The 56,468-nt window shown below is 73.1% G+C and carries 49 protein-coding genes (1 of these 49 running past the window's edge); 25 read left to right on the top strand and 24 right to left on the bottom strand.

The features are described 5' to 3' along the window. Positions 1-1,113 carry the 3' portion of an MFS transporter gene (locus ACWC9R_RS16930; protein WP_450732278.1) on the top strand. Its footprint begins 279 nt before the window's first position, so 1,113 of the gene's 1,392 nt are visible here — the last part of the coding sequence; the start codon falls outside the window, past its left edge; it ends in the stop codon at positions 1,111-1,113. 412 nt (positions 1,114-1,525) lie between these two features. Here ACWC9R_RS16930 and ACWC9R_RS16925 read toward each other — a convergent pair whose 3' ends face one another. Beyond that, on the bottom strand, positions 1,526-2,272 hold the full coding sequence (locus ACWC9R_RS16925; protein ID WP_450732276.1) for a GntR family transcriptional regulator: 747 nt from the start codon (positions 2,270-2,272) through the stop codon (positions 1,526-1,528). A gap of 16 nt (positions 2,273-2,288) precedes the next feature. Continuing rightward, a complete protein-coding gene (hmgA, locus tag ACWC9R_RS16920; protein WP_450732274.1) occupies positions 2,289-3,638 on the bottom strand; it encodes a homogentisate 1,2-dioxygenase in 1,350 nt (449 codons plus the stop codon). A 197-nt stretch (positions 3,639-3,835) separates the two neighbouring features. On the opposite strand from hmgA, the gene ACWC9R_RS16915 reads away from it, so the two are divergent. From ACWC9R_RS16915 to ACWC9R_RS16905, 3 genes are all read left to right on the top strand, one after another. Beyond that, entirely contained in the window at positions 3,836-4,492 is a 657-nt protein-coding gene (locus ACWC9R_RS16915; protein WP_450732272.1) for a TetR family transcriptional regulator, read from the top strand. Positions 4,493-4,685: 193 nt separating this feature from the next. Beyond that, positions 4,686-6,137 carry a CitMHS family transporter gene (locus ACWC9R_RS16910; RefSeq protein WP_450732270.1) on the top strand — a complete coding sequence of 484 codons (1,452 nt, stop codon included), beginning with the start codon at positions 4,686-4,688 and terminating at the stop codon, positions 6,135-6,137. Next, entirely contained in the window at positions 6,138-7,475 is a 1,338-nt protein-coding gene (locus ACWC9R_RS16905) for an MFS transporter (protein ID WP_450732268.1), read from the top strand. A gap of 72 nt (positions 7,476-7,547) precedes the next feature. Here ACWC9R_RS16905 and ACWC9R_RS16900 read toward each other — a convergent pair whose 3' ends face one another. After that, entirely contained in the window at positions 7,548-8,129 is a 582-nt protein-coding gene (locus ACWC9R_RS16900) for a hypothetical protein (RefSeq protein WP_450732266.1), read from the bottom strand. Positions 8,130-8,208: 79 nt separating this feature from the next. Next, positions 8,209-10,002: a hypothetical protein gene (locus ACWC9R_RS16895; RefSeq protein WP_450732265.1), complete on the bottom strand. Its 1,794-nt coding sequence runs from the start codon at positions 10,000-10,002 to the stop codon at positions 8,209-8,211. A gap of 1,086 nt (positions 10,003-11,088) precedes the next feature. Here ACWC9R_RS16895 and ACWC9R_RS16890 point away from each other — a divergent pair. From ACWC9R_RS16890 to ACWC9R_RS16880, 3 genes are all read left to right on the top strand, one after another. Continuing rightward, positions 11,089-12,486 carry an aldehyde dehydrogenase family protein gene (locus ACWC9R_RS16890; RefSeq protein WP_450732370.1) on the top strand — a complete coding sequence of 466 codons (1,398 nt, stop codon included), beginning with the start codon at positions 11,089-11,091 and terminating at the stop codon, positions 12,484-12,486. A gap of 103 nt (positions 12,487-12,589) precedes the next feature. Continuing rightward, entirely contained in the window at positions 12,590-13,672 is a 1,083-nt protein-coding gene (locus ACWC9R_RS16885; RefSeq protein ID WP_450732263.1) for a Zn-dependent alcohol dehydrogenase, read from the top strand. 162 nt (positions 13,673-13,834) lie between these two features. After that, positions 13,835-15,226 (top strand): MFS transporter, encoded by a 1,392-nt coding sequence (locus ACWC9R_RS16880; protein ID WP_450732262.1) that lies wholly within the window; start codon positions 13,835-13,837, stop codon positions 15,224-15,226. Between the two features lie 49 nt (positions 15,227-15,275). Here the strand turns inward: ACWC9R_RS16880 and ACWC9R_RS16875 are convergent, their stop codons facing one another. Beyond that, complete coding sequence (locus ACWC9R_RS16875; protein WP_450732260.1) at positions 15,276-15,923, bottom strand: TetR/AcrR family transcriptional regulator; 648 nt, start codon at positions 15,921-15,923, stop codon at positions 15,276-15,278. Between the two features lie 75 nt (positions 15,924-15,998). Between ACWC9R_RS16875 and ACWC9R_RS16870 the strand changes: the two genes are divergently transcribed. Continuing rightward, positions 15,999-17,150 carry an acyl-CoA dehydrogenase family protein gene (locus tag ACWC9R_RS16870; RefSeq protein WP_450732259.1) on the top strand — a complete coding sequence of 384 codons (1,152 nt, stop codon included), beginning with the start codon at positions 15,999-16,001 and terminating at the stop codon, positions 17,148-17,150. A 121-nt stretch (positions 17,151-17,271) separates the two neighbouring features. After that, entirely contained in the window at positions 17,272-17,901 is a 630-nt protein-coding gene (locus ACWC9R_RS16865) for a TetR/AcrR family transcriptional regulator (RefSeq protein ID WP_450732258.1), read from the top strand. Positions 17,902-18,090: 189 nt separating this feature from the next. On the opposite strand, the gene ACWC9R_RS16860 is transcribed toward ACWC9R_RS16865, so the two are convergent. Then, positions 18,091-18,243, bottom strand: a complete 153-nt coding sequence (locus ACWC9R_RS16860; protein WP_450732256.1) for a hypothetical protein — start codon at positions 18,241-18,243, stop codon at positions 18,091-18,093. A gap of 97 nt (positions 18,244-18,340) precedes the next feature. Further along, positions 18,341-18,802: a MaoC family dehydratase gene (locus ACWC9R_RS16855; RefSeq protein WP_393360820.1), complete on the bottom strand. Its 462-nt coding sequence runs from the start codon at positions 18,800-18,802 to the stop codon at positions 18,341-18,343. A 128-nt stretch (positions 18,803-18,930) separates the two neighbouring features. Between ACWC9R_RS16855 and soxR the strand changes: the two genes are divergently transcribed. Next, positions 18,931-19,509 carry a redox-sensitive transcriptional activator SoxR gene (soxR, locus tag ACWC9R_RS16850; RefSeq protein ID WP_450732255.1) on the top strand — a complete coding sequence of 193 codons (579 nt, stop codon included), beginning with the start codon at positions 18,931-18,933 and terminating at the stop codon, positions 19,507-19,509. A gap of 52 nt (positions 19,510-19,561) precedes the next feature. Here soxR and ACWC9R_RS16845 read toward each other — a convergent pair whose 3' ends face one another. Both ACWC9R_RS16845 and ACWC9R_RS16840 read right to left on the bottom strand, forming a co-directional pair. Beyond that, entirely contained in the window at positions 19,562-21,001 is a 1,440-nt protein-coding gene (locus tag ACWC9R_RS16845; protein WP_450732253.1) for an amidase, read from the bottom strand. Positions 21,002-21,285: 284 nt separating this feature from the next. Then, complete coding sequence (locus ACWC9R_RS16840) at positions 21,286-21,900, bottom strand: hypothetical protein (RefSeq protein WP_450732252.1); 615 nt, start codon at positions 21,898-21,900, stop codon at positions 21,286-21,288. A 240-nt stretch (positions 21,901-22,140) separates the two neighbouring features. Between ACWC9R_RS16840 and ACWC9R_RS16835 the strand changes: the two genes are divergently transcribed. Both ACWC9R_RS16835 and ACWC9R_RS16830 read left to right on the top strand, forming a co-directional pair. Then, entirely contained in the window at positions 22,141-24,960 is a 2,820-nt protein-coding gene (locus ACWC9R_RS16835; RefSeq protein ID WP_450732250.1) for a penicillin acylase family protein, read from the top strand. Positions 24,961-25,136: 176 nt separating this feature from the next. Then, on the top strand, positions 25,137-26,159 hold the full coding sequence (locus ACWC9R_RS16830; RefSeq protein ID WP_450732248.1) for a LysR family transcriptional regulator: 1,023 nt from the start codon (positions 25,137-25,139) through the stop codon (positions 26,157-26,159). Positions 26,160-26,195: 36 nt separating this feature from the next. Here the strand turns inward: ACWC9R_RS16830 and ACWC9R_RS16825 are convergent, their stop codons facing one another. Both ACWC9R_RS16825 and ACWC9R_RS16820 read right to left on the bottom strand, forming a co-directional pair. Next, positions 26,196-27,527, bottom strand: coding sequence for an MFS transporter (locus ACWC9R_RS16825; RefSeq protein ID WP_450732246.1), 1,332 nt, complete (start codon positions 27,525-27,527; stop codon positions 26,196-26,198). Positions 27,528-27,631: 104 nt separating this feature from the next. Continuing rightward, on the bottom strand, positions 27,632-28,909 hold the full coding sequence (locus ACWC9R_RS16820; protein ID WP_450732245.1) for an exo-beta-N-acetylmuramidase NamZ family protein: 1,278 nt from the start codon (positions 28,907-28,909) through the stop codon (positions 27,632-27,634). A 169-nt stretch (positions 28,910-29,078) separates the two neighbouring features. On the opposite strand from ACWC9R_RS16820, the gene ACWC9R_RS16815 reads away from it, so the two are divergent. The 4 genes from ACWC9R_RS16815 to ACWC9R_RS16800 all read left to right on the top strand — a co-directional run bounded on the left by ACWC9R_RS16815 (position 29,079) and on the right by ACWC9R_RS16800 (position 33,041). Continuing rightward, positions 29,079-29,849 (top strand): SDR family oxidoreductase, encoded by a 771-nt coding sequence (locus ACWC9R_RS16815; protein WP_450732243.1) that lies wholly within the window; start codon positions 29,079-29,081, stop codon positions 29,847-29,849. A gap of 96 nt (positions 29,850-29,945) precedes the next feature. Then, positions 29,946-31,604, top strand: a complete 1,659-nt coding sequence (locus ACWC9R_RS16810) for an AMP-binding protein (protein ID WP_450732241.1) — start codon at positions 29,946-29,948, stop codon at positions 31,602-31,604. 25 nt (positions 31,605-31,629) lie between these two features. Then, the gene (locus ACWC9R_RS16805) at positions 31,630-32,235 is read left to right on the top strand and encodes a TetR/AcrR family transcriptional regulator (protein WP_450732239.1); all 606 of its coding nucleotides are present in this window, start codon (positions 31,630-31,632) and stop codon (positions 32,233-32,235) included. Between the two features lie 227 nt (positions 32,236-32,462). Further along, entirely contained in the window at positions 32,463-33,041 is a 579-nt protein-coding gene (locus ACWC9R_RS16800; protein WP_450732237.1) for a class I SAM-dependent methyltransferase, read from the top strand. Between the two features lie 103 nt (positions 33,042-33,144). Here ACWC9R_RS16800 and ACWC9R_RS16795 read toward each other — a convergent pair whose 3' ends face one another. The 7 genes from ACWC9R_RS16795 to ACWC9R_RS16765 form a co-directional block, all read right to left on the bottom strand. After that, on the bottom strand, positions 33,145-34,377 hold the full coding sequence (locus ACWC9R_RS16795; RefSeq protein WP_450732236.1) for an acyl-CoA dehydrogenase family protein: 1,233 nt from the start codon (positions 34,375-34,377) through the stop codon (positions 33,145-33,147). 7 nt (positions 34,378-34,384) lie between these two features. Beyond that, positions 34,385-35,473: a phosphotransferase family protein gene (locus ACWC9R_RS16790; protein WP_450732234.1), complete on the bottom strand. Its 1,089-nt coding sequence runs from the start codon at positions 35,471-35,473 to the stop codon at positions 34,385-34,387. A 211-nt stretch (positions 35,474-35,684) separates the two neighbouring features. Further along, positions 35,685-36,743 carry an MBL fold metallo-hydrolase gene (locus tag ACWC9R_RS16785; RefSeq protein WP_450732233.1) on the bottom strand — a complete coding sequence of 353 codons (1,059 nt, stop codon included), beginning with the start codon at positions 36,741-36,743 and terminating at the stop codon, positions 35,685-35,687. A gap of 129 nt (positions 36,744-36,872) precedes the next feature. Then, on the bottom strand, positions 36,873-37,235 hold the full coding sequence (locus tag ACWC9R_RS16780) for a DUF202 domain-containing protein (RefSeq protein ID WP_450732231.1): 363 nt from the start codon (positions 37,233-37,235) through the stop codon (positions 36,873-36,875). Between the two features lie 3 nt (positions 37,236-37,238). Further along, entirely contained in the window at positions 37,239-37,649 is a 411-nt protein-coding gene (locus ACWC9R_RS16775; RefSeq protein ID WP_450732229.1) for a YidH family protein, read from the bottom strand. A 43-nt stretch (positions 37,650-37,692) separates the two neighbouring features. Further along, positions 37,693-38,226, bottom strand: coding sequence for an NUDIX hydrolase (locus ACWC9R_RS16770; protein ID WP_450732227.1), 534 nt, complete (start codon positions 38,224-38,226; stop codon positions 37,693-37,695). Positions 38,227-38,421: 195 nt separating this feature from the next. Further along, a complete protein-coding gene (locus ACWC9R_RS16765; RefSeq protein ID WP_450732225.1) occupies positions 38,422-39,315 on the bottom strand; it encodes a DMT family transporter in 894 nt (297 codons plus the stop codon). Between the two features lie 211 nt (positions 39,316-39,526). Between ACWC9R_RS16765 and ACWC9R_RS16760 the strand changes: the two genes are divergently transcribed. From ACWC9R_RS16760 to ACWC9R_RS16735, 6 genes are all read left to right on the top strand, one after another. Beyond that, a complete protein-coding gene (locus ACWC9R_RS16760) occupies positions 39,527-41,182 on the top strand; it encodes an FAD-binding dehydrogenase (protein ID WP_450732223.1) in 1,656 nt (551 codons plus the stop codon). A 325-nt stretch (positions 41,183-41,507) separates the two neighbouring features. Beyond that, the gene (locus tag ACWC9R_RS16755) at positions 41,508-42,512 is read left to right on the top strand and encodes a hypothetical protein (RefSeq protein WP_450732221.1); all 1,005 of its coding nucleotides are present in this window, start codon (positions 41,508-41,510) and stop codon (positions 42,510-42,512) included. 63 nt (positions 42,513-42,575) lie between these two features. Then, the gene (locus ACWC9R_RS16750) at positions 42,576-43,328 is read left to right on the top strand and encodes a molybdopterin-dependent oxidoreductase (RefSeq protein ID WP_450732220.1); all 753 of its coding nucleotides are present in this window, start codon (positions 42,576-42,578) and stop codon (positions 43,326-43,328) included. After that, complete coding sequence (locus tag ACWC9R_RS16745) at positions 43,312-43,992, top strand: cytochrome b/b6 domain-containing protein (RefSeq protein WP_450732218.1); 681 nt, start codon at positions 43,312-43,314, stop codon at positions 43,990-43,992. Before ACWC9R_RS16750 ends, ACWC9R_RS16745 begins: the two co-directional genes overlap by 17 nt. Positions 43,993-44,167: 175 nt before the next feature. Further along, complete coding sequence (locus ACWC9R_RS16740; RefSeq protein ID WP_450732369.1) at positions 44,168-44,734, top strand: helix-turn-helix domain-containing protein; 567 nt, start codon at positions 44,168-44,170, stop codon at positions 44,732-44,734. Continuing rightward, a complete protein-coding gene (locus ACWC9R_RS16735) occupies positions 44,731-46,029 on the top strand; it encodes an MFS transporter (RefSeq protein ID WP_450732216.1) in 1,299 nt (432 codons plus the stop codon). Before ACWC9R_RS16740 ends, ACWC9R_RS16735 begins: the two co-directional genes overlap by 4 nt. 22 nt (positions 46,030-46,051) lie before the next feature. Here the strand turns inward: ACWC9R_RS16735 and ACWC9R_RS16730 are convergent, their stop codons facing one another. The 3 genes from ACWC9R_RS16730 to ACWC9R_RS16720 all read right to left on the bottom strand — a co-directional run bounded on the left by ACWC9R_RS16730 (position 46,052) and on the right by ACWC9R_RS16720 (position 48,539). After that, entirely contained in the window at positions 46,052-47,185 is a 1,134-nt protein-coding gene (locus ACWC9R_RS16730; protein WP_450732214.1) for a sensor histidine kinase, read from the bottom strand. Then, a complete protein-coding gene (locus ACWC9R_RS16725) occupies positions 47,182-47,994 on the bottom strand; it encodes a response regulator transcription factor (protein ID WP_450732212.1) in 813 nt (270 codons plus the stop codon). The genes ACWC9R_RS16730 and ACWC9R_RS16725 overlap by 4 nt, the downstream gene beginning before the upstream one ends. Before the next feature lie 143 nt (positions 47,995-48,137). Further along, entirely contained in the window at positions 48,138-48,539 is a 402-nt protein-coding gene (locus ACWC9R_RS16720; protein WP_450732211.1) for a (2Fe-2S) ferredoxin domain-containing protein, read from the bottom strand. 75 nt (positions 48,540-48,614) lie between these two features. Here ACWC9R_RS16720 and ACWC9R_RS16715 point away from each other — a divergent pair, with 75 nt between their 5' ends. The 3 genes from ACWC9R_RS16715 to ACWC9R_RS16705 all read left to right on the top strand — a co-directional run bounded on the left by ACWC9R_RS16715 (position 48,615) and on the right by ACWC9R_RS16705 (position 53,957). Beyond that, positions 48,615-50,033, top strand: coding sequence for a cytochrome P450 (locus tag ACWC9R_RS16715; RefSeq protein WP_450732210.1), 1,419 nt, complete (start codon positions 48,615-48,617; stop codon positions 50,031-50,033). A gap of 320 nt (positions 50,034-50,353) precedes the next feature. Then, complete coding sequence (locus tag ACWC9R_RS16710; RefSeq protein ID WP_450732208.1) at positions 50,354-51,973, top strand: ABC-F family ATP-binding cassette domain-containing protein; 1,620 nt, start codon at positions 50,354-50,356, stop codon at positions 51,971-51,973. Between the two features lie 124 nt (positions 51,974-52,097). Further along, positions 52,098-53,957, top strand: coding sequence for a hypothetical protein (locus tag ACWC9R_RS16705; protein WP_450732206.1), 1,860 nt, complete (start codon positions 52,098-52,100; stop codon positions 53,955-53,957). Here the strand turns inward: ACWC9R_RS16705 and ACWC9R_RS16700 are convergent. From ACWC9R_RS16700 to ACWC9R_RS16690, 3 genes are all read right to left on the bottom strand, one after another. Further along, positions 53,947-54,387, bottom strand: a complete 441-nt coding sequence (locus ACWC9R_RS16700) for an NUDIX domain-containing protein (protein WP_450732204.1) — start codon at positions 54,385-54,387, stop codon at positions 53,947-53,949. The genes ACWC9R_RS16705 and ACWC9R_RS16700 overlap by 11 nt on opposite strands. A 15-nt stretch (positions 54,388-54,402) precedes the next feature. Beyond that, positions 54,403-55,077 (bottom strand): HAD family hydrolase, encoded by a 675-nt coding sequence (locus tag ACWC9R_RS16695; protein ID WP_450732202.1) that lies wholly within the window; start codon positions 55,075-55,077, stop codon positions 54,403-54,405. 236 nt (positions 55,078-55,313) lie between these two features. Then, entirely contained in the window at positions 55,314-56,255 is a 942-nt protein-coding gene (locus tag ACWC9R_RS16690) for a pseudouridine synthase (protein WP_450732200.1), read from the bottom strand. Positions 56,256-56,468 lie beyond the last annotated feature (213 nt).

Genomic DNA, 56,468 nt, shown 5'->3' with positions numbered 1-56,468 from the left:
CTCGCCGACCGCTTCGGGCGGCGCCGGATGTTCCTCGTCAACCTGGCCGGGTACGCGTTCTTCTCGCTGCTGTGCGCCGCCGCCCCGAACCTGACCTGGCTGCTCGTGCTGCGTTTCCTGTCCGGTCTCGGGCTCGGCGCCGAACTCGTGCTGGTGGACACCTGCCTCGCGGAGTTCCTGCCCCGGGCGGTGCGCGGCCGCTACATCGCCTGGGCGTACACCCTCGGCTTCGCCGGGGTGCCGGTCGCCGCGCTGCTCGGTGCCCGACTGGTGGCCGCGCACCAGCTGTTCGGCATCGAGGGCTGGCGCTGGCTGCTGGTCGCCGGCGCCCTGGGGGCCGCGTTCCTCCAGGTGATGCGGCGCCGGCTCCCGGAGTCACCACGGTGGCTGACGGTGCAGGGGCGCGAGGCGGAGGCCGACCGGATCGTGGCCGCGATCGAGGAGCGGGTGGCCCGGGAGAGCGGCGGCAGCCTGCCGTCCGTACCGGAAACCGAGACCGTCCCGGAGCGGAAGGTGCCCCTGGCGGAGATGTTCCGGGGCGAGCAGCGGCGGCGCACCCTCATGTGGTGGATCTTCCAGGTGCTGCAGACCGTCGGCTACTACGGCTTCGCGTCGCTGGCGCCGGTGGTGCTCACCGCGAAGGGCCACACCGTCACCGACTCGCTGCTGTACGCGGCGCTGAGCTTCTGCGGCTATCCGCTCGGCTCCGCGCTGTCCATCCCGCTCATCGACCGGATCGAGCGCCGGACACTGATCATCGCCTCCGCGCTCGGGATCGCCGCCTGCGGCCTGGCCTTCGGATTCGCCACCGCCACCTGGGCCGTCGTCACCTTCGGCTTCCTGCTGACGGTGTGCAGCAACGTCTTCTCCAACGCCTTCCACGTCTACCAGACCGAGATCTTCCCGACCGGTCTGCGCAGCAGTGCGATCGGTATCGCCTACTCACTGTCCCGCCTCACCTCGGTCGCCCTGCCGTTCGTCGCACTGACCGTACTGACGAGCCTCGGGGCGGCGGCGGTCTTCGCCGGCTCGGCGCTGCTGATGCTGCTGCTGTGTCTGGACGTGGCGCTCCTGGGTCCCCGCAGCACGGGGCGGAGCCTTGAGCGAATCTGAGGCCTTCCCACGTTTTCGGCTTTCCCGCCGTGGGGGCCTCGCGTGGTTTCGGCTCCGCTGCGCGGGGCGTGGGCTGAGGTGATGCTTGCCTGTTCCTCGCCGTTGCGCCTGCGGCGGGCCGGTCCGCTGCGCGGGGCTGTCGGGGTGCGGTGACGGGCCTCCGGGGCCTGGTGTGTGGACGTAAAGCGAAGCAGTCCGGAAACCCTGCCCCGGAGGCCCGTCACCGCACCCGACACCCACCCGCCCGCCGCAGGCGCAACGGCGGGAAACGAACAAGCATCGGCCGAGGCAAAGCGCAGCGGACCGGCGCAACGGCGCAGGCAGCCACAAACACCACCCGCACCCACGCCCCGCGCAGCGGACCCGAAACGGCGCGAGGCCACCACGGCGGGACAGCCGACAACGTGGGAGGTCACGCCTCCAGGGTGACCGTGAACGAGAACCGGTCGCCCCGGTAGTGGATGCGGGCGACATCGACGGCGCAGCCGTCCTCGTCGTAGGTGACGCCCGTGTAGTGGAGGATCGGGCTGAGGAGCGGGACCTTGAGGAGGCGGGCGGTCTCCGGGTCGGCCAGCCGTGACTCGACGGTGTCGGTGATCCGGCTGATCCGGACGCCCACGGCGTCCCTCAGCACCTTCGTCATCGGCCAGCGCAGCAGGTCCGCCGGGTCGATCCGCCCGGCGACCTCGGGGCGGACGTAATTGCGCGCGTGGTTGGTCGGTTCGCCGGTCTCCTCGTCGCTGCGCAGCCGGGTGAAGCCGGTCACCTCGGTCATGTCCGGGAAGTACTGGGCCAGTTCGGGGGGTACCGCTGTGCGGCCGTGTGCCAGCAGTTCGGTACTCATGCCCGACTGCTGGGCCACGATCGCGTCCACGGAACCCAGCAGCCGCACCGGCGCCCCGCGTCGGGCGCTGGGCTCGATGAAGGTGCCACGGCGCCGGTGCCGGCTGATCAGTCCCTCCGTCTCCAGCTCCTTGAGGGCCTGGCGCATGGTCAGCACGCTCACGCCGTAGTGCGCGGCGAGCGCGTCCTCGGTGGGCAGCCGCAGCGGCGCCTCCGGGGAGCGGCCCAGTATGGAGGCGCGCAGCGACTGCGAGACCTGATACCAGAGCGGCAGCTTGCGGTTCAGGGCGAGCGAGTCGGGAGCGAAGGTGGTCACGAGGTGTTCCCCGGTGTCACGGGCGGAAGTGGCGCTGGAGACCCTGCCATACGTCGTCGTAGCCACGCTGGAGGTGTCCGGCGTCCCGGGCCTGCTCGGTGAGGGTCAGCGGCCAGCGGGTCTCGAACATGAAGGCCAGACCGTCGTCGATCTTCTGCGGCCGCAGCTCGGCGGCGCTGGCCCGGTCGAAGGTCTCGCGGTCGGGCCCGTGCGCCGACATCATGTTGTGCAGGGAGCCGCCGCCCGGTACGAAGCCCTCCGCCTTGGCGTCGTAGGCCCCTTCGATCAGGCCCATGTACTCGGTCATCACGTTGCGGTGGAAGTAGGGCGGCCGGAAGGTGTCCTCGCCGACCAGCCAGCGCGGTGCGAAGACCACGAAGTCCACGCCCGCCAGCCCCGGGGTGTCCGAGGGGGAGGTGAGCACGGTGAAGATCGACGGGTCGGGGTGGTCGTAGCTGATCGAGCCGATGACGTTGAAGCGGTGCAGGTCGTAGACGTACGGGGCGTGGTTGCCGTGCCAGGCGACGACATCCAGCGGGGAGTGGTCGTAGGTGGCCGCCCAGAGGTGGCCGCCGAACTTGTTGATGACCTCGACGGGGCCCTCGACGTCCTCGTAGGCGGCGACCGGGGCACGGAAGTCCCGGGGGTTGGCCAGGCCGTTGGCGCCGATCGGGCCGAGGTCGGGGAGCTGGAAGGGGCGGCCGTAGTTCTCGCAGACGTAGCCGCGGGCGGTCGGGCTCTGCCCGCCGTCGGGCGCGGCGTCCAGCAGCTCGACGCGGAAGCGGACGCCGCGCGGGATCAGCGCCACCTCGCCCGGTTCGGCGTGCAGCAGGCCGAGTTCGGTGCGCAGCAGCAGCCCGCCCCGTTCCGGCACGATCAGCAGCTCGCCGTCCGCGTTGCCGAACACCCGCCGTTCCATGGAGGTGTTGGCGTTGTAGAGGTGGACGGCCATACCGGTGCGCTGGGTGGCGTCGCCGTTGCCGCCCAGGGTCCACAGGCCGTCGAGGAAGTCGGTCGGGCCGGCGGGCTCGGGCAGCGGGTTCCAGCGCAGCCGGTTGGGGTCGGGGAAGCAGTCGGTGAACGGCGCGGAGCGGACCGCGTGCCGCTCGGCGCGGACGAACGGGGGATGCGCGGCCGACGGGCGGATGCGGTAGAGCCAGGAGCGGTGGTTGTGGGCGCGCGGTTCGGTGAACGCGGAGCCGCTGAGCTGCTCGGTGTACAGGCCGAGCGGTGCGCGCTGGGGGGAGTTGCGGCCCGCCGGCAGCGCGCCGGGGACGGCCTCCGAGCTGTGCTCGTTGCCGAAGCCGGTGAGGTACTCCAGCCTTTCCGCCGTCTTCCTCGCCTGCTCGTTGCCCGTGCCTGTCATCGCGTGCTCCCGCCGCTCAAGGAATCCTATGCAAGACCTTAGGATTGCCGTGGGGAGGCGTCAACGATGGGGCACGGCCCTGTTGATGGAGTCCCCCTCCTTGAGTGGTGTGGAGAGTGGGGGAGAAGCTGCGGGCTCGGGCCCGGTCGGGTCGCCGCGTATGTGCCGCCGTCTCCCGTGGCGGGCAGGATGGTCGGGTGCAGCAGCCGACGCCCCGCCCCGGTCCGCCGTCCGCCGCCCTGCGCCGCGCCCCCGTCCAGCGGCGCAGCGCCCAGCGGCTGGCCCGCATCCTCGACGCCTGCGCCGAAGTGCTGGAGGAGACCGGGTACGAGGACCTGAGCACCCGGGCCGTGGCCGGCCGCGCCGGGGTCCCGATCGGCTCCGTCTACCGCTTCTTCCCCAACAAGCGCGCCATGGCCGAGGCCCTCGCCCGGCGCAACCTCGACGCCTACGCGGACCGCATCACCGACCGGCTCACCGCACCGGCGCACACCCCGCTCCGGTGGCGCGACGCGACGGACGTGGTGGTTGACGAGTACCTCGCCATGAAGCGGACGGTGCCGGGCTTCGCCCTGGTCGAGTTCACCGTGCCCGCCCCGAGCGCCACCCGGCAGGCCAACTACGAGGTCGCCGACCGGCTGCTGGCCCTCTTCGCCGGCCCGCTCGGTCTGGACGCCGCCGACGAACGGCTGCGCACCGCCTTCCTGGTCGGCGTCGAGACGGCCGACGCGCTGCTCCAGCTCGCCTTCCGTACCGATCCGGCCGGAGATCCGGCCCTCGTCACCGAGACCAAGGTGCTGCTGCGGGCGTATCTGGCGCGCTATCTGGACGGGGCGGACGGCGGGGAGGGGTGAGGGCCGCGGTGGGGGCGGCGCCGGTCCGGACTGCCGGTTGTGCGCACTCCCGTCCGGTGAGATCCCTATTGACCTGGGGTTTTGCTCGTATTGCTCGCGCGTCAAGGCCTTGTTAACAAAACTTTGCGGGACCTAACGTCGCCTGAACCGCCACCCCCGGCAGATGTTCAAGGGCGAACGTGAGGTACCCCTAATGCTGACAATCCTCGGATTCGTCATGATCGCCGCCTTCCTGGTGCTGATCATGATGAAGAAGATGTCACCGATGGCAGCGCTGGTGCTCATCCCCGCGCTGTTCTGCGTCCTGGTCGGACAGGGCGCGCACCTGGGCGACTATGTCCTCAAGGGCATCGGTGACCTGGCCCCCACAGCCGCGATGCTGATGTTCGCCATCATCTACTTCGGGGTGATGATCGACGTCGGTCTCTTCGACCCGGTCGTCCGCGGCATCCTGAGGTTCTGCAAGGCCGACCCGGTGCGGGTGGTGGTCGGTACGGCACTGCTCGCCGCGATCGTCTCGCTCGACGGCGACGGCTCCACCACCTTCATGATCACCGTCTCGGCGCTCTACCCGCTCTACAAGCGGCTGAAGATGAGCCTCGTGGTGATGACCGGTGTCGCCGCCACCGCCAACGGCGTGATGAACACCCTCCCTTGGGGCGGTCCGACCGCCCGCGCCGCCACCGCGCTCAAGCTCGACGCCGGTGACATCTTCGTCCCGATGATCCCCGCCCTGGCCGTCGGCCTGGTCGCGGTGTTCGCCCTCGCGTACGCCCTCGGCCGGCGCGAGCGCAAGCGGCTCGGCCTCCTGACCCTCGGCGACACCGGGCCGGTGAACGGGGCCGTCCCGGAGCAGGAGACCGAGCAGGTCCTGGTCGGTGCGGGCACCGGCGGTACCGGCGCGGGCAGCGCGCCGCGCGCCACCGGCGGTACGGGCGGCGGCACCGATGCCGACGACGCGCCGGCCGCCGGCTCCGGAGAGCAGGCCGACGAGGACGACGGCCTCCAGGTCCTGGACCCGCGGCGCCCCACCCTGCGCCCCAAGCTCTACTGGTTCAACGCCGCGCTCACCCTCGCGCTGCTCACCCTGCTGATCCTGCAGACGCTGCCGATCCCGGTGCTCTTCCTGCTCGGCGCCGCCCTCGCGCTCACCGTCAACTTCCCGCACATGAAGGACCAGAAGGCCCGGGTCGCCGCGCACGCCGAGAACGTGCTCAACGTCTCCGGCATGGTCTTCGCCGCCGCCGTCTTCACCGGCGTGCTCACCGGCACCGGCATGGTCGAGCACATGGCCCGCTGGCTGGTCAGCGGCGTCCCCGACGCCCTCGGCCCGCACATGGGCATCGTCACCGGCGTCCTCAGCATCCCGCTGACCTACTTCATGTCCAACGACGGCTTCTACTTCGGCATCGTGCCGATCCTCGCCGAGGCCGGCGCCGCCCACGGTGTCGCGCCCATCGAGATCGCCCGCGCCTCCCTCGTCGGCCAGGCCCTGCACATGTCCAGCCCGCTCGTCCCCGCCGTCTACGTCCTCGTCGGGATGGCCAAGGTCGAGTTCGGCGACCACACCAGGTTCACCGTCAAATGGGCCGCCCTGACCTCCCTCGTGGTCCTGTGCGCCGGTGTGCTCTTCGGCATCATCTAGATGACCGGCACCGACACCCGGAGGCCCGGCAGGAGCTGGCTGCTGCGTCTGGTCGTCACCTTCTCCTTCGCGCAGGGAGCGGTGAGCATGGCCAGGCCCGCCGTCTCCTACCGGGCCCTCGCACTGGGCGCCGACGAACGGGCCGTCGGCGTCATCACCGCCGTCTACGCCCTGCTGCCGCTGCTCGTCGCCGTGCCGCTCGGCCGCCGCACCGACCACGGCCGCTGCGCCCCGCTGCTGGTGGCCGGGGTGGCGCTGATCAGCGGCGGCTGCGCGCTCAGCGGACTGGCCGGATCGCTGCCCGCGATGGCCGCCTGGAGCGGGGTGATGGGACTGGGGCACCTCTGCTTCGTCATCGGCGCCCAGTCGATCGTCGCCCGCCGCAGCGCCCCCGAGGACCGCGACCGCAACTTCGGCCACTTCACCATCGGCGCCTCCCTCGGCCAGCTGATCGGCCCGGCCGCCGCCGGACTCGTCATCTCCGAGCACGACGGCCGGATGGCCCCGACGAGCGCCACCGCCCTGCTGGTCTCCGGCGCCGTCGCCGCCGTCTCCTACGTCTCCCTCTGGCGCCTCGAACAGCGCGCCCGCACCGCCCCGTCCGGCACCCCGGCCGCGGCGGCCGGCCCCCCGGTCCCGGTCCGCGGCATCCTGCGGACCCGGGGCGTACCGGCCGGCATCTTCATGAGCCTGGCCGTGCTCTCGGCCACCGACATCCTCACCGCCTACCTCCCCGTCATCGGCGAGGACCGCGCCATCGCCCCCACCACCGTCGGCCTGCTGCTCAGCCTGCGGGCCGCGGCCACCATCGCCTGCCGGCTGGTGATGACGCCGATGATCCGGTGGCTGGGGCGCACCGCGCTGATGGTGGTCAGCTGTGCGCTGGCCGGTGTGCTGTGCGGCGGTCTGGTGCTGCCGGTACCGGTGTGGGCGCTGGCCGCGATGCTGCTCGCCCTCGGCTTCTGTCTCGGCGTGGGCCAGCCGCTGTCGATGACGACGGTCGTGCAGGCCGCCCCCGAGCGGGCGCGCAGTACGGCGCTGGCGCTCCGCCTCACCGGCAACCGCCTCGGCCAGGTCGCCGCCCCGGCCGGCGCCGGACTCCTCGCCGGAGTCGCGGGCACCGCCGCCCCCTTCGCCCTCCTCGGCGCGCTGCTCCTGTCCTCCGCCGGACTGGCCGCCCGCACGGGCCGCGAGCCGGGCGGCCAAGGGGCGTCCGGCGCGGGCGGGTTGCCTCCGCCGGCGGCCAGGGAGGAGGCCGGACCGAAACGGGCGGGCAAGGGCGCCGGTGGTCCGCAGACCCGCTCCACGGGACCGCGGGCCCGCTCCGAGAGGCCGTAAGCCCTCCAAGGCGCGGTGAGCGGAACTGAAGGGCCCGGGTGCAGCTCGGCAGAGGTACGGGACGTGCGCCGTTCAGCCGTCGCAGCCCTTGATGTCGTCGTCACAGCCGTCCACATTGTCCCGGGCGACGGTGTTCAGCCGCCACATCACGAGGCCGCTGCCGGTCCGCACCCCGTCGACGCGGACCGTGAAGGGGGCGCCCGGGGGGATGTTGAACTGATCGGCCTCGGGGTCCCCGCAGCCGATTCCGTAGGCCTGCTCCTCACTGCCGCGGGTCAGCGTGAGGGTGAGTTCCCGCACGCCGCTCGTGTCGCAGGTGAGGTCGAGGCGGTACCACCGCTTCCCGGATGCCTGGAAGGTCTTGTGCACTCCGTCGGCAAGATGCGCGGACCCGGAGTCGGAGAGTTTCGCCGCGCTGCCGTCGTCCTCGTAGGCGTCCAGAGCCCGCTCCGCGCGTTGCATGGCGTCGTCGGGCTCCCATGGCTTGCCGCTGTCCGGTGCCGGGGTCTTCCGCTCCTCGGGGGTCTTGGAAGGCTTCGCCGACGAGGTGTGCGGGTCCGCGGTCTCCGGCCGCGCCGTTTCGGCGCAGCCGGACAGGAGTAACACTGTGGCGGCGCCGAGTGGGACGAAGTGGTGGAGTGGGCGCAGACGCATGGGAACCTCGGGAGTGTGGTCTTGCCGATGGCGGGAGCCCCTTGGGAGGCTCCCGCCATCGGCGTGCGAAGGATTCTGGCTAACGCGTGGTCAAGCGGCGCAGGCGACCGGGGCCGCACTCAGTGTCACATGACTCTTTGCCGGCTCGCTTTCCAGGTGCGACAGCGAACGCGGCCGGGGGAGGCACAAGTTGATATTCGCGCCCCAGGGCATCGGCCAGAGTGTTCCCGTAGATGGATACCTCGCCGTCGGACCAGCGGACGAAGACATCGTCCTCCCACAGGTTCCCGCCGAACTCCCCGGGGACGATCACGCGTGAGTGCTTCCACAGGTCGTTCGGGCCCTTGATCTTGTTTTCCTGCTTGAGTCCGTTGGCGCCCAGGTCCTCGTAGAGGGTGAGTTCACCGTCCGACCAGCGTACGAACAGGTCGAAGTCGGAGTTGATGGAACCGTCGAAGTCGCCGCCCGCAATGATCGAGGCGTTGTTCTTCCACAAGTCGTTGGGGGCGAGGAGTTTCTGTTCCGCGTGGAAGCCGGAGCCGTCGACGTTGGTGTACTTCGTCACCTCACCGTCCACCCAGCGGACCACCAGGTCGTCGGCCCACGCGTTGCCGCCGTACTTGCCGGTGGCGATGCCCTTGGCGAATTTCCAGGTGGAGCCGGGAGCAGCCACCTTGATCTCGTTCGAGGGGTGCTCGTCGGACGAGGCGGGCAGTTTTGTCTTCTCGTCGATGTCCTTGTAGATCGTGACCTCACCGTCGACCCACTTGACCATGAGGTCGTAGGCGTTGGAGCCCGTGTAGTCGCCGGCGGTGATGACGTCCGCGTAATCGGCCCACAACTTATTGGGCTTCGCCAGTTGGGTTTCGCAGGGCTGGCCCGCGGTGCAGCCGGTGTAGAACCCCTGGGACTGGTCGCCCGGGTAGAGGGTCACCTCGCCGTCCGACCACTTGACGACGAGGTCGCCGTCCTTCGTCTTCTGCGACGAGGTGTGGAACTGACCGGTGGCGGCCGACATGGCATGGCGCCACATTCCGGCATCGCCCATCCCGTCGATCCCCGAGGGCTGGTCCGGCGGGTAGTCGTTCACCGCCTGGTTGTACAGGCGCACCACATCGGCATCGAACTGCGAGGAGTAGGAGATGCTGTCGAGCTTCCCGCCGGTCTTGTAGCCGCCGATGACACCGATGATGTCGCCGCGCTTGCCGTCGAAGTTCCGCAGGAACGGGCCGCCGGACACACCCGGCGCGAACCCGTCACAGGCGATCTCCAGGAATCGGTCGTCGTATGCCTTCGTCTGGGTCGAGGGGCATACCAGCGGAGACTTGGCGGAACCAGGGAAGCCGATCAGGGTGACGTTCTTCTGGTTCAGATTCCCGGTGGCGGGGAGGGTGGTCAGTTCGTTGCCCATCCCCGTGGCGTTCTCCAGGAACTGGCCCTTGGAGTTCGGACCGGTCTTCAAAAAGGCGAAGTCGAGGTCGTCAGCCTTGGCGGGCCCCTGAGAGAGATAGCGTCCGTCGAGCCAGATCTTCCCCGGCTTTATCGGAAAGACGCCGTACGGGGCGATGCCCTTGTGCTTGTCCTTCGGGTCCACCTTCCACCCGGGGGCGAAGGCGAGGTTCCGGAAGCGGTCGTTGTCGTTGAGGCAGTGAGCGGCGGAGATGACCAGTGACTTCGTCGGAGACGCCACGGAGGAGGCGGAGCAGAACTGGTCCCGCATACCGGGGTCGGTCTGCGGGTCGTCGTCCTGGCTGATGAGGAAGACGCCGGTGGTCGCCACGCCCCTGTCGTCGAAGTGGGACGAGGACTTCATCATGTCCCCCAACGACTTCTGTTTCTCGGACCCCTTGTCGGGATTGGCCGGAACGGCCATGGCTATGCGCTCCGGGGTCCAGTACGCCTCGGCGGCCTTGGCTTCCGAGATCTCCTGTGGAGTCGCTCTCGGCCCGTCGGCTGAGGGCGTCGAAGCCTTCGGGGCGGCCGGTTTCGTCGCCTTCCCCGGCTTCGGCGTGACTGCCCCGGGCCTCTTCGTGGGAGCGGCCGGCCGCTGCGGGGGCGCCGTGAGGGATGTCCCGGCGGAGCTGTCCGTAACGGGACGGCCCGAGAAGGAGGGTGAGGGCTCACCGGGAGCGGCTGAGGCCGGGCCGGTGGACGTCAGGATGAGAGCCACCGCTGCCGTACCGAGTACCACGGTACGTGCGGTGGCGTAGATGTTCTTGATCATAAACTTCTTCCCGCTCTGATTCTCGTGTCGTGAGCAGCGCTCGTTGCGTGAAATACGGGAAACTCCCTCGCATTGGCGTTATGTGACATGGGTGCACCTTTCTGATCTGGGCTTTCCGCGGGGCGATACCTGGCGGACGGGTGCGGCGTTCCCGGGCTGTTCGCACCCGGGAACACGCGGCACAGAGGGCGTGGAGAAAGCCGCTGAGGAAGAGAGGATTCCGCCTCTCGCCAAGAGGCTCAGCCGCCTGAAGTCAACGCGACCGGGCGTGCTGCGGCAGGCCGCCTCGGCTGTTCGTCCCCCTGGTTCGAATCCGACAAGTCATCCGCAAGATGTTCCATCCGGTGGATGTCTGAGGATGCCCCGTATAGCAGTCAACAGCCGTATAGATGCTGACGGGGGGCAACATTAAAGGTTCCTAAATGCGTTCTCCAGGAATGGGGGATCTTTGTCCAGAACGATCTCGATGCCGGACCCCGAAGCCGACCTCCACCAGTCCCTTTCCGTAACGTGGAATAGTCGTTTTCGGACGGGAGTGACGGTGTGGCCGGCGCGGATGGGTTGGAGCGGTGTCGCGCTCCCGGGCGCGAGTCACACGGTGAGGGCGCGGCCGGGGTGGCCCGCCGCTCGTGGTGACCGTCGCTCCAGGGGTGTGGCGGCCGCCCTGGCGCGAACAAAACTACCGGCGCTAGTTTAGGGGCGATGACCATCCGGCCGGCGCGGGAGGACCACGACGTGAAGCAGCACGACGCGATGTACATCGACGGAAGCTGGCGGCCCGCCGAGGGCAGCGGGACGATCGAGGTCGTCGACCCGGCCGACGGGCAGGTGATCGCCACCGTCCCGGCCGGCTCGGCGCAGGACGTGGACGCCGCCGTGCGGGCCGCCCGCGCCGCGCTGCCGGGCTGGGCCGCCACCCCGCCCGGGGAGCGGGCGGACCGGCTGGCCGCGCTGCGCGAGCAACTCGCCGGCCGCGCCGAGGAGGTGGCCGCGACCGTCACCGCCGAACTCGGGTCGCCGCTCGCCTTCAGCACGGCGGTGCACGCCGGCATCCCGGTCGCGGTCTGCGGCTCGTACGCCGAACTCGCCCGTACGCACCCCTTCGAGGAGACCCTCGGCAACTCGACCGTGCTGCACGAACCGGTCGGCGTGGTCGGCGCGATCACGCCGTGGAACTACCCGCTCCACCAGATCGTCGCCAAGGTCGCCCCGGCACTCGCGGCCGGCTGCACGGTGGTGCTCAAGCCCGCCGAGGACACCCCGCTGGTCGCCCAGCTGTTCGCGGAGTGCGCCGACGCGGCCGGGATACCCGCCGGCGTCTTCAACCTCGTCACCGGCCTCGGCCCGGTCGCCGGGCAGGCGCTCGCCGAGCACGACGGGGTCGACCTGGTCTCCTTCACCGGCTCGACGGCCGTCGGCAAGCGGATCGGGGCGCTCGCGGGCGCCGCGGTCAAGCCGGTGGCGCTGGAGCTGGGCGGCAAGTCCGCCAATGTCATCCTGCCCGGCGCCGACCTGCCGAAGGCGGTCGCGGTCGGCGTCGCCAACGTCATGGCCAACTCCGGCCAGACGTGCAGCGCCTGGACCCGGATGCTGGTCCACCGGGACCGGTACGCCGAGGCGGTGGAGCTGGCCGCCGCGGCCGCCGCGAAGTACGTCCCCGGCGAGCGGATCGGCCCGCTGGTCAACGCCGTCCAGCGGGACCGGGTGCGCGGCCACATCGAGCGGGGCGTCGCCGAGGGGGCGCGGGTCGTGGCCGGCGGCCCGGAGGCACCCGTCCCCGCCGCCGGCTACTACGTCGCCCCGACCGTCTTCGCTGACGTCACCCCCGAGATGACCATCGCCCAGGAGGAGATCTTCGGCCCGGTCCTGTCGATCCTGAGCTACACGGACGAGGACGACGCCGCCCGGATCGCCAACGAGACCATTTACGGCCTGGCCGGCGCGGTCTGGGCGGCCGACGAGGCCACGGCGGTCGCCTTCGCCCGTCGTCTGCACACCGGGCAGGTCGACATCAACGGCGGCCGCTTCAATCCCCTCGCCCCGTTCGGCGGTTACAAGCAGTCCGGCGTCGGCCGGGAGCTGGGCCCGCACGGCCTGGCCGAGTACCTCCAGACCAAGTCGCTCCAGTTCTGACCCGGCCGGGTGGCGGGGGACCAGCAGCGTCCCCCGCCGCCGCGAGGCCCGCCGCTCGCCCGCCCCCTTTCCCGCCCGCCGCCCCGCGCTCCGAGGAGACCCTGTGGTCCGCGCCGCCGTACTGCCCGCCGTCAACGCCCCCCTGCAGATCACCGAGATCGAGCTGCCCGAGCCCGGCCCCGGCCAGGTCCGTATCCGGCTCGCCGCCGCCGGCGTCTGCCACTCCGACCTCTCGCTGTCCAACGGCACCCTGCGCCAGCCCGCCCCGGCCGTCCTCGGGCACGAGGGCGCGGGCACCGTCACCGCGGTCGGCCCCGAGGTGACCACGGTGGCCCCCGGCGACCAGGTCGTCCTCAACTGGGCGCCGTCCTGTGGCGACTGCCACTTCTGCGGACTGGCCGAGCCCTGGCTGTGCGCCCACTCCGGCCTCGCCGCGAACACCCCGTACGCCAGGCGCGCCGACGACGCCACCGAGCTCTACCCCGGCCTGGGCACCGCCGTGTTCGCCGAGGAGACCGTGGTCTCCGCACGGGCCGCGCTGCCGCTGCCGGACGGGGTGCCGCTCACCGATGCCGCGCTGCTCGGCTGCGCGGTGCTCACCGGCTGGGGCGCCGTGCACCACAGCGCGCGGGTGCGCGCGGGGGAGTCGGTGGCCGTCTTCGGCGTGGGCGGGGTCGGTCTGGCCACGCTCCAGGCGGCACGGATCGCGGGCGCCGGACCGGTCGTGGCCGTGGACGTCTCGCCGGAGAAGGAGGAGCTGGCCCGCTCGGCGGGCGCCACCGAGTTCGTGGTGGCGGGCGAGGACACCGCCAAGCGCGTCCGCAAGCTCACCGGCGGCCTGGGCGCCGATGTCGCCGTGGAGTGCGTGGGCCGCGCCGACACCATCCGTACGGCCTGGTCGGCGACCCGACGCGGCGGCCGCACCACGGTCGTCGGCATCGGCGGCCAGGACCAGCAGGTGTCCTTCTCCGCCCTGGAACTCTTCTACTTCGGCCGCACCCTCTCCGGCTGCGTCTACGGCAACTCCGACCCCGCCCGCGACCTCCCCCTCATCGCCACCCACATCCGCTCCGGCGCCCTCGACCTCTCCACCCTGGTCACCGACCGCATCACCCTCGACGACATCCCGGCCGCCTTCGACGCGATGCCGGCGGGGAAGGGCGGGCGGGCGCTGGTGGTGTTCTAGGGGGTGCAAACGGGCGCTCGGGGCGGGCCCCGCCCCCGCGTTCAGGCGGTGCTCGGATCTCGCGCTGCGTGGTCCGTTGACGGCGTACCGGCTGGTCGGTACGGTCGCTCGGCATCACGGTGCCGCCCCCCGCCCTTCCCGCACCTTTCGGAGTGTGCACGCATGGACCCGGCCCCCTCCGCACCGCACGGCAACACCGGCAATCAGCCCTCCGCCCGCAGCCGTCGCAGAGTCGCCACCGCCGCGGCGCTCGCCTCCGCCGTCGAGTGGTACGACTACTTCGTCTTCGGCATCGCCGCCGCGCTCGTCCTCGGTCCCGCCTTCTTCCCCTCGGGGAACCCGGCGGCCGGGGTGCTCGCCTCCTTCGCGACCTTCGCGGTGGGGTTCCTGGCCCGTCCCGTCGGCGGGGTGCTCGCCGGCCAGCTGGGGGACCGGCGCGGCCGCAAGCCCATGCTGGTGCTCGCGCTGACCGTCATGGGGCTGGCCACCACGGCCATCGGCCTGCTCCCCGCCTACGACACCATCGGGCTGGCCGCGCCGGTCCTGCTGGTCCTGCTGCGGCTGCTCCAGGGCCTCGCGGTCGGCGCCCAGTGGGGCGGCGCGATGCTGATGGCCACCGAATACGCCCCCGAGGGCAAGCGCGGGCTCTACGGCTCGCTGGTGCAACTCGGCGTCCCGCTCGGGGTGGTGACCGCCAACTCCGTCTTCCTGCTGGCCGGTGCGGCGACCAGCGAGCGGTCGTTCGGCACCTGGGGCTGGCGGCTGCCGTTCCTCGTCGGTGTGCTGGTGCTCGTCCTCGCCCGCTACATCCACACCCGGGTCGAGGAGACCCCCGCGTTCCGGGCCGCGGAGGAGAAGCTGGCGGCCACCGAACGGGCCGCCGCTGCGCGCCGTTCACCGCTGCGCGAGATCCTGCGGCACCACCTCGGCACGGTCCTGCTGGCCGGCGGCTCGTTCGCGGTCACCACGGCCACCTTCTACATCCTCATCACCGGCGTCCTGGACTACGCCACCCGTGAGCTGGAGATGCGGCGCACGTCCGTACTGGCCGTCTCGCTGCTGGTCAGCCTCACCCAGCTCGCGCTGATCCCGGCCGCCGCGGCCCTCTCCGACCGGATCGGGCGGCTGCGGGTCTATGCCGCGGGAGCCGTCGGGCTGCTGCTCTGGGTGCTGCCGATGTTCCTGCTCATCGACACCGCGTCGCTGGTGTGGCTGGGCGTCGGCACCTTCGTCGGCAGCTGCTTCCTGAGCATCATGTACGGCCCGCAGGCCGCGCTGTTCGCCGAGCTGTTCACCGCCGAGATGCGCTACACGGGCGCCTCGCTCGGCTACCAGATCAGCGCGATCCTGGGCGGCGGGCTCGCGCCCTTCGTGATGGTGCTGCTCCTGGAGGCGAGCGGCAGCTCGATGGCGGTGGCCGGCTACCTCATGGCGCTGGCCGTCATCGCCCTGGTGTCCATCCGGCTGTTGAGCCGCCGCGCCACGGCGGCCCGCACACCGGGCGGCGGGGGCGAGCCGGGCGGTGGGACGGAGGGGACGGCCGCCAAGGGGTGAGCGGTCGGCGTGCCCTGGCGTCTCGCCAAGGCCCCGGCCCGCCCCGCCGTCAGTGCCCCTCCCGCGGTACGAGGTCCGGGTGCTGGAGAGCCAGTCCGTCGACCAGCGCCTGGAGGCCCGACTCGAACGCGCCCTCGTCCACCTGGCGTTGATGCTCCGCCAGCAGATGGGCCTGGCCGAGGTGGGGGTAGTCGGCCGGGTCGTAGGCGCTCGGGTCGTCGACGAAACCGCGGGCGAACGAGCCCAGCGCGGAACCGGCCACGAAGTAGCGGACCATGGCGCAGACCCGGGTGGCCTGGGCGGGGGGCCAGCCCGCCTCGACCATCCCGCCGAACGCCGCGTCGGCCATCTTCAGGCCGGCCGGCCGGCGGCCGGGACCCTGCGCGAGGAACGGCACGACATGCGGATGGGCGGCGAGCGCCGCGCGGTAGGAGCGGGCCCAGTCCAGCAGCCCGGCGCGCCAGTCGGTGCCCGTCGCGAACGTCGACACATCGACCTGGGCGATGACCGTGTCGGCCACCGCGTCGAGGATCTCGTCCTTGGTCGTGAAGTGGTTGTAGAGGGACGGCCCGCTCACACCCAGCTCCGCCGCCAGGCGCCGGGTGGAGAGCGCCGGCAGCCCCTCGGAGTCGATGAGCGCCAGCGCCGTGGAGACGATGCGCTCGCGGCTCAGAAGGGGCTTGCGGGGTCGGGCCATGACGCACATAGTAGAGGCTTCCCAGCAAAAACTAGCAGTGCTAATTAACTGTTTCCCGTTCACGAGGGGCCCGAGATGGATCTGGAGCTCAGTGCGGAGCAGACCGCGGTGCGGCAGCTCGCCAGGGACTTCACCGACCGCGAGATCACCCCGTACGCCACCGCCTGGGACCGCGCGGAACAGGTCGACCGCGGCATCGTCAAGAAGCTCGGCGACCTCGGCTTCCTCGGCCTCACCGTCCCCGAGGAGTACGGCGGTTCGGGCGGCGACCACCTCTCCTACGTCCTGGTCACCGAGGAACTGGGCCGCGGGGACTCCTCGGTGCGCGGCATCGTCTCGGTATCCCTGGGGCTGGTGGCCAAGACCGTCGCCGCCTGGGGCGACGAGGAGCAGAAGCGGGCGTGGCTGCCGCGGCTCACCTCCGGCGACGCGGTCGGCTGCTTCGGCCTGACGGAGCCGGGGACCGGGTCGGACGCGGCGCAGCTCACCACCCGCGCGGTCCGTGATGGCGACGATTACGTCATCGACGGCACCAAGATGTTCATCACCAACGGGACCTGGGCCGATGTGGTGCTGCTCTTCGCCCGCACCGGCGGCGCCCCCGGCCACCAGGGCATCAGCGCCTTCCTCGTCCCGGCCGGCAGTCCCGGTCTGGAGCGGCGGGAGATCCACGGGAAGCTGGGACTGCGCGGCCAGGCCACCGCGGAGCTGGTGCTGGACGGGGTGCGGGTCCCGGCCTCCGCGATGCTGGGCCCCGAGGGCAAGGGGTTCTCGGTCGCGATGTCCGCGCTGGCCAAGGGGCGGATGTCGGTCGCGGCGGGCTGTGTCGGCATCGCCCAGGCCGCCCTGGACGCCGCGCTCGGGTACGCGGGCGAGCGCGAGCAGTTCGGCAAGCCCATAGCCCGGCACCAGCTGGTGCAGGAGCTGATCAGCGACATCGCCGTGGATGTGGACGCCGCGCGGCTGCTGACCTGGAGGGTCGCCGATCTGATCGACCGCGGTGAGCCGTTCGCCACCGCGGCGTCGAAAGCCAAGCTCTTCGCCTCCGAGGCCGCGGTGCGCGCCGCCAACAACGCCCTCCAGGTGTTCGGCGGCTACGGCTACATCGACGAGTACCCGGTCGGCAAGCTGCTGCGGGACGCCCGGGTGATGACCCTGTACGAGGGCACCAGCCAGATACAGAAACTGGTCATCGGGCGGGCGCTGACGGGGGTCTCCGCCTTCTGACCCGCATGTCCGCGGGGCCGCCGTCCGCACCCCGACGGGCCTAAGCGCTTGCTCAGCGGCGCGATATGGTGTTCGATCCGTCAGAGGAGGGTCCCTGGCGGGTCGAGGAGCGGGGTGCGCGATGGGTGCGGCGGCGGAGCGGGCCAAAGAGGAGAACGAGGAGTGGGCCGGGGTGACCCCGGATGCCGCCCGACGGCTGGTGAGCGCCGCCGTCGAGGCCTTCGCCGAACGCGGCTACCACGCCACCACCACCCGTGACATCGCCGGCCGCGCCGGTATGAGCCCGGCCGCCCTCTACATCCACTACAAGACCAAGGAAGAGCTGCTCTACCGCATCAGCGGCATCGGCCACGAGAAGGCGCTGCGCATCATGGGCGCCGCGGCCGAGGCCGGGGGCAGCGCCGCCGACCGGCTCCGTGACGCCGTCCGCACCTTCGCCCGCTGGCACGCGGAGCACCACACCACCGCCCGGGTCATCCAGTACGAACTCCAGGCGCTGAGCCCCGAGCACTACAGCGAGATCGCCGGACTGCGCCGCCGGACCGACCGGTTGCTGCGGCAGATCATCCAGGACGGCGCGGACAGCGGGGAGTTCCGGGCCGACGACGTGCCGGGCACCACCCTCGCCGTGCTGTCGCTGTGCGTGGACGTCGCCCGCTGGTTCACCTCGGACGGCCCCCGCACCCCCGACGAGGTCGGCACCCTCTACGCCGACCTCGTCCTGCGCATGGTGGGTGCGCCGGCCGCCTAGGGGGTGTCGTTCGGATCATGGCGGGCTCGCGGGGTCTGGCACGCACGCTCGCCGCGTTGTCGTCACTCGCCGACGCTCCGCGTCGACTCCCTCCTCCGCCTTGCGATCGCACGCACCAGACCCCGCTCCCTGATCCGCCCTGATCCAAACGACACCCCCTAGCGCGCCGCCCGCAGGCGGGGCCCGGCCCTACTTCTTGAAGCTCTTCGCCCATTTGCGGGTGGTGGCGACACCGGCCGCCAAGAGGACCAGCCCGATGCAGAAGAGCCACAAGGACCCCAAGGTCGCCCCGACGCCGGTCTCCCGGAAGGGCCGCTCGCTGCCGATCCAGGACTCGGCCACGTCGAGCTTCTCGCCGGCCCGGTAGTCCTCTCATCCGGGCACTCTACGGCTGTCGCGGGCGCTGCTCGCCGCCCCGTGTCCCGGCCCGGCCCTCCCGCTACAGATAGAAGCGGCTGACCGTCTCCGCGACGCAGACCGGCTTGTCGCCGCCCTCGCGTTCGATCGTCACGACCGTGGCGAGCTGGACGCCGCCGGACACCTCGGTCACCTCCGCGATCCTGGCCGTGGCCCGCAGCCGGGAGCCGACCGGCACGGTGGCGGGGAAGCGCACCTTGTTGGTGCCGTAGTTGATGCCCATCTTCACGTTGTCGACCCGCATCAGCTGCGGAACGAGGGCGGGCAGCAGCGACAGCGTCAGATAGCCGTGCGCGATGGTGGTGCCGAAGGGGCCGGCCGCGGCCTTCTCCTGGTCCACGTGAATCCACTGGTGGTCGCCGGTGGCCTCCGCGAACAGGTCGATCCGCTTCTGGTCGACCTCCAGCCAGTCGCTGGTGCCCAGCTCCTCACCGACCGCGGCCCGCAGTTCGTCGAGCGATCCAAACACTCGGGGCTCTGCCATCTCTTGTCTGCCTCCTCGGGATCTGTCCGCCGCCGGCGCACACCGGCCAAAAGCTTACTAAGCGCTTGCTCAGAATGCGGAGTGCGAGCACCCGCTGTCAATGGCCGGACAGGCTCTAGGGTTGCCACGTGCCCCAGCTTCCCCACAAGGTTCATGAGCTCTCCGTCGGCCAGCTCTCCGCGCGGAGCGGCGCCGCGGTGTCCGCACTGCATTTCTACGAGTCCAAGGGGCTGATCAGCAGCACCCGGACGGCGGGCAACCAGCGGCGTTACAGCCGTGACGCACTGCGCCGGGTCGCGTTCGTCCGGGCGGCGCAGCGGGTCGGCATCCCGCTCGCGGTGATCCGTGACGCGCTGGCGGAGCTGCCCGACGAGCGCACCCCCACCCGCACCGACTGGGCCAGGCTCTCCGAGGTGTGGCGCTCTGAGCTGGACGAGCGGATCAGCCAACTCGTGGAGCTGCGCGACCGGCTGACCGACTGCATCGGCTGCGGCTGCCTCTCGCTGGAGAAGTGCGCGCTGTCCAATCCGTACGACAACCTCGGCGAGCAGGGGCCCGGCGCACGGCGGCTGCGGGTCGACCGGGGCGTCAAGGACCCGCAGGGGGCGCAGCGGCGTGCCCGTGGCGAGCAGCGGCCCGGCGGCCCGGCGCCGGAGGAGGAGCCGGCCGGGCCGGACGGGCCGGGGCGCTGCACGGACGGGCGCTGAGCGTGGACGCGCCCGCCCCGGGCCGGGACGGGCGCGCGCACTCAGACGTCCGTCACCACACGGACGGGGTGCGCCCCGCCCATGGGCGGGCCCGCTCCAGCTGTGCCGACAGCGCGATCAGGGTGGCCTCGTCGCCGTAGCGGCCGGCCAGCATCACCCCGATCGGCAGGCCCTCGGAGTTCCACTGCACCGGGACGTTCACCGCGGGCTGGCCGGTGGCGTTGTAGAGCGCGGTGAACGGCGTGAACGCGCCCAGGGCGGCGAACTCGGCCTGGGGGTCGGCGTCATCGCGCAGGGCGCCGACCTCGGCGGGTGGCGCGGCCAGGGTCGGCGAGAGGATCACGTCGTAGCCGCCCGGCGGCATCAGCCCGTCGGCCAGCGACTGGGAGAGCATCCGGAACGCGTACATCGAGCGGGCGAAGTCCGTACCGGAGACCTCGGCGCCGCGGTCGCGCAGATAGCGGGTGAGCGGCATCAGCAGCTCCTCGCCCTCCGGCGGCACGGGGCGGCTGGCGGCCAGCACCGACCAGACGCGGGTGAAGGCGAGCAGGATGCCGTCGTCGGCGGGCAGGGACAACTCCTCGACCTCGTGGCCGAGTCCGGTCAGCAGGGCGGCGGTGTCGGTGGTGGCGGTGCGGCAGTCGGCGTGGACCTCGACACCGGGGACGGGCGCCTCGGTGAGGCAGGCGATCCGCAGCCGTCCCGGCTCGCGCAGGGCGTGTCCGGCGAAGGTCTCGCCGGGCGGCAGCGACGGCGCGGTGAACGGGTCGCCGGGCATCGGCCCGGCCAGGACGTCCAGCAGGGTGGCCGCGTCGGCGACCGTACGGGCCAGCGGGCCCGAGGTGGCCAGGCCCGAGATGTCGTGCAGCAGCGGGCCGCCGCTGATCCGGCCGCGGCTGGGCTTGATGCCGAAGAGCCCGCAGACCGAGGCCGGTATCCGGATCGAGCCGCCGCCGTCACTGGCGTGCGCGACGGGCGCCAGACCGCCGGCCACGGCCGCCGCGGCCCCGCCGCTGGACCCGCCCGCCGAGCGCGTCAGGTCCCACGGGGTACGGGCGGGCGGCGCCAGGCCGTTCTCCGTGTAGCAGGGCAGCCCGAACTCCGGGGTGTTGGTCTTGCCGAGCAGAATCGTGCCGCCCTCGCGCAGCTTGCCGACCAGATGGTCGTCGACGGCCGGCACCTGCGCGGCCAGCGCCCGGGAGCCCATCGTGCAGCGCACCCCGGCGACCTGGTTGAGGTCCTTCACCGGCACCGGAACGCCGTGCAGCGGCGGGAGTTCACGGCCCTCACGGCGGGCCGCGACGGCCTCGCTCTCCGCGTCCGAGGCCTGCTTGCGGGCGAGGTCGGGGGTGCGGGTCAGGAAGGCGCCGAGTGTGTCGTCGAGCCGCTCGATCCGCGCGAGGTAGTGCTCGGTGAGTTCCACGGGGGAGAGCTCCCCGGACCGGATTCCCTGAGCCTGTTCGCGCGCGGTCAGATCGTGCAGTTCGGCCATGGACGTCCACCCTCTCCTACGGGCGCCCGCACGGCCCTGGTGCCACACGGGCGGAAGGGCCGCCGGCCACCGGACGGGACACCGGTGCGGCGGGTCGGCCCGTTGGACAGTTGTTTCAGGTGGCGGGGCGGTTCGTAAAGGCCGTGGAGGAAGCGGAAAGGGACATCTGCCCCGTCCGGGGACGGCCGGCGGCGGGGCGCGGCGCGTGCTCACCACCGGCCCCGCCCGTGACCGCGTCCCGGGCCGGGCGCCGCCGCGTCCCGCGGCGCCCGGCCGGTGCGGGGTCAGGCGGCCGCGAAGGCGTCGGCGGTGTGCAGGCGGCCGGCGGCGGTCAGGGTGTCCGGGGTCAGGACGGAGGCCGGGGCCAGGACGCCGCAGCGGAGGCAGGCCGGGCCGGTCGAGGGGGAGTCGGTGGCCTCGGGGAGCCAGGCGAAGCCGGTGCCGCCGCACACGGGGCAGTCACGGCGCGGCCGTCCCGCCTCCATCGCGGCGATCATGCGGTGCAGCACCACCGCGAGCCGGGCCGCGGGGTGCCGCTGCGGTGACTCGCACGGCACGATGTCGCAGCCGCCCCAGGTCCGGCGGTGCCATTCGTCGAGGGCGCCGGGCTGCCGGATGCCGTCGTGTTTCTCCCGGCGGCGCCGGGCGGCGAACTCCGCCTCGTACGCGAGCCAGAGGGCCCGGGCCTCTTCCAGCTCGGTGAGCGCGGCCACCAGCCGCGCCGGATCGGGATCGCGGTCCTGGGTCGCGATACCGGCCCGGGTGCACAGATGGTGCCAGGTCGCCCGGTGCCCGTAAGGGGCGAAGCGTTCAAGGCACTTGCGCAGGGCGGTGCGTCGCTGGGTGGCGACGAGTCGTGGATTGCGGACCTGTTCTGCGAGGGCTCTGAAACCGGCCATTCATCCCACCTCCGTGGGGAGGACCCGACTGGACGGGGATGGGACGCAGCCGACCCCCATCTGGATCCATCGAATTTTCGTACGGATTGGTTGGCGATGTTCCAAGGTGTCACCGGGGTGCGGGGGCCGAACTCCGTGCGGGAGAAGAAAAGTTGACTGTTGTTCATCTTCCGGCCGGGGATAACCGCCGGTAACGTCCCGCCCGCCCTCCCTCAAGGGGACCCCCATCGAGGAGCTGGAATGCGACGACGTACCGGAAGGCTCAGGACCGCCGCCGCGGCAGCCCTGTTCGCCTTGGGTGCCACGCTCTTGGCACCGCCCCCCACCGTGGCCGCCGCGCCGCGCGACGCCAATGACTACTGCCAGGGGCAGTGCGGCGACATCCTGCCGCCCGGTGCCACCGGCAACGCCACCCTGGTGGAGATCCTCGGCAACAAGCTGTTCGGCACCCACCCCGAGCACTCCACCGACCAGCTCGCCCCCTACGGTGCCCTGGCGAGCGGCTATCAGTCGCTCACCGACGACACCCTCGGCTCCTTCTTCAACGATGCCTCCTTCGGGGTTCCCGCGGACCAGGTGGGCAAGGTCAGCACCCCCCGCGACGACGTGACCATCACCCGCGACAAGAAGACCGGCGTCCCGCATATCAAGGGGACTACCCGCTATGGCACCGAATACGGCGCCGGTTACGCCGCGGGCCAGGACCGGCTCTGGCTGATGGACCTCTTCCGCCACATCGGCCGCGGCGAACTGACCTCCTTCGCCGGCGGCGCGCTCGCCAACCAGGGCCTGGAGCAGCAGTTCTGGCCGCAGGCGCCGTACACCGAGGACGACCTCCAGGCCCAGGTCGACCGGATCAGGGACTCCAACGGCGAGCGCGGCAAACTGGCCATGCAGGACGCCCAGGCCTACGTCGACGGCATCAACGCCTACCGCGAACAGTCCAAGAACGGCCGCTACTTCCCCGGCGAGTACGTGCTCACCGGCCATGTGGACGCGATCACCAACGCCGGTGAGATCAAGCCCTTCAAGCTCACCGACCTGATAGCGCTCGCCTCCGTCGTCGGCGGGCTCTTCGGCAACGGCGGTGGCGGCGAGGTCCCGTCCGCCCTGGCGCTGCTCTCCGCCCAGCAGAAGTACGGCGTCGAGAAGGGCACCGAGGTCTGGGAGTCCTTCCGGGAGCGCAACGACCCCGAGGCCGCCAAGACCCTGCACGACGGCAGCAGCTTCCCGTACGCGGTGAAGCCGGACCGGGCCAAGGGCATGGCGCTGCCGGACCGCGGGTCGGTCACCCCCGAACCGCTGGTCTTCGACCGCACCGGCGCGGCCACCGTCAAGAGCGGGACGCCGCCCCGGGACCCGGTCAAGGCCCCGAAGAAGTACAAGAAGCTGGAGGGCCTCTTCAAGGACGGGGTGCTGCCCGAGGGGAGCTTCGACCCCACCCAGCACCGCGGGATGTCCAACGCCCTGCTGGTGTCCGGCAAGCACACCGCGAGCGGCCACCCGGTCGCCGTCTTCGGCCCGCAGACCGGCTACTTCGCGCCCCAGCTGCTGATGCTCCAGGAGATCCAGGGGCCCGGCATCAGCGCCCGCGGCGCGTCCTTCGCGGGCGTCGGGATGTACGTCCAGCTGGGCCGCGGCCAGGACTACTCCTGGAGCGCCACCTCCGCCGGACAGGACATCACCGACACCTTCGCGGCCGAGCTGTGCAACGCGGACGGCTCCGCGCCCACCAAGGACTCCACCTCCTACCGCTACCGCGGCGCCTGCGTGCCCATGGAGAAGCTGGAGCGCACCAACTCCTGGAAGCCCACCATCGCCGACCCCACGGCGGCCGGTTCCTACCGGATGCAGGTCTTCCGGACCAAGTACGGCGTCGTCACCCACCGCGCGACCCTCGACGGCAAGCCCGTCGCCTACACCGCGCAGCGCTCCACCTACCGCCACGAGGCCGACTCGATCATCGGCTTCCAGATGTTCAACGACCCGTCCTACGTCCGCGACGCCAAGACGTTCCAGCAGGCCGCCGAGCACATCGGCTACGCCTTCAACTGGTTCTACGCCGACTCCCGCGACGTCGCGTACTACAACAGCGGCCTCAACCCGGTCCGCAACCCCGACGTCGACCCGTCCCTGCCCGTCAAGGCGGACGACGCCTACGAGTGGAAGGGCTACGACCCTGATTCCAACGCCACCGAGTACACCCCGCCCGCCCAGCACCCCCAGTCCGTCAACCAGGACTACTACATCTCCTGGAACAACAAGCAGGCCAAGGACTACGACTCGGCGGGCTACGGCAACGGCTCGGTGCACCGCGGCAATCTGCTGGACGACCGGGTGCGTGCGCTGACGAAGGACGGCGGGGTGACCCGGGCGTCGCTCACCCGCGCGATGTCCGAGGCCGCCGTCACCGATCTGCGCGGCGAGGACGTGCTGCCCGAACTCCTGCGGGTGGTGAACAGCAAGCCGGTCACCGACCCGAAGCTGAAGACCGCGGTGCAGCAGCTGGAGGCCTGGCGCAAGGACGGCGCCCAGCGCCGGGAGACCGCCGCCGGCTCCCACACCTACACCCACCCCGACGCGGTGCGCCTGATGGACGCCTGGTGGCCGCTGATGACGGAGGCCGTCTTCAAGCCGGGCCTCGGCGGCGACCTCTACGACGCGCTGCGCGCCAACCTCGGCACCGACGAATCACCGTCGGCCGGCCACGGCCCGACCGGGTCGCACGCCGGATCGGCGTTCCAGTACGGCTGGTGGAGCTACGCGGACAAGGACCTGCGGACGGTGCTCGGCGACAAGGTGGCCGGGCCGCTCGGCCGGACGTTCTGCGGCGACGGTGAGCTGTCCGCCTGCCGCGACACCCTGCTCACCACCCTCCAGCAGGCGAGCGGGAAGACCGCCGCGCAGGTCTACCCCGGCGACGACAGCTGCAAGGCCGGCGACCAGTGGTGCGCGGACGCGATCATCCACCGCACGGTGGGCGGTCTGACCCACGCCACCATCAGCTGGCAGAACCGGCCGACCTACCAGCAGGTCGTGGAGTTCCCGGCCCACCGGTAGGCGCGGAGCGGGACACGGCGAAGGCCCCGGGGCACCCGCCCCGGGGCCTTCGCCGTGTCCGCCCGGTGCCCCGCCGCCCCAACTCCCGTACAGGGAAGCCCGACTGCCCTCGGGGCCGGATGACCCCGCGGGATATGCTGCTGGGTTCTGTACTCCAGGGGAGGGGAATGCGAGGCATGGCCTTGTTAGGTCCACAGCAGTACCCGACGGAGCTGCTGGATACCACCATGGACCAGCTGCGCACACTGATCGTCGTCCACGAGGCGGGCACCGCGCTGGGTGCCGCGCGCCGGCTGGGCCGCGAACAGTCCAGCGTGCAGAAGCAGCTGGACACCATGAACCGCACCTTCGCCGCGCTGTGCGGCGAGGAGCTGGTCCTCAAGCAGGGGCGCGGCAGGGACGCCCTGTTCACCGCGACCGGGGAGGCGCTGGTCGGCCTGGCCCGCCGCACGCTGGGGGAGTGGACGGACGGGGTGCACGACGCCCGCCGCCGGCTCGGCCGGACGCTCTCCGTCGGCACCACCCGCTACACCCTCGGGTTCCTGCTGGACGCGGTGGAACGGGTCACCCAGGACTACGAGCGCGACGACGTCGACCTGAAGGTCACCCATGTCCGCACCGGCGACCTCTTCACCAAGCTGCGCTCCAAGGAACTCGACCTGGTCTGCGGCAGCGTCGTGGTCACCGAGGCCGACGAGGCGGAACTGCTGGCGCCGTACGAGGTCATGGAATGGCGGCGCAGCGGGCTCTCCCTGCTGACGAACCTGCCGCCGGAGCGGCTGCCCGGCACCTCGTTCGACGCCCATGAGCTGGACCGGCTGCCGCTGGTCATCTCGGCGCGGGGCCTGATCGGCCGCTTCCTGACCTCCTGGTACGGCGCCGACTACCGGCAGCGGCTCTCCGTCGCGGCCGAGATCGAGGCCGCGCACTACGGCTTCGAGCTGCTGCGCTCCGGGGTGGTGAGCGGGGCGATGCTGGTCACCCGGGGCATCGGGGAGGCGGCCGCGGACGGGCGGCTCCCGGAGGCCGGCGGGCTGCGCACCCTGGAACTCGTCGGCGAGGTGGGCCCCCGGACCGAGGTGCTGGTCGGCGTCTTCACCCGCCGCGGCGAACGGGACTCCTACGCCCCCGGCCACCCCCTCAACCTCCTGTGGGACGCGCTGTCCCGGGAGAGCGGGCGGTGGTGGCTGAGTTCGTGAGGGCGGGGGCGCCCCGGGCCGGTCGCCCGGGGCGCCTCAGACCAGGTCCCGCTCCCGGGTCTCCGGCAGGGCCAGCACGCACAGCAGCGAGACGACCGCCATCGCGCTGACGTACCAGCCCACCGAGGCCGAGCCGTACGCCGACTGGAGCCGGGTGGCGACCAGCGGGGCCACCGCGCCGCCCAGGACGCCGCCCAGGTTGTAGGCCAGGGAGGCGCCCGAGTAGCGCACCCGCGCGCCGAACAGCTCCGGCAGATAGGCGCCCATCGGGCCGTACACCACGCCCATGCAGAACAGGGCGCCGCCGACGCCGAGGGCGATCAGCACCGGCTGTCCGGTGTCCAGCAGCGGGAAGAGCAGCAGCCCCCACACCGCGGCGAGCGCGCTCCCGGCCAGGATCAGCCTGCGGCGCCCGGCGCCGTCGGAGCGGGTGGCGGCGAGCCAGGTGCCGGCCGCGAGGAAGAGGCAGGCGGTGAGGGAGAGCCCCAGCATGGTGCTGCGGGAGACACCGAGGGTGCCGGTGGCGTAGGAGAGGCAGTAGGTGGTCGCGGTGTAGAAGAGGCCGTACGCGACGACCATCCCGCCCGCGCCCAGCAGCAGTTCGCGCGGATGGCGGCGCAGCACCTCGACGGCGGGCACCTTGCTCGCCTCCTGGGCGTCCAGCACCTTCGCGAAGACCGGCGTCTCACTGATCCTCAGCCGGACGAACAGCCCGACGCCGACCAGCAGGAACGACAGCAGGAACGGCACCCGCCAGCCCCATGAGCGGAAGTCCGCGTCATCGAGCCCGGACGACAGCAGCCAGAACACCCCGGTCGCCGCGAAGAACCCGACGGACGGGCCGAGTTGGGGGAACGCCGCATACAGCCCGCGGCGCCCGCGCGGTGCGTGCTCGACGGCGAGCAGCGCGGCCCCGCCCCACTCCCCGCCCAGCCCGATGCCCTGGAGGAAGCGCAGCGCGATCAGCAGCAGCGGCGCCCAGACGCCCCAGGTGCCGTACCCCGGGAGCAGTCCGACGCACGCCGTCGACAGCCCCATCAGCAGCAGCGACGCGACCAGGACGGACTTACGGCCCACCCGGTCGCCGAAGTGCCCGAAGACCACCGAGCCGAGGGGCCGCGCGACGAACGCCACCGCGTAGGTGGAGAAGGACGCGAGGGTGGCGTTGACGGGGTCGAGCGTCGGGAAGAACGCCTGGTTGAGGACGAGCGCGGCGGCCGTCCCGTAGATGTAGAAGTCGTAGAACTCGATGGCCGTCCCGATGAACGAGGCCACCGCCACCCGGCGCAGGCTCTCGCCGCCGCTGGTCCCGTCGGTCTTCGCCGGCACCCCGGCCGTCGTCTGCGCTGCTGTCGCGTCACTGCTCACCAGCGCACTTTCCGGCTCGGTGTAGGGGCCAGTCAAGAGGCGAGACGGCCTGTCCCGGTTCCTGAGACCGGGGCCGGCCCGGGCCCCGACCGGCCCAACGCCCGTTACGCGTACCGCAGATACCGCCGCCGCACCGCACGGAAGCCCTTCAGGCCCTCCTGCCAGGCGGCCACGATCTCGTCCGGCCCGGCGCCCGCGTCGATCATCGTCCGTACCGTCGACGACCCGGTCAGGCGGTCGATGTTGTGGTCCGGGCGCCAGGCGAAGCCGGGCCAGACCCGCTTGGCGGTCACCAGGAGGCCGATGCCGGTGCGCACCGGGTCGAAGGCCGCGCGGTCGTGGACGTGCAGCTGGACGCCGCCGATGGTCCTGCCCTGGAACTTGGAGAAGGTGGGGGCGAAGTAGGCCTCCCTGAAGTGCACTCCGGGCAGGCCCAGTGCGGTGACCGCGGCGGCCCAGTGCCGGTCGATGCCGTCGGCGCCCAGCAGTTCGAAGGGGCGGGTGGTGCCGCGCCCCTCGGAGAGGTTGGTGCCCTCGAAGAGGCAGGTGCCCGCGTAGACGAGGGCGGTGTCGGGGGTGGGCATGTTGGGGCTCGGCGGGACCCAGGGGAGCCGGGTGGCGTCGTGGAAGTCGGTGCGCCGCCAGCCGGTCATCCGCACGGTCTCCAGCTCCACCGGGCGCCCGGCGGCCTGCGGGACGAACTCGCCGTTGAACAGCAGCGCCAGCTCCGCGACCGTCATCCCGTGCGCCTGCGCGATCGGCTCCCGGCCGACGAACGAGGCATAGGCCTTGTCGAGTACCGGGCCGGTGGCCGCGCGGCCGGTGACCGGGTTCGGCCGGTCGAGGACGAGGAACCGCTTGCCGGCCAGGACCGCCGCCACCATGCAGTCGTACAGCGTCCAGATGTAGGTGTAGAAGCGGGCGCCGACGTCCTGGATGTCGAAGACGACGGTGTCCACACCGGAGGCGGTGAAGATGTCGGCGAGGGCCTGGCCGCTCTTGTTGTAGGTGTCGTAGACCGGCAGCCCGGTGGCCGGATCGTCGTAGCGGCCCTCGGAGCCGCCGGCCTGCGCGGTGCCCCGGAAGCCGTGCTCGGGGCCGAAGACGGCGGTCAGCCGCACCCGGTCGTCGGCGTGCATCACGTCCACGATGTGCCGCAACTCCGCGGTGACGCCGGTGGGGTTGGTGACGATGCCGACCCGCCGGCCGGCCAGGAGGCGGTAGCCGTCGGCGGCCAGCCGGTCGAAGCCGGTGCGCACCCGGGGCCCGCCGTCGTGGTCCGGTCGCTCGGCCCGCGCGGCTCCGGCCCCCGAGGCCAGGGCCGCGCCCGCCGCGCCGGTCGCCGCCAGCCGCCCGAGCAGTACGCGTCTCGACAGAGCCATCCGCCCACCTCCGTGATCGCCGACCAACCGGTCCGTGCCGTGCGCACGCTAGCCCCACGGGGGCCATCCAGGAACAGGGCGGGCCGAGGCGGAAAGGACTCTTCCGCCGGGACATACCGACTGGTTAGTCTGCCGTAGGCCGAACCGACCCGACCGAGGGAGATCCAGCGTGGCAGCCGTACGGGACAAGAGCGTGGTCGTGACCGGGGCGGGCGGGGGGATCGGCGCCGCGCTGGCCCGCCGGTTCGCCGCCGAGGGCGCCCGGGTCGTGGTCAACGACCTGGACGAGGCGAAGGCGAAGCGGACCGCTGACGAGATCGGCGCGGTCGCGGTCGGCGGGGACGCCTCCACCGTCGTCCCGGCCGCCCGCGAGGCGCTCGGCGGCGCCATCGACGTCTTCTGCGCCAACGCCGGGGTCGGCACCGGCGGCGGGCCCGAGGCGTCCGAGGAGGACTGGGAGCTGGCCTGGGACGTCAATGTCATGGCACATGTCCGGGCCGCCCGTGAGCTGGTGCCGGAGTGGCTGGAGCGCGGCAGCGGCCGCTTCGTCTCCACGGTGTCCGCGGCCGGCCTGCTCACCATGGTCGCCGCCGCCCCGTACAGCGTCACCAAGCACGGTGCCTACGCCTTCGCCGAGTGGCTCTCGCTGACCTACCGGCACCGCGGTATCGACGTCCACGCCATCTGCCCCCAGGGCGTCCGCACCGACATGCTGGCCGCCACCGGGACGGCCGGGGACCTCGTGCTCACCCCGACCGCCGTGGAGCCCGAGGACGTCGCCGAGGCGCTCTTCGCGGCCATGGCGGAGGGCCGCTTCCTGGTCCTGCCGCACCCGGAGGTCGCGGACTACTACGCCACGCGTGCCGCCGAACCCGACCGCTGGCTGACCGGGATGAACCACCTCCAGCAGAAGCTGGAGCAGGCCGAGGGGCGCTCCTAGCAGGCCGGCCGGCGACCCCGGTCGCCCACCCCACCGCACCTCAGCCGTTTCCCCGCAGGGATGATCGGGCGATCAGGAAGAAAGGGCCGCACCTCGATGACCTCCTACCAGGACAAGCCGTGGCTGGCACAGCTCACCGACGCCCAGCGCGCCCCCGTGCAGCCGCCCCCCTCGGCGCTGCACGCCTTCCGGACCGCGGTGGCCCGGGTCCCCGACCGTACGGCGCTCGCCTACTTCGACGGCCGGCTGTCCTACGCGGAGACCGACGCGCTCTCCGACGGCATCGCCGCCCACCTCGCCGAGCGCGGCTTCCGGCGGGGCGACCGGGCCGCGGTCATGCTGCAGAACACCCCGCACTTCGTGCTCGCCCTGCTCGGCGTGTGGAAGGCGGGCGGGGTGGTGGTGCCCGTCAACCCCATGTACAAGTCCGCCGAGATGCGGCACATCCTGGACGACGCCGAGGTCACCGCGGTCATCTGCGCCGACCGCGCCTGGGACGGCTTCCTGCGCGCCACCGCCGCCGGGGCGCCGTCCGTACGCATCGTGCTCACCGCCCATGAGGGGGATCTGCAGACCCGCGACGACCGGCGGGTGCTGCACGGCGAGCGGCTCGGGCCGCAGCAGGACGCCGACGATCTGCTGGCCGTGGCCCGTCAGGCGCGGACCCGGGCGGCGCCCGCCGGCCCGGAGTTCGCCGCCGGCGACCTCGCGCTGATCAGCTACACCTCGGGTACCAGCGGCACCCCCAAGGGCGCCACCAACACCCACGGCAACATCACCTACAACGCCGAACGCCAGCGCACCGGCCTGGGCCTCCCCGACGGCGCCACCTACTTCGCGCTCGCCCCGCTCTTCCACATCACCGGCATGGTCTGCGAACTGGCGGCCTGTATCGCCAACCGGGGCACCCTCGTGCTCGCCTACCGCTTCGAGGCGGGCGTCGTCCTGGACGCCTTCCTGGAGCACCGCCCCGCCTACACGGTCGGCCCGTCGACCGCCTACATGGCGCTGATGGCGCACCCCGAGGTCACCCGCGACCACTTCGCGTCGTTCCGGACCATGTCCTCCGGCGGTGCGCCGCTGCCGCCCGCGCTCGTCGAGAAGTTCCGTACCGGTTTCGGGCCCTATGTCCACAACGGCTACGGCCTGACCGAGTGCACCGCCCCCTGCGCCAGCGTCCCGCCGGGCCGGGAGGCGCCGGTCGACAAGGTCTCCGGCACGCTCGCCGTCGGCGTCCCCGGCCCCGACACCGTCGTCCGGATCATCGGCGAGGACGGCCGGGACCTGCCGTTCGGCGAGCAGGGCGAGATCGCGGTCCGCGGCCCCCAGGTCGTCCCGGGCTACTGGCGCCGCCCCGACGCCACCGCCGAGGCGCTCCCCGGCGGCGAACTGCGGACCGGCGACATCGGCTTCATGGACACCGACGGCTGGCTCTACGTCGTCGACCGCAAGAAGGACATGATCAACGCGTCCGGCTTCAAGGTCTGGCCCCGCGAGGTCGAGGACGTGCTCTACGGCCACCCCGCGGTGCGTGAGGCGGCGGTGGTCGGGGTGCCCGACGCCTACCGCGGCGAGTCGGTGAAGGCGTACGTCAGCCTGCGGCCCGGCGCCTTGGCGGAACCCGCCGAGCTGGCCGCCTACTGCAAGGAACGGCTGGCGGCGTACAAATATCCCCGTGCGGTGGAGATCCTGGCCGAGCTTCCCAAGACCACGAGTGGCAAGATCCTCCGACGGGAGCTGCGCCACCGCGCATGACGAGCACGAAGGACAGGTGAGGGCGATGGCCGGCACGAAGGACGGCAACGGCAACGGCGGGGCGAAGCCGGTGGCCCAGCGGCTGCTGGCCACCGCCACCAGGCTCTTCGCCGAGCAGGGCTATGACCGGACCTCCGTCCAGGAGATCGTCGACGCGGCGGGTGTGACCAAGGGCGCCCTCTACCACTACTTCGGCTCCAAGGACGATCTGCTGCACGAGGTCTACGGCCGGGTCCTGCGACTCCAGCAGGAGCGGCTGGACCACTTCGCGGACGCCGACGAGCCGGTGGAGCAGCGACTGCGCGACGCCGCGGCGGATGTGGTCGTCACCACCATCGAGAACCTCGACGACACCAAGATCTTCTTCCGCTCGATGCACCACCTCGGCCCGGAGAAGGACAAGCAGGTGCGTGCCGAGCGGCGGCGGTACCACGAGCGGTTCCGTGCCCTGGTCGAGGAGGGGCAGCGCACCGGCGTGTTCGCCGCCGACATCCCCGCCGACCTGGTCGTGGACTACCATTTCGGTTCCGTGCACCACCTGGGCACCTGGTACCGCGAGGACGGGCCGCTCAGTCCGCAGCAGGTCGCCGACCACCTCGCCGATCTGCTGCTGCGGGCGCTGCGGCCCTGAGCCGGGGTGCCGCGGCGTTCCACGGCTCCGGGAATTTGTTGGATTGCGAGCAGGGCGAGTGGGCATGCGCCCCCGGGCGATGACACTCGAGGGGCGGTCACAATCAGGGGCTGTTCTCATCCCGAGCCTGTGGCTAGGGTGTGGATAGTACTGCTATCTACTTATGTGGGTGCCCTTTGCCTGAAGTAACACTGTTTCTCCGGGAGTACGCACGGACGCGCCGGGAGGTGGGGGCGATCGCTCCCAGCAGCCCCCGGCTCGGCAGGGCCCTCACCCGCTATGTGATCCCCAGCCCCGGCAGCTCACGCGCGGTCCTGGAGGTGGGGCCGGGCACCGGGGCGGTCACCCGCCATATCGCGGGCTCGCTCGGCCGGCTGGACACCCTCGACCTGGTCGAGGCCAACCCGCGCTTCGTCGACCGGCTGCACGGGGCCTACGGCGCCGACCCGCGGCTCCAGTTCCGCACCGGCCTGGTGCAGGACCACGACCTCGGCACCTACGACACGATCGTCTGCGGGCTGCCGTTCGCCAACTTCGACGCCCCGACCACCGCGGACATCTTCGACCGGCTGCTCGGCGCCCTGCGGCCCGGCGGCACGCTGTCCTTCTTCGGTTATGTGGGCGGGGCGACCGCGCGCCGCACGTTCACCGGTCGCGCGGCGCGCGCCCACGTCCTCGACGGGCAGAACACCCTGCGCCGCATACTGGACCGGCACACCTTCCGCTCGGAACTCGTGCTGGGCAATCTGCCGCCGGCCCGGGTGTATCACCTGGCACCGGTCAGCACCCCTGCCCACCCGGCGTGAGACCGCGCCGGCAAAGGGGGCGGAGACCTGTCGGCAGCGGCCGGCCGGAACCCGGGGAATCCGGGGCCGGCCGGCCGCTGTCGTGTGTGCCGCCGTGTGTGCCCTAGAGGTAGCGCTTCAACTCCCGGCGCGCCAGCGACCGTTGGTGCACCTCGTCCGGGCCGTCCGCCAGCTGGAGCGTGCGGGCCCCGGCCCACAGCTCGGCCAGCGGGAAGTCCTGGCTGACGCCGCCCGCGCCGTGCAGCTGGACCGCCTTGTCGAGGATGTCCACGACGGTGCGCGGGGTGGCGATCTTGATGGCCTGGATCTCGGTGTGCGCGCCCCTGTTGCCGACGGTGTCCATCAGCCAGGCCGTCTTCAGCACCAGCAGCCGCAGCTGCTCCACCGCCACCCGGGCGTCCGCGATCCACTCCTGGACCACGCCCTGCTGGGCCAGCGGCTTGCCGAAGGCCGTACGGGCCACCGCGCGGCGGCACATCAGCTCGATGGCGCGCTCGGCCATCCCGATCAGCCGCATGCAGTGGTGGATACGGCCGGGACCGAGCCGGGCCTGGGCGATGCCGAAGCCGCCGCCCTCCTCGCCGATCAGGTTGCTCGCCGGCACCCGGACGTCGTGGAAGACCACCTCGGCGTGGCCGCCGTGGTAGTGGTCCTCGTAGCCGTAGACCTGCATCGCGCGCCTGACCTCGACACCGGGGGTGTCGCGCGGCACCAGGATCATCGACTGCTGGCGGCGCGGGTCCGGGCCGTCCGGGTCGGTCTTGCCCATCACGATGAAGATCTGGCACAGCGGGTTCATCGCCCCGGAGATGTACCATTTGCGGCCGTTGATGACGTACTCGTCGCCCTCGCGCGCGATACGCGTCTCGATGTTGGTGGCGTCCGACGAGGCCACCTCCGGCTCGGTCATCGCGAACGCCGAGCGGATCTCGCCCGCCAGCAGCGGCTCCAGCCACTGCTTCTGCTGCGCCTCGCTGCCGAACTGCGCCAGCACCTCCATGTTGCCGGTGTCCGGTGCCGCGCAGTTCAGCGCGGTGGGCGCCAACTGCGGGCTGCGGCCGGTGATCTCGGCCAGCGGCGCGTACTGGAGGTTGGTCAGCCCGGCGCCGTGCTCCGCGTCGGGCAGGCTGTGCTCGTCCACAAAGAACAGATTCCACAGGCCCTGCCTGCGGGCCTCGGCCTTCAGCTCCTCGACGACCGCCGGGGTGTCCCACGGTGAGGCGAGCGCGGCCCGCTGCTCGTGGGCGGTCTGCTCGGCGGGGTACACGTGCTCGTCCATGAACGTCAGGAGCCGCTCGCGCAGTTCCTCGGTGCGGGCGTCGAATGCGAAGTCCATGGATGCCTCAGCCTTCCTTCAGGGTGGTGAGTCCGCGGTCGATGAAGACGGGGACGAGCTCGCCGATCCGGTCGAATCCGGCGCCGACGGTCTGGCCGAGCGTGAAGCGGTAGTGGATGCCTTCGAGGATCACGGCGAGCTTGAACCAGGCGAACGCCGTGTACCAGGGGAGGGCGGAGGTGTCCCGGCCGGACCGGGCGGCGTAGCGCTCGACCAGCTCGGCCGGTGCCGGATGCCCCGGGGCGCCGCTGGTGGTGCTCACCGGCGACTGCGGCAGGTCCAGGTCGGTGCTGTACATCACCAGCAGGCCGAGGTCGGTCAGCGGGTCGCCGAGCGTGGACATCTCCCAGTCCAGCACGGCCTTGAGGGTGTCGGCGCCCTCTTGCGGCCCGTGCGCCTCCGGGGTGCTCGACGGGCCGATCAGCACGTTGTCGAGGCGGTAGTCGCCGTGCACGACGGACGGCGCGGGCGAGGTGGGCAGCGCCCGGCCCAGCGCCTCGTGCAGGGCGTCGATGCCCGGCAGCTCGCGGTTCTTCGACGCGGCCAACTGCTTGCCCCAGCGCCGCAGTTGGCGCTCCAGGAAGCCGTCGGGCCGGCCGAAGTCGCCGAGTCCGACCGCCGCCGGGTCCACCGCGTGCAGCTCCACGAGGGTGTCGACCAGGGACAGCACCACGGCGCGGGTGCGCTCCGGGCCGAGCGGGGCGAGCTGTGCGGCGGTGCGGTACGGGGTCCCCTCGACCAGCTCCATCACATAGAAGGGCGCGCCGATGACCGACTCGTCCTCGCACAGCAGCAGTGTCTCCGGCACCGGGACCGGTGTCCGGTGCAGCGCGCTGATCACCCGGTGCTCGCGCCGCATGTCGTGGGCGGTGGCCAGTACATGGCCGAGCGGCGGCCGGCGGACGACCCAGGAGGCGGTGCCGTCGGTGACGCGGTAGGTGAGGTTGGACCGCCCGCCCTCGATCACCTGCGCGCGCAGCGGGCCGCCGGCCAGCCCCGGCCGCTCCCGGTCCAGATGCTCCCGCAATCGCGCCAGGTCGAGGCCGGGAGGGTCCTCCCGGTCCCGGTCCTGCGGGGGAGGGGTGCCCTTGCTCATCGTGCTCCTCCGTACGGAGTGGACGGTCCATCGGTCGCTGGCACCGATCATGCCGACTAGTCGGTATGGCGTCCAGTGCCGGAGCGTGGGGCGTCGGTCACGCGACGTTTCTCCGCCGTACCGCGCGGGGGGGGCGCTCCGTACGGGAACTCCGGCCGCCCCCGCCCGCAGGCCCGGTCCTCTTCCCGGCCCTTCAGGACCACGGCCCGGTTCAGGCGTGGCAGGCCATCGGCACCCCGCCGTTGAGCACCGTCATGTCCGCGAAACCGGCGAGCGGGTCGAGCGGGGCGCCCGGGGCGGCCCCGGCCAGCTCCGCGTAGGCCCGGTGCAGGTTCGCCACCAGCCGCTCGCTCTCGGCCAGCTCGGCGAACGGGCCGAGATCCGCCTGCCGGGCCGTCTCCAGCGGGGTGCGCCCGGCAGCCCGGCCCTCCTGCGCCAGCTCGCCGACGAACCGCAGATAGCGCTCGATCCCGTCGTAGACCTCGGGGCCGGTCACCGGACCGTGCCCGGGGACGACGGTGACCGCGTCCAGCTCCCGCAGCGTCTGCACGGCGCGCAGCGAGCCGGTCAGCGACCCCATGAAGACGAACGGGGTGCCGCCGTGGAAGACCAGGTCGCCGGCGAAGACGATGCGCTCCTCGGGCAGCCAGACGAGGGTGTCGCCGGTGGTGTGCGCGACGCCCGGATGGATCAGCCGCACCTCGATGCCGCCGACGTGCAGGGTCAGGGTGTCGGTGTAGGTGACCTCGGGCGGGGTGAGGCGGATGTCGCCGTACGCCACCTCCGGCCAGACGGCGTGCAGTTGATGCCCGGCGGCCAGCAGTTCACGGCGGCAGGCCTCGTGCCCGATCACCGTCGCCTCGGGGGCGAAGACGCCGTTGCCGTAGGTGTGGTCGCCGTGGTGGTGGGTGTTGACCACGGTGCGGGGCGCCGGGGCGCCGCTCTCGGCGATCCTCCGGCGCAGCAGGCGGGCCCGGCGCTCGGTGGCGGCGGTGTCCACGACCAGGGTGGCGTCCCCGTCGGTGACGAAACCCGCGTTGTTCAGGCACCAGCCGCCGTCCGGCTGGATGAACGCATGGACACCGGCGGCGAGTTCGGTGAGATAGGGCTCGGGGACGGCGGGCTCGGTGGCCGGCGGCGTCCCCTCGGGGGTGCCGGCGCCGGGTGGTTCCGCGGCGTCCGCACCGGTCGCGGTGGGGCCGGTGGGCCCTGCCGCCGGTGGGGTCGGCGGGGTCCCTGCCGCCGTGCGCCGTGCCGTCGCGTCGTCCATGCGGGTGTGCCCTTCGTCCGATGGCCCGTCACTTCCCGCTGCCGTGACCGGGGGCGGGGCCCGTCCGGTGCGCGCGGGAGTCGTGTCACGGTACCTCCGCCCCCGCCCGCCGGGCGCCGCGCCCCGGCGTCAGTGGACCGGCCGCACCAGGATCACCGCACCGCACAGCGCCAGCGCCAGGGTGCAGCCGACCAGCAGCAGCGCGGTCCGCTGCGGCAGCGCCGGCGGGCGGCCGGCGGCCATCGCCCGCATCCGGTGGTGCGAGACGGCCACGAAGGCCGCCCACAGCAGCCCCGTCAGCACCGCGGCCACCACCTGGACGGGTCCCGGGGCGTCCCGGTGCAGCAGCTGGCGGCCGGCCAGCACCGCCACCACGGTGGCCGACAGCGTGGTGCGCCGCCACGCCAGCCGGGTCCGCTCCGGCTGCAGCCCGGGGTCCCGGTCCGGGGCCGGACGCGGCGCCCCCGCGCCCGGCGGCTGTCCGTCCGCCATCGGCTAGCCGGTCCGGCCCAGCAGCACCAGCACCACCATCGCGCCCGCCAGCAGCCCGACGCCCAGCGCCAGCGCGCTCGGGAAGCGGGTGACCGGCAGGTCCTCGCCGCGCCGCATCGCGCGCTCACAGCGCACCCAGTGGTTGACCGCCCGCAGCGCACACAGCGCGCCGCCCACCAGCAGCACGACGGTGAAGGTCAGCCGCAGCCCCTCGTGCAGCCGGGGCAGGAACTGGTCCACCGCGAACCCGCCGCCGACCAGCGCCAGCCCGGTCCGCAGCCAGGCGAGGAAGGTGCGCTCGTTGGCCAGCGAGAAGCGGTAGTCGGGGGTCGCCCCCTCCTCGCTGATCCGTGCGGGCGAGACCCACAGCCGTACGGCCGCGCCGACCGACCGCAGCCCGCCGGTGCGGCTCATGGACGGGGGCCCGGCGTCCGGCCCGTCCGGTGTGCCGGGGGCATCAGACCTCCCCCGTCTCCCGCCGGGCGAGCAGCTGCCGGTAGGCGGCCATCCCGTCCGGCGTCCACGGCCACTCGTCGAGCCGCCGGATCAGCTCCTCCTCGGGCAGGAAGGCGGACCAGTCGATCTCCGACTCCTGCGGGGCGACCGGCAGGGTGCAGCGCACCTGGTACACCGCGGACCACCAGGTGTGTTCGGCCGTCTCGTAGAGGAACTTGAACAGCGGCTCGGGCGGCGCCAGCCCCTGCACCCCCAGCTCCTCCTCGGCCTCGCGCAGCGCCGCCCGGTCGTAGCTCTCGCCGGCGCCGACCACGCCGCCCACGAACATGTCGTAGTGCCCGGGGAAGACGAGCTTCTGCGGTGTACGGCGGTGTACGAAGATCCGGTCCTCCGCGTCGCGGACCAGGACGAAGGAGGCGCGGGTGCGCATCCGTCGGGCGTAGGTCTCGCCGCGTGGGGCCTGCCCCACGACCTGATCGTTCTCATCGACGACGTCGAGGATCTCGTCCGCGTTGAGCGGTTGCTGATCGGTCATGGAGCCATGCAATCACCGGGGACCGGGGGCGCACCCGCCGGGGCGGGGGCGGGGGCGGGCCGGCTGATCCGGCCGCGGGGGCGGGACACGAGGAGGGCCCGGACGGGGGAGGGGCCACGGGGCCGTACGGGGGAGGGGCGGCGGGCGGCGCGGCGGCAGCGCGGCACGGGACACCGCGCCGTGCGGCGGGGCACCTCAGCGCGGCTGCATCTCCCGTGCGTTCTCCCGCTGTCCGGCGCCCGGCGGCATCGCCGGATGGCTGCCGATCAGCACGATGCCCGCGACGACCGCCACGATCCCCGCGACCTCCCAGGCCAGCGCGGCCGGCGTCACCCGCAGCTGGTCGCCCAGGAACCCCACCCCGCAGAGGATGCCGGCCAGCGGCTGGGCGGCGGTCAGCGCCGGCAGCGACAGCCGCAGCGGCGCCGACTCGAAGGCGCTCTGCACCAGCACCAGCGCCAGCACCCCGAGCACGACGATGGCGTACGGCTGCCAGCTGGTGAGCAGGGCCGACCAGCCGCCGCTGCCGAAGCGCTCCCCGCTGATCCGGGTCAGCGCGTCCTGCAGCCCGTAGATCAGCCCGGCGGCGACGCCCAGGAGCGCGGCCTCCAGGCTCACATGCACCCGCTCCCGCTTGGCGACCGCCGCCAGCAGCAGGGCGGTGCCCAGCACCACGCCCATGATCAGCCACTGCCACATCGGATCGGCGTTGCTGCGCCCGCCCTGCGGCTGCCCGGCCACGATGAAGGCCGTCACACCGCCCGCCAGCAGCCACAGCCCGGCCCAGCCGCTGCGGCCGAGCCGCTGCCGGGTCAGCCGCCGGGACAGCGCCATCGCGAACAGCAGATTGGTCGCCAGCAAGGGCTCCACGAGGGTGATGTCGCCCATCCCCAGGGCCACCGCGCCGAGCGCCATCCCGACCACCATCAGCCCGATACCGGCCACCCACAGCGGCATCCGTACCAGGTCGAGCAGCAGACGCAGGGACAGGAAGTCCTTCATCGGGGCGTGCTGTGCCGCGGCCTGCTGAAACACGAAACCGAGTCCCAGACAGCAGGCCGCTCCAAGGGCGAGCAATATCACCGTCACGTCGCACCTCGTATCGCGCGGGGTGGGGGGATGCGCCTGAGGATAGTCATCCGGCGTCGGGCGTGGCGTGGCCCTGGTCACCCACCATTGTCCCGCGTGCCTCGGTGTACCACCCGGTAACCCATGGTTGACGCGGCAGTCGGGTGCGCTGAGGATCGTTGCACCCACCGCGGCCGGGGCGCCGGGCGTGCCCCGTTGAGGAGAAGCAGAGATGGCGTACGACGCTGATGTGATCGTGATCGGAGCCGGGCTCGCGGGGCTGGCGGCCACCGCGGAACTGGTGGACGCCGGACGCAAGGTGATCCTGCTCGACCAGGAGCCCGAGCAGTCCCTCGGCGGACAGGCCCACTGGTCCTTCGGCGGTCTCTTCCTGGTGGACTCCCCCGAGCAGCGCCGCCTGCGCATCCGCGACAGCCACGCGCTGGCCTGGCAGGACTGGCTGGGCACGGCCGGCTTCGACCGGCCCGAGGACCACTGGCCGCGCAAGTGGGCCGAGGCCTATGTCGACTTCGCCGCCGGGGAGAAGCGCGCCTGGCTGCACCGGCAGGGCGTACGGCTGTTCCCCGTCGTCGGCTGGGCCGAGCGCGGCGGCTACGACGCGACGGGGCACGGCAACTCCGTGCCCCGCTTCCACATCACCTGGGGCACCGGGCCCGGTCTGGTCGCGCCGTTCGAGCGCCGGGTGCGGGCCGGGGCCGCCCGCGGCCTGGTGGAGCTGCGGTTCCGCCACCGGGTGACCGGGCTCTCGCGCAGCGCGGGGAGCGTGGACACCGTCAGCGGCGAGATCCTGGAGCCCTCGGACGTCGGGCGCGGCCGGCCCAGCAGCCGTGAGGTGGCCGGCGCCTTCGAGCTCAGGGCCCAGGCCGTGATCGTCACCTCGGGCGGTATCGGCGGCAATCACGAGCTGGTGCGCGCCAACTGGCCCGAGCGGCTCGGCACCCCGCCGCGGCGGATGCTGTCCGGGGTCCCCGCGCATGTGGACGGCAGGATGCTGGGCATCGCCGAGGCGGCCGGCGGCCGGATCATCAACCGTGACCGGATGTGGCACTACACCGAGGGCATCGACAACTGGAACCCGATCTGGCCGCTGCACGGCATCCGGATTCTGTCCGGCCCGTCGCCGCTGTGGCTGGACGCCCGCGGCAAGCGGCTGCCGGTGCCGCTGTTCCCCGGCTTCGACACCCTCGGCACGCTCGAACACATCATGCGCACCGGCCACGACCACACCTGGTTCGTGCTCACCCAGAAGATCATCGAGAAGGAGTTCACCCTCTCCGGCTCCGAGCAGAACCCGGATCTGACCGGCAAGAGCATCCGGGACGTGCTGGGCCGGGCCAGGTCCGGGGCGCCGGGCCCGGTGCGGGCGTTCATGGACCACGGCGCGGACTTCGTCGTCGAGCGGTCGCTGACGGACCTGGTGCGGCGGATGAACGAGCTGACCGGCGAGCCGCTGATCGCGGAGGACGCGCTGCGCGGCGAGATCGTCGCCCGCGACCGCGAGATCGCCCACTCCTTCACCAAGGACCTCCAGGTGACGGCGATCCGCGGGGCGCGCAAGTACCTGGGCGACCGGCTGATCCGCACCGCGGCGCCGCACCGGATTCTCGACCCCAAGGCGGGCCCGCTGATCGCCGTACGGCTGAACATCCTCACCCGCAAGACGCTCGGCGGCCTGGAGACCGACCTCTCCTCGCGGGTGCTGGCCGACGGCGGGGAGCCTCTGCCGGGGGTCTACGCGGCGGGCGAGGCGGCCGGGTTCGGCGGTGGCGGGGTGCACGGCTACCGCTCGCTGGAGGGCACCTTCCTCGGCGGCTGCCTCTTCTCCGGGCGTACGGCGGGGCGGGCGGCGGCCCGTGCGGTGTCCTGACGGGGGCGGCAGCACACGGGGACTCGGCGGGACGCGGCCGGTGGCGGGGAGACGGTGCGGGGGTGCGGGCGCGGGCGGGGTGCGGTCCCGCCGGGTTCCGTTGGCTGTTCGCTCAATTCCGTGATACGGAAGGGGGGTTGGCGGATTCAGCCATTCCCCTTCCCGTCTTGACGCGGAGCTCTACGTAGCGCTTTGCTTTGCGTGATGACTGGTGCGGACCAAGCCATCACCCTCTGTAGAGGCGCGTGCGATCCGGTCCCACCCCACTGAGGACGACTCAGGGGGTTGGTCTGGCCGGTGCGGCGCGTCATGGAGCCCCTGACCCGTGATTTCGATTTCCCCATCGCCCACGCCACCGCCGCCGCTCAGACGCCCCCGCCGGCCGGCCGGCCCGGTCCTCGCCCCGGCCCTGGACGACGCCCAACTGGCCATCGCCGCCGACGCCCTGGCGCTCGGCCAGTGGGCCCGGGTGCGCGGCCTGCTCGCCGAGACCGGTGAGGACTGGGACCTGCGCGGACACCGGTTAACCGTGCTGGCCACCTCGCCCGGCGGCGCCGCCTGGGCCGGCGACTGGCGGCTCGCCGAACCGGACAGCGGCGACGCCGCGACCCTCCTGGCCCTCGCCACCGTCCGGCTCGCCCTGCACGGCGAGGCCGGCACCGGGGCGGCCGCGGAGGCCTGCGCCACCGCCGCCCGGATGCTGCCCGCGGACCCCACCCCGTGGCTCGGCGCGCTGATCCTCGCCCGCCGCACCGGCACCCCGGCCGACCGGGAGCACGCCTTCCGGCAGATCCGCGCCCGGCACCGCGACCACCACCACGCACACCACCTCATGGCGGCCGCCCTGGCCGAGGAGCAGCCGGGCACCCGCGACGACCCGCGGCACCCGGCCCACGTGTTCGCGGCCCGTGCCGCGGCGCGCGCCCCCGCCGACTCGCCGCTCGCCCTCCTCCCCGTCGTGGCGCACACCGAGCGCTACCGGGTACTGGCCGCCGCGGCCCCGGCGCCCCGCGGACGGCCGGACCGCGGCCACTGGTCCACCCCGCGCGCGCACCGGATGCTGCGGGACGCCTACGACTGGTGGCTGGAATGGGGCGGCGAGGAGCACCCCCGCGGCAAGGTCGATCTCAACTTCCTCGCCCACGCCACGTTCCAGGAAGGGTGGATGGCCGAGGCCGCCGGGCTCTTCCAGCGCATCGGCCCGCACCCCACCCGCGCGCCGTGGTCGTACGCGGGCCGGGACGCCGACGGCGCGTTCCGGGCCGCCAGGGACACCGCCCTCCGCCGGGCCGGGGACACCACCGCACCGTGCCCCCGCGGCCACCGGTGACGAAAGTCTGACGCCGGGGCCGGGACGCTGGCCCCGGCGCCCGCCCGGTGCTCGAATCGGGGCATGACCAGGGACACGAAACCGGACCGCGCGGCGGGCGGCGGCGCGGACGGGCAGGGCACCCCCGTGGGCCGCCGGGTGGTGCTCGGCATGCTCGCCGCCGGTGCCGCCGGGGTGGCCACCGCCCCCTTCCTCCAGCGCGCCTACGACAGCGCCCTCGGCGCCGCCGCACAGAAGGACCCCACCGGCCTGTCCGGCCTGCTCCCGGGCGGCGGCGGATTCCGCTACTACTCGGTGACCGGCTCCGTACCGGAGAAGAACGCGGGCAGCTACCGGCTCACGGTCGACGGCCTGGTGCGCCACCGGGGCAGCTACCGCCTCGCCGACCTGCGCGGGATGCCGCAGACCCGGCTGGTGCGCGACGTCCAGTGCGTCACCGGCTGGCGGGTGCCCGGCACCCCCTTCGAAGGCGTCCGGCTCTCCGCCCTGCTCGACGCCGCGGGGGTGCGCCCCGAGGCCAGGGCCGTCCGTTTCACCTGCTTCGACGGCGCCTACAGCGAGTCCCTCACCCTCCAACAGGCCCGCCGCGACGACGTCCTGGTCGCCCTGCGGATGCAGGACAAACCGCTGGCCCACGCGCACGGCGGGCCGGTGCGCCTCTATGTCGCGCCCATGTACTTCTACAAGTCGGCGAAGTGGCTCTCCGGGATCACCGTCACCGACCACGTCGAGCCCGGATACTGGGAGGACCGCGGATATGACGTCGACGCCTGGGTCGGCCGGTCGAACGGACGCGACGATGCCCCCACGACCTGACGGCCCCGCCGCCCCCGCGCCCGAGCGCCCCCGCGTCCCGCGCTTCACCCGGGCCGAACACCGGGTGCACCGGGCCACCGCGACCCTGATGGCCGTCTGCGTCCTCACGGCGGGCTGCCTCTACCTCCCCTTCCTGGCCGAACTCGTCGGCCGCCGCGCCCTGGTGGTCACCGTCCACGAGTGGTCCGGCCTCCTGCTGCCCGTCCCCCTGCTGCTGGGCCTCGGCTCCCGCGCGCTGCGCGCCGACCTCACCCGCCTCAACCGCTACGGCCCGCACGACCGCCGGTGGCTGCGGGCCGCGCTCCGCCGCCGGGGCGCGCGGCCGGCCGGGAAGTTCAACGCCGGGCAGAAGCTCTACGCCGCCTGGATCGCCGGTGCGGTGCTGGTGATGCTCGGCACCGGACTGCTGATGTGGTTCACCGTCCCCCAAGCTCTCGGCTTCGCTCGGGCAGGGGGGACCCCCATCGCCCCGCTGGCCTGGCGCACCGGCGCCACCTTCGTCCACGACTGGCTCGCGCTCGCCGTGGTCCTGGTGATCGCCGGTCATGTCGGGAAGGCCTTCGGCGACCCCGAGTCCCGCCGCGGGCTGCGCACCGGGTCGGTCGACGCGCAATGGGCCCGGCGCGAGCATCCGTTGTGGGAGCACGAGAACAACGCCCGCTAGGACAGGGCCTGTTGCAGAGACTTGTGTGCAGAGAACTCTATGCAGAGAGGTCTCTGCAACTCTAGGCTGTCGGCTCATGAGCGAAGCCTCCGAGCAGAATCAGCCGCAGTCGCAGGCGCAACCGCCGTCACCGGCACCGGCGGAGCCGCCGTCCGCCGCCCCTCCCGTGCGCCGTATGGACGCCCGCAGTCTGCGCGGGCTGGCCCATCCCCTGCGGATGCGCATCCTGGACCTGCTGGCCCTCGACGGCCCGGACACCGCCACCGGACTCGGCCGGCGCCTCGGTGAGAACACCGGCACGGTCAGCTGGCATCTGCGCCACCTCGCCGACCACGGCTTCATCGAGGAGGAGACCGGCCGCGGCACCCGGCGCGAACGCTGGTGGCGGGCGGTGCGGGTGGCCCGCCGCCTCGACACCAACGACTTCCGCGACGACCCCGACAGCCGGGGCGCCCTGGCGGTCTATCTGCACGAGACCGTCCACCGGGACTTCGACCAGGTCACCACCTACCTTGCCGAGGACTGGGCCCCGGAGTGGCGCGACGCCGGGACCCTCTCCCACTGGCAGGACCTCCGCCTGACACCAAACCAACTGGCGGCTCTGAACGCGGAGTTGGAGGCGGTGGTGGTCCGGCACCGGGCGGCGGCGGCCGAGGGCGGGGCGGTGCCGGACGCGGAGGCGGCCCGGCCCGTGATGATCCAGCTGCAGTCCTTCCCCCGCAGGGAACGGGACGAGCGGTGAGCGGACTCCTGCGCCGGCACCGCGACTTCCGGCTGCTGTGGTGCGGGGAGACGGCGGGGAAGTTCGGGGCCGCGGTCAGCACGGTGGCGATGCCGCTGGTGGCGGTGTCCACCCTGCACGCCGGCACCTTCGCGGTCGGGCTGATCAGCGCCTGCGGCTGGTTGCCCTGGCTGCTGATCGGCCTCCCGGTCGGCGTGTGGGTGGACCGGGTGCGCCGCCGTCCGCTGATGCTGGCCGCCGCCGCACTGTCGATGCTGCTCTTCGCCGCCGTACCGCTCCTGGCCCGGACCGGCGGGCTCACCCTCGGGCTGCTGGGCGCCGTGGCCCTGCTGACCGGCGCCGCCGCGGTGCTCTTCCAGACCGCCTACAGCGCCTACCTCCCCACCCTGCTCGCCCCGGACGACCAGGCCGAGGGCAACGCCCTGCTGCACGGCAGCGCCTCAGCGGCCCAGATCGCCGGACAGGGCACGGGCGGCCTCCTCACCCAGCTCGCGGGCGCCGTCAACGGGCTGTTCGCCCATGCCGCCACCTTCCTCGTCGCGCTGCTGTGCCTGCTCGGCATCCGGCACCACGAACCCCGCCCGGCCGCCCGGGAGGGCGTACCGCGGTCGCTGACCGGCGAGATCGCCGAGGGGGTGCGGCTGGTCGCCGGTGACCGGTGGTTCCGTACGCTGACGCTCTTCGGTGCCGCCTCCAACCTCGCGCTGATGGGGTACCAGTCCCTCACGGCGGTCTTCCTGGTCCGCGAGGTCGGGCTGCCGCCCGGCGCGGTCGGCGGGCTGCTGGCGCTGGCCAGTACGGGCGGCATCGCCGGTGCCTTCGTGGTGCGCCGCATTGCCGCCCGGCTCGGCACCGCCCGCGCCATGCTCCTGTGCGAACTCGGCGTCCCCAGCGCGGCGTTGCTCATCCCGCTCACCTCCCCGGGCGCGGGGACGCTGCTCTACGTGGCGGGCAGCTTCGGCGTCTCCGCGGGAGTGGTCGCCGGCAACATCCTCAAGGCGAGCTTCCAGCAGAGCTACTGCCCGCCGGCGCTGCTCGGCCGGCTGGTCGCCAGCAGCACGTTCCTCAACTACGGCACCCTGCCGCTGGGCGCGCTGCTCGGCGGGGCGCTCGGCTCCGCCCTCGGCGTCCGCACCGCGCTGTGGATACTGACCGCCGGGGTGCCGCTGGCGGGCCTGATCCTGCTGTTCTCGCCGTTCCGGACGGTCCGGGACCTGCCGGTGCGCCCGGCGGAGGAGGACGGCGCGCCCGGCCCCGGGGCGGCGGAGCGGGGCGGGGCGCCGGCCCGACGCTGAGGCGCAGCGGGGGCCCGTACGGTCAGGCCGCCGGTGCCTCCGCCGCCGGCAGTTCGACCTCGAAGCGGCAGCCCGCCCCGGTGTTGCGTACCGTCGCCCGGCCCTCGTGGGCCGCCACGATGCCGCGGACGATCGCCAGGCCCAGTCCGGCGCCGCCCTGGCCGTCCGCCCGCGGGGTGCGGGCCGCACCGCCGCGCCAGCCGGTGTCGAAGACCCGCGGCAGATCCTCCGGCGGGATGCCGCCGCAGCCGTCCTCGACCGCGAGCACCACCCGGCCCTCCTCGTGCCGGGCGCTGACCGCGACGGTGCCGTCGGCAGGCGTCGCACGGATCGCGTTGACCAGCAGATTGCCCAGTACGCGGGTGATCTGCTGGGCGTCGACCCGTACCGGCAGCGGCACCACCCCGCCGTCCACCAGCCGCACCCCGCTCGCCCGCGCCAGCGGACCGGCCCCGGCCAGGGCCTCGTCCACCAGGTCGTACACCGACACCCGCGACAGCGTCAGGGCCAGCGCCCCGGCCTGGATACGGGACAGTTCGAAGAGGTCGTCGACCATCGCGGCCAGCCGGTCCACCTCGATCCGCATCCGGGCGTGATAGCGCGCGGTGTCCTCGGCGACCCCGTCCTCCAGCGCCTCGGCCATCGCCCGCAGCCCGGCGAGCGGGGTGCGCAGATCGTGCGAGATCCCGGCGATCAGCTCGCGCCGGGAGGTGTCCAGCGCCCGTTCCCGCTCCCGCGCCTCGGCGAGCCGTCCGCTGGTCTCCTCCAACGCCCGTGACAGCGCGGCGAGTTCGGCCGTCGGGGGCTCGGCGGGCGCCACGAAGCCGCCCTCGCTGCCGACCGTACGGGCCGAGCGCGCCAGCTCCCGGCTGCCCGCCGCGATCCGCCGCCCGAAGAGCAGCGCCGCAGCCAGCGACACCACCCCGGAGACGGCCACCACGGCCATCACCACACCCAGGTCGTGCCCGGACAGGAACATCGCCTGGGCGACCGCCACCGTCCCCGCCGCCATCGCGGCCACCGCCAGTGCCGCCACCGCGAACAGCGACAGCGCCACCGAGCGGCGCCGCAACGCCCGTACCGCGGGCGCGGCGAGCAGCCCCGCCAGCGCCGCGCCGAGCGCCGCCAGCGCCACGATCACCAGGAAGTCCGTCACGGCAGCCCGCCTTCCCGCAGCGGTCCGTCCGCCGGCAGCGGTCCGTCCTCCGGCGGCTCGTCCGTCACGGGGTCGAAGCGGTAGCCGGCGCCCCACACCGTCCGCACCAGCCGGGGCGCGGCCGGATCGGCCTCGATCTTCTCGCGCAGCCGCCGCACATGGACGGTCACCGTCGACAGGTCGCCGAACTCCCAGCCCCAGACCTGGTGCAGCAGCTCCTCCCGGGAGAAGACCCGGCCGGGATGACGCATCAGGAAGACCAGCAGGTCGAACTCGCGGGCGGTGAGGGAGAGCGCCCGCCCGGCCCGGTCGGCCCGCCGGCCGCCGGGGTCGGCGCACAGATCCCCGGCCCGCAGCACGGCGACGGGCGCCGCGGGCGGCGGCGCGGCCTCCGCACGGCGCAGCACCGAGCCGATCCGCAGCACCAGCTCCCGCGGGCTGAACGGCTTGGTCACATAGTCGTCCGCGCCCAACTCCAGGCCGAGGATGCGGTCCGCCTCCTCGCCGCGCGCCGTCAGCATCACCACCGGCACCGCGGGCCCGTCGCCGCGCCGCAGCCGGCGGCACACCTCCAGGCCGTCGAGGCCCGGCAGCATCAGATCCAGCACGACGAGATGCGGACGGAACTCCGCGGCCCGGTCGAGGGCGGCGAAGCCGTCGGCGGCGTGTGCCGTGGTGTAGCCGGCGCGGGAGAGATAGCCGGTGACGACCTCGGCGACGGTCGGGTCGTCCTCGACCACCAGGACACGGCGCGGCGGCCCGTGGGCGGGGACGGGCGGCGGCGCGGAGGGCGGTGTGGCGGGGTGCACGGGGTCAGTGTGCCCTTCCGGGGAGGTGCGTCATGGCCCCAGCCCACACCACCGGGGACGGGCGGGGGCCGTCCGCCCCGGGTCCGTAAGACTCCGGTAACCGGCGCCGCCGCCCGGGACGGGCCCGGCGGCGGCCCGCTGCCTCAGCTCTCCAGGCCTTCCCGCACCCGCCGCGACACCTTGATCGCGTACAGGTCGAGGACACCCGGCGGCTCCGCGAGGCCGGGACCGCCGGCGCGAATCCAGGCGGCGATGTCCGCCAGCGCCTCGTCGTCGTTGACCAGCCCCAGCCAGACGGGCCGCCCGCCGGCCGCCCGTCCCGCGGGCGACGGCTGGACCACGACCACATTGGCCTGGTCGCAGACGTCCAGGCACTCCGAGGCGCGCACCGGCGCCGCGCCGTCCAGCGCCGCGCGCAGGCGCGGTATCTGCCCGGCGTGGTCGACGCCCGGGATCTTGGCCGCGTCACCGCAGCAGCAGCCGCGGCACACGGTGACCCGGCACGGGGCCGTGGCGGCGGTCGGTCCGGCAGGCTTTCTGATCACCGCGTCATGCTACGTGGGCCGTTGTGGCGCCCGACGCCGGGATAGAAACCCGGCCGGCCGGGATAGACATCCGGCATGCACCTGACCGAATCCCACCCCCGGCCCGGCTCCTCGCCGCGGCGCACGATCCCCGGCCCGGCCGGACTCCCCGTGCTCGGCTCGATGCTCGACCTCCGGCGCGACTCCCTCAGCACGTTCTTAGCCGCCCGGCGCGCGCACGGTGACGTGGTCCGTCTGGAAGCCGGGCCGCCCGGCCTGCGCAGCGTCTTCCACGCGGTGTTCGCGCCCGAGGGCGTGCAGCAGATCCTGGCCTCGCAGGCCGCGAACTTCCGCAAGGACCACCCGCTCTACGAGGAGGTCCGGCAGGCCTTCGGCAACGGCCTGCTGACCAGCCAGGACGCCGACTACCGCAGACAGCGGCGACTGGTGCAGCCGCTGTTCACCAAGCACCGGGTCGACGGCTACGCCTCGGCGGTGACCACCGAGGCCGCCACCCTCGCCGACCGCTGGCGGACCGCGGACGCCACCGTGGACCTGGTCCCCGAGATGAACCGGCTGGCGCTGCGCACCGTCTCCCGCATCCTCTTCGGTCTGGACGCGGAGGCGGCGGTGGACGCCGTCCACCGCTGCGCCCCGGTCATCAACGCCTATGTCGTACGGCGTGCTTACGTCCCCGTGAAGATCCCGCGCGAGTGGCCCACCCCGGGGAACCTGCGGGCGCGGGCCGCCACCGACGAGCTGAACGCGCTGTGCGACCGCATCGTGGCGGACCGGCGGGCCGCGCGCGACACCGCCGGGGGCACGGGCGGCGACGGCGGGGACCTGCTCTCGCTGCTCGCCGCGGCCGGCAACGACGAGGACGGCTCCCTGGACGCGACCGAGGTCCGCGAACAGGTGCTGATCTTCCTGCTGGCCGGGCACGAGACCACCGCGACCTCGCTCGCCTTCACCCTGCACCTCCTCGCCCGGCACCCCGAGGAACAGGCCCGGGTCCGCGCGGAGACCGACCGGGTACTGGGACACCGCCCGCCCACGGCCGCCGACGTGGACCGTCTGCCGTATCTGACGCAGACGCTCAAGGAGTCCATGCGGCTCTATCCGGCGGCGCCGGTCATCAGCCGCCGGGCCGTGGCCGCCACCGAGATCGGCGGATTCCGCATCCCGGCCGGTGCCGATGTGGTCGTCGCGCCCTGGGTGACCCACCGCGACCCGGACCTGTGGGCGGACCCGGAGCGCTTTGACCCGGGGCGCTTCGCGCCGGAGCGGGAGGCGGAGCGGCACCGCTACGCCTGGTTCCCGTTCGGCGGCGGGCCGCGTGCCTGTATCGGCCAGCACTTCTCGATGCTGGAGTCCGTGCTGGCGCTGGCCGTGCTGCTGCGCGCGTACGAACTCGACGCCGTGGACGAGGAGGTGCCGGTCTCCGCCGGTATCACCCTCCAGGCGACCGGCCCGGCGCGGGTGCGTCTGCGGCCCCGGGCCGGGGCGGGGGAGTAGCGGCCGGGGGACGCCGTCCGGAGGAGGAGCCAAACGCTACGGAAATTGCGTTTGCTTTTCGGCGGCGTCCCCCGTACGGTCAATACCGTTCCTGCCGCCGCCGATCGGAGAAGGCCGTTGCTCGTCTGAGGTCCTGAGACACCGCGCCCGTGAGCGGTGATCCGTCCTGCGCCTCCGGTATCCGGAGCGGCGGATCATGCCTCGCGCGGCCCGTCCTGACCTCGGCGTACCCCTACGGCGTACCCCGGCGCACCCGGCGTTCCGACGCGGTGTCTCCCAGCGCAGTCCGCACCCCTCTCACCCGCGCCCAGGAGACCCGTATGTCCATGTCCTCCGCGTCCGCCGCCTCCATCGTCTGCACCGGCCTCGGCTTCACCTGGCCCGACGGCAGCCCCGTCCTGGAGGACTTCCCGCTGGCCGTCGGCCCCGGCCGCACCGGCCTGATCGGCCTCAACGGGGCGGGGAAATCCACCCTGTTGAAGCTGATCGCGGGCGAACTCACCCCCACCGAGGGGACCGTCAAGGTCGCCGGCGAGGTCGGCTACCTCCCCCAGCACGCCCCGCTCGACACCGCCCTGCGGGTCGACGAGGCGCTCGGTATCCACGCCGCGCGCGCCGCGCTGCACGCCATCGAGGGCGGCGACGCGAGCGAGGAGCACTTCACCGCCGTCGGCGACGACTGGGACGTCGAGGAGCGCGCCCGCGCCACCCTCGACCAGCTCGGACTGACCGGTATCGACCTCGACCGCACCATCGGCGAGGTCTCCGGCGGCGAGTCCGTGCTGCTGCGGCTGGCGGCCCTGCTGCTGCGCCGCCCGGACGTCCTGCTGCTCGACGAGCCCACCAACAACCTCGACCGGGCGGCCCGGCAGCGGCTGTACTCCGCGGTCGCCGACTGGTCCGGAGTCCTCGTCGTGGTCAGCCACGACCGCGAACTCCTCGACCACGTCGACCGGATCGCCGACCTCCGCGACGGCGAGGTCCACTGGTACGGCGGCAACTTCAGCGCCTACGAACGGGCCCTGGCCGTCGAGCAGGAGGCGGCCGAGCGGATGCTGCGGGTCGCCGAGGCCGACGTCCAGCGCCAGAAGCGCGAACTGGCCGACGCCCAGGTCAAGCTGGCCCGCCGGGTCCGTTACGGCAACAAGATGAGCGCCAACAAGCGCGAGCCCAAGATCGTGATGAACGAGCGCAAGAGGGAGGCCCAGGTATCGGCGGGCAAGCACCGCACCCTGCACACCGAACGCCTCAAGGAGGCCAGGGACCGGCTGGACGAGGCCGTCGAGGCGGTCCGGGACGACGACGAGATCCGTATCGACCTGCCGCACACCGCGGTGCCGCCGGGCCGGACCGTCCTCACCCTCCAGGGCCTGCGCACTTGTTACGGCGGCCGCGCCGACCTGGAGCTGCGCGGCCCCGAACGGATCGCGCTGACCGGCCACAACGGCTCCGGCAAGACCACCCTGCTGCGGACCGTCGCCGGTGAGATCCCCCCGGAGGCCGGTACGGCCGAGACCCATGTCCCCTACCGTTTCCTGCCCCAGCGGCTGGAGGTGCTCGACCCCGAGCTGACCGTCGCCGAGAACGTCGCCCGCTTCGCCCCGGACGCGACCAACAACCGCATCCGGGCCCGGCTCGCCCGCTTCCTGTTCAAGGGCGCCCGCGCCGACCAGCGGGCCGGCACGCTCTCCGGCGGCGAACGCTTCCGCGCCTCGCTCGCCGCGCTGATGCTGGCCGAACCGGCCCCGCAGCTGCTGCTGCTCGACGAGCCGACGAACAACCTCGACCTCACGTCGGTCCGCCGGCTGGTCACCGCCCTGGAGTCCTACGAGGGCGCGCTCCTGGTCGTCAGCCACGATCCGGCGTTCCTCCGGGACCTCGGTATCACCCGCTGGCTGTCGACGGACGGGGGTGAACTGACCGACACCGCCCCGCTGTAGCGGGAGCCGGGGCGGGACCGGGCCCACCGGTCCCGCCCCCGCTGGAAACCCGGTTGCCGCACCCCTCCCCGTGAGCCATGATCCTCCGCATGACCTACAGGAAGGGCGGCCACCGCCCCACCCGATGACCGCGCGGACCCCGGGCCAGGCCCCGGTCCCCGCCCCGTCCGCCGCCGACCCCGCCCGCCGCGCGATGACCGCGGCGATCGTCGACGGCTCCGTCCGCACCCCGGGCGACCCGGCCCGCAGCGCCCTCTTCGACGCGGTACGCGCCGACCCGGACGGCCCGGTCACCCACGAGCTGACCGGACTCACCGGCCACCGGCGCCCCGCCGTACGCCGCACCGCGCTCACCCTGCTCGGCGAGCTGGCCCACAACGGTCCCCAGCCCTGGCCGGGCCCGGTCGAGGCGGCGGCGGCCCGGCTCCACGACCCCGACCCCGAGGCCCGCCGGGCCGCCGCCCGCCTCCTCGTACGCGCCGGCGGCACCGACCGGGCCCGCACCGCCCTCGACACCCACCCCGACCCCGCCATCCGCCTCACCCTGGCCGACGCCCTCCTGCTCCACGCACGCCACACCCCCGGCCCGCCCGGACCGCTGCGCACCGACCCGCTCCCCGACATCCGCCTGCTCGTCTGCGTCGAGGAGCTGCGCACCGCACCGGAGGAGGAGTGGCCCGCCCTGGACGCGCAGACGGTGGCCGAGGTCGCCGCCCTGTCCGCCCGTGACGCGGACCCCACCCTCGCGTACGGCACCCGCTGGGCCGACGCCCTGTTCCGGCAGGACCGCGAGCGGCACTGCTACACCACCGCGGCCCGGCTGCTGGCCGGTGCCGCGGGCGCCTACGGCCGGCGGGCCGGCGTGCAACTCGCCCGCCGGGCCCTCCAGGTGTGGCGGGCCGCTCCCGAAACTCTGACCCCGCACCTCACCGGCCTGGCCCGCACCGCTCCACCCGCCCTGCACGGCCTCGCCGTCGACACCCTCTGCGCCTCCCGTACCGCCACCCGCCTGGCCGCCGACGACCTGGCGGCCCTGCTGCCCGCCACCCAGCACGCCTGCCCCACCACGGCCTGGAAGATCGCCTACGCCCTCGCCACCGTCGACGACCCGCGCGCCGCCCCGTATGTGCACGCCCGTCTGGCGTCGGGGGAACCGCCGGCCGGCGCGGTCGCCGCCGTACGCGGCCTGCTGCGCTCTGGCACCGCCGACCCTGGCCAACTCCTCCCGGTGATCAGGCGGTTGCTGCGGTCCGGCGATCCCCTCGCGGTGCTGACGGCCACCGGGCTGAGTGCGGACCTCGGCCCCGCGGCGGCGGCCTGCGTCCCCGACCTCGTCGAGGCGCTCCGCGCCGAGTCCGCCCGGCGCGACACCCAGGGCGCGGAGTGGGCCGGACACCGTGAACTCCGCCTGGTCAGCACGCTCGGCCGGATCGGTGCCCCCGCCGCGGCCGCGGTGCCGCTGCTGGAACGGCTCACCCGCGCCTCCCGGCAGCGCGCCGGCTACCGGGAACTCGCCCTCTCCCGGATCACCGGCGAGCGCCACCACATCGAGTCCGCGCTGCGCGCCCCGTCCCGGCTGCGGGGCCGTGTCCCCGACTCCTCGGCGCTCTTCATCTGGCTGCTCGACCACGGCGGCCTGACCCCGGACCAGTCCCGCCGGCTGCGGGACCTGGTGTTCGCCCGCCCCGGCGGTATGCAGGTGCACGGGGCGCTGGCCGTATGGCGCCAGGAGGGACCGGCGGCCGCCGCCGACCTGCTCGCCGTCCTCCCGCAGTACCTGGACGGCGAGCAGGCCGGCCCCGCCGCCATGGCCACCCTGGCGGCCATGGGGGAGCACGCCCGCCCGGCCCTCCCGCTCCTGCGCGCACTCCTCGACCGGCGCACCCGGCTCCCGCTCTGCGTCGGTTCCGAGGACGCCGACATGAACGCCGACGAGCACCTCCTCGAAGCCGCCCGCCAGACGGTCACCGCCCTCAGCGCCTAGACACACCGGCCCCGGACGCGCCCCCGAACAGCCCCAGCGTCTCCCTGCACTGGGAATGCAGCGGCTCCGGCGGCGCGTCCGGGGCGAACCAGCCGAGGGCGTCGAACTTGTGCGGTTCGCCGAGCGTCACCTCGTCCGGTGCCACCCGTACGGCGAACACCACCGCGACCCAGTGCGAGGCGACCGGATCGCCGCGCAGCACATTGCGCACCCCGATCTGCTCGATGCCGAGCGGCCCCACCCCGTACTCCTCCCGCACCTCCCGCGCCACGGCCGTCTCGAAGGACTCCCCGAACTCCAGCGCCCCCGCACCGCAGTCCCAGGTCCCCGGCTCGTCCCTGGCCCCGGCGCTCCGCCGGGCCAGCAGCACCCGCCCGGCGCCGTCATGACACACGAAGACACACGACACCTTCGGGCCCACTGCTGTCATCCCGCCCCACCCCGCTCAGAAGTGGTGCAGCAGGTCGCCGAACGCCGGCAGCCGCAGCACCTTCGCGTCGTCCGGGTCGAGTTCCTCGTGCTCCAGGACCCAGGTGTGGTCATGCGGGATGAACACCGCGTTGAGGCCCGCCGAACGGGCGGGCAGGATGTCCGACTTCGGGGAGTTGCCGATCATCCACGTCGCGGCCGGCACCAGGTCGTAGGCGCGGACCAGCTCCTCGTAGGTGGCGATGTCCTTCTCCGCCACGATGTGCACACCACGGAAGTGCCCGGTCAGCCCGGAGGCCGTCACCTTCCGCTGCTGCTCCTCGGCGTCGCCCTTGGTCAGCAGCAGCAGCTCGTGCCGCCGGGCCAGCTCGGCCAGGGTCTCGGCCACCCCGGGCATCAGCTCCACCCGGTCCCCGGCGAAGGCCGCCGCCCACCCGGCGATCCGCGCCGACTCCTCGGCCGTCGCGGCCCGTCCGCGCAGCCGCTCCACACACTCCCCGAGGCTGTGCAGAAACACCTTGCTGCCGTAGCCGAGCGTCCGCGCGTTCGCCGCCTCGATCCCGTCGAGCACGGCCCGCGCCCCGGCCCGGTCGTGCCCGGGGCCGCCCATCCACTCCAGGAACTCGTCGATGACCCGCTCGAAGATCACGTTGTTCTCCCACAACGTGTCATCCGCATCGAAGATCAGCATCTGCCCCGTCAGCCCTTCTCCCGTGTCACCGGCCGCTCCGCCGACCCGCGCACCCTACGCAGACCGGAAGGACGCACGCACCGGAAATTCGCCACCCACACCCCGTGGCCGACTCCGCCCCCGGCCGCCGGGCCCCGCCCGGCCTCGCTCCGTGCCCGCACCGCCGCCCCCGCCGCCGTCCCTGAACCCCGTCGGAGCGGTCAGCACAAGCGGCGCCCCGCACCCGGGTCCCGCGATCAGGCGACCGGGTCCCCGGGCCACTCCGCCAGCCGCAGCCGGCTCTCGAACCGCCGGACGCGGCCGTCCACCGGGTCGGTGAACTCCAGGACCCTGGCCAGCAGTTGCAGCGGTGCGCCGAAGTCGTCGGGGGCCGGGTCCCGGACGACCGGATAGACCGGGTCGTGGCGGATCGGCAGCCCGAGCCCGTTCATGTGCACCCGCAGCTGATGGGTACGGCCGGTCGCGGGCAGCAGCCGGTAGCGCCCGAGCCCGCCCCGCCGCCCGACGAGCTCGATCCGGCTCTCCGCGTTGGCCGCCCCGGCCTCCTCGCGCGCGGCCATCACCCCGCGCTCCTTCACGATCCGGCTGCGCACGGTCACCGGCAGCGCCGCCGTCCCGTCGTACAGCGCCACCGCCTCGTACTCCTTGCGCACCCGCCGCGCGCCGAACAGGTTCTGGTACGCGCCCCGGTCCTCGGGCCGTACGACGAACAGCGCCAGCCCCGCCGTCAGCCGGTCGAGCCGGTGCGCGGGCTGCAGCGCGGGCAGTCCGAGATCCCGCCGCAGCCGCGCCAGCGCGGTCTCGGTGATGTGCCGCCCGCGCGGTGTGGTGGCGAGGAAGTGCGGCTTGTCGGCGACCACGATCCGCTCGTCCCGGTGGACGATCCCCACCTCGAACGGCACCGGCACCTCCGGCGCGAAGTCCCGGTGGAACCACACATACCGCCCGGCCGCGTACGGCTCGTCCCCGCTCAGCACCCCGTCCGCCCCGACGAACCGCCCCGCGCCCAGCATGGCGTCCACCCGCCCGGCCCCGATCGCCCCCTGGAACCGGTCGACCAGATGGTCCCGGACCGTGCCCCACACCCCGTCCGGATCGGCGGGCAGCCGCACCCGTACGGGGTCGATCCCGTCACGCTGGGGGAGCGGGGCGGGCGGAACCGGCGATCTGCGTCTCACCCGCCAAGAGAACACCGGCCCGGCCGCGGCCTCAAGTCGGTACGGAAGGCGACCGCGCCCGGACCGGCCGTGAGCGCCACCGCCCGCCGCGGGCCGGACGCGGAAACGACATCGCCCGCCCCGGCCGAGCGGCCGGAGCGGGCGATGTCCTGCGAAGTGTCCGAGGGGGGACTTGAACCCCCACGCCCGATAAAGGGCACTAGCACCTCAAGC

It is taken from the genome of Streptomyces sp. NPDC001219, assembly GCF_053597915.1.
The sequence above is the reverse complement of the archived record's forward strand: the minus strand, read 5'-3'. Positions and strand labels throughout refer to the sequence as shown.

What these genes read in the sequence shown, in the direction of transcription:
- hmgA (WP_450732274.1), bottom strand. Translation starts at nt 3,638, where the DNA reads ATGACAGGCACGGGCAACGAGCAGGCGAGGAAGACGGCGGAAAGGCTG.
- ACWC9R_RS16910 (WP_450732270.1), top strand. Translation starts at nt 4,686, where the DNA reads ATGCTGACAATCCTCGGATTCGTCATGATCGCCGCCTTCCTGGTGCTG.
- ACWC9R_RS16905 (WP_450732268.1), top strand. Translation starts at nt 6,138, where the DNA reads ATGACCGGCACCGACACCCGGAGGCCCGGCAGGAGCTGGCTGCTGCGT.
- ACWC9R_RS16900 (WP_450732266.1), bottom strand. Translation starts at nt 8,129, where the DNA reads ATGCGTCTGCGCCCACTCCACCACTTCGTCCCACTCGGCGCCGCCACA.
- ACWC9R_RS16895 (WP_450732265.1), bottom strand. Translation starts at nt 10,002, where the DNA reads ATGGCCGTTCCGGCCAATCCCGACAAGGGGTCCGAGAAACAGAAGTCG.
- ACWC9R_RS16880 (WP_450732262.1), top strand. Translation starts at nt 13,835, where the DNA reads ATGGACCCGGCCCCCTCCGCACCGCACGGCAACACCGGCAATCAGCCC.
- ACWC9R_RS16875 (WP_450732260.1), bottom strand. Translation starts at nt 15,923, where the DNA reads ATGGCCCGACCCCGCAAGCCCCTTCTGAGCCGCGAGCGCATCGTCTCC.
- ACWC9R_RS16870 (WP_450732259.1), top strand. Translation starts at nt 15,999, where the DNA reads ATGGATCTGGAGCTCAGTGCGGAGCAGACCGCGGTGCGGCAGCTCGCC.
- ACWC9R_RS16865 (WP_450732258.1), top strand. Translation starts at nt 17,272, where the DNA reads ATGGGTGCGGCGGCGGAGCGGGCCAAAGAGGAGAACGAGGAGTGGGCC.
- ACWC9R_RS16855 (WP_393360820.1), bottom strand. Translation starts at nt 18,802, where the DNA reads ATGGCAGAGCCCCGAGTGTTTGGATCGCTCGACGAACTGCGGGCCGCG.
- ACWC9R_RS16845 (WP_450732253.1), bottom strand. Translation starts at nt 21,001, where the DNA reads ATGGCCGAACTGCACGATCTGACCGCGCGCGAACAGGCTCAGGGAATC.
- ACWC9R_RS16840 (WP_450732252.1), bottom strand. Translation starts at nt 21,900, where the DNA reads ATGGCCGGTTTCAGAGCCCTCGCAGAACAGGTCCGCAATCCACGACTC.
- ACWC9R_RS16835 (WP_450732250.1), top strand. Translation starts at nt 22,141, where the DNA reads ATGCGACGACGTACCGGAAGGCTCAGGACCGCCGCCGCGGCAGCCCTG.
- ACWC9R_RS16830 (WP_450732248.1), top strand. Translation starts at nt 25,137, where the DNA reads ATGGCCTTGTTAGGTCCACAGCAGTACCCGACGGAGCTGCTGGATACC.
- ACWC9R_RS16820 (WP_450732245.1), bottom strand. Translation starts at nt 28,909, where the DNA reads ATGGCTCTGTCGAGACGCGTACTGCTCGGGCGGCTGGCGGCGACCGGC.
- ACWC9R_RS16810 (WP_450732241.1), top strand. Translation starts at nt 29,946, where the DNA reads ATGACCTCCTACCAGGACAAGCCGTGGCTGGCACAGCTCACCGACGCC.
- ACWC9R_RS16805 (WP_450732239.1), top strand. Translation starts at nt 31,630, where the DNA reads ATGGCCGGCACGAAGGACGGCAACGGCAACGGCGGGGCGAAGCCGGTG.
- ACWC9R_RS16795 (WP_450732236.1), bottom strand. Translation starts at nt 34,377, where the DNA reads ATGGACTTCGCATTCGACGCCCGCACCGAGGAACTGCGCGAGCGGCTC.
- ACWC9R_RS16790 (WP_450732234.1), bottom strand. Translation starts at nt 35,473, where the DNA reads ATGAGCAAGGGCACCCCTCCCCCGCAGGACCGGGACCGGGAGGACCCT.
- ACWC9R_RS16785 (WP_450732233.1), bottom strand. Translation starts at nt 36,743, where the DNA reads ATGGACGACGCGACGGCACGGCGCACGGCGGCAGGGACCCCGCCGACC.
- ACWC9R_RS16780 (WP_450732231.1), bottom strand. Translation starts at nt 37,235, where the DNA reads ATGGCGGACGGACAGCCGCCGGGCGCGGGGGCGCCGCGTCCGGCCCCG.
- ACWC9R_RS16775 (WP_450732229.1), bottom strand. Translation starts at nt 37,649, where the DNA reads ATGAGCCGCACCGGCGGGCTGCGGTCGGTCGGCGCGGCCGTACGGCTG.
- ACWC9R_RS16770 (WP_450732227.1), bottom strand. Translation starts at nt 38,226, where the DNA reads ATGACCGATCAGCAACCGCTCAACGCGGACGAGATCCTCGACGTCGTC.
- ACWC9R_RS16760 (WP_450732223.1), top strand. Translation starts at nt 39,527, where the DNA reads ATGGCGTACGACGCTGATGTGATCGTGATCGGAGCCGGGCTCGCGGGG.
- ACWC9R_RS16750 (WP_450732220.1), top strand. Translation starts at nt 42,576, where the DNA reads ATGACCAGGGACACGAAACCGGACCGCGCGGCGGGCGGCGGCGCGGAC.
- ACWC9R_RS16745 (WP_450732218.1), top strand. Translation starts at nt 43,312, where the DNA reads ATGCCCCCACGACCTGACGGCCCCGCCGCCCCCGCGCCCGAGCGCCCC.
- ACWC9R_RS16740 (WP_450732369.1), top strand. Translation starts at nt 44,168, where the DNA reads ATGGACGCCCGCAGTCTGCGCGGGCTGGCCCATCCCCTGCGGATGCGC.
- ACWC9R_RS16715 (WP_450732210.1), top strand. Translation starts at nt 48,615, where the DNA reads ATGCACCTGACCGAATCCCACCCCCGGCCCGGCTCCTCGCCGCGGCGC.
- ACWC9R_RS16710 (WP_450732208.1), top strand. Translation starts at nt 50,354, where the DNA reads ATGTCCATGTCCTCCGCGTCCGCCGCCTCCATCGTCTGCACCGGCCTC.
- ACWC9R_RS16705 (WP_450732206.1), top strand. Translation starts at nt 52,098, where the DNA reads ATGACCGCGCGGACCCCGGGCCAGGCCCCGGTCCCCGCCCCGTCCGCC.
- ACWC9R_RS16700 (WP_450732204.1), bottom strand. Translation starts at nt 54,387, where the DNA reads ATGACAGCAGTGGGCCCGAAGGTGTCGTGTGTCTTCGTGTGTCATGAC.
- ACWC9R_RS16695 (WP_450732202.1), bottom strand. Translation starts at nt 55,077, where the DNA reads ATGCTGATCTTCGATGCGGATGACACGTTGTGGGAGAACAACGTGATC.